The following is a 44,620-nucleotide window of genomic DNA, read 5'->3' as shown; positions in this document are numbered from 1 at the left end:
AGAATATACTCGTCAAAACAATGGAATCAGAAGTGATATAGTTGGTTCTTCTAATAACTCTATATTAGGAACAAGAAATCCTAATTCAACATTACAAGTAGATATAAGTAAGTTTAATGAGGCACTTAAAGGAACTGGATTTATGATTTCCAGTAGTGGTAGAGTTCAAATGTCAGGACTTATTATGGATGATCCATCTTCGAAATTGATTCTTGGAAGAGATGAAAATAATAATCCAATGATAACCATTCGTGACTGGGCAAAACCAGGTCAAACTTTTCAAATGGTTGTAGTTCCGACAAATGTTGCTATGGAAGCAATGAAATATTATAGTGTGAAACCATCAGATGGTGAGGCTATATGGGAATTTGTAGATAACTTAATTCAAACAAGAAGAAATCCAGAAGCAGATAAAAGATACTTGTTTGGAGAAACTGTGGTTATTTTCAGATCTTCACCAATGGGGCCTCAAGTAATTTTCGTTGACTAACACTAAAAAAAGCAATTGTAAAAGTAATATATCAATTCTAGAGTAGACTAAGTGATTTTAATAAATATTAGATAATAAATATTTTTTAAATTTATAAGTTGTTGCATTTTCATAGCACCTATTTTCGGGACTTATATAACGGATAGTGATATGACGCATATAATAATGGCTATTATCCCTGTTGTAATCTTAGTGATTTTAAATTTACAAGCAAAAAAGCCTATATACATAGTAACATTAACAGTATTTCAAGTAATATATAGCATCTCTATTTTTATGTATCTTATATTTAAATTAGGAGTAATAATTTTAGATGTTATGTTTAAGACACAATTAAGTAAAAATTATACATTCTTCGATCCTAGTGCTGAAAGAAAGAAAAAATTACAACAAAGAGAAGAGCAACTGGCTACAGCTGATTTTAATGCTCGAAGATTAGGTTTTGATGATGCAGAGGAAGCAGAAAATCTGGGTGTTTGGACAGGAACAAGAAAACCAGATTAGTTATAGTGATTTAATTATTATACTCCTTTCCATAATTGATTGGTTGTATTAATGCTATTTGGCCTGTTGTTGTTGATGAAAGTAAGCAATAATGGTAAAATATTCTAAGTAGAAAAAATTAATACATAAGTTATAAAAATATTTAAGAGGATATTTTGCATCTTGCTACAAAAGAGAGTGATGAATAACCTGACTTTTGGTCGGTGTTTTTTTCGGTTAAAAGTAAGTTCTTTGTATGAACTCTCTGTTGAGAAACTGCTAATGAAACAACTACTTTTAGGGTGGGAATTTAAAAAAAATTTAAATTATATTGATTTTATATTTTTTATGATATTATTTTCTTATAATATTTTAAATAAAATAAATATACTAACATTATAAAAAAACAAAAAAAGGAGAAAAATAATTGTATGAAAGAAATATTAGCAAAGACAATATCAATTTTATTATTAAGCATTTTGATTTCATCATCTATTTTTGCTATGAAATTCACAGAATCACAAAAACAAGAGATTATGGAGGGGTTATATAATCTTGAAATTGAAGATTCGGAACTATATTGGAACATTAAAACTAGCTATTTAGGGGAAGATGATGATTTTATATATTTTCATAGAGGTACTTTAAGCTTATATAATAAAAAAACCAAAGAAGTAATTTCTTCAGATTATTCTATGCAAGGGGTATCATATTTAGAGATAGGTGGTAACTTTTATGGAATTTTAGCTAGAAGCTTAAGTGAGCGTAATTATGGTAAGCATGACATTGTTATAGTAAATAAAGATTTTAAAAAAACGAGTGCTTTTAGTTTAGATTATAATCATACTCGTATAGAAAAGGTATCTGATGAAATCTATATTTACTCAGGTACAAAAGAAAATGAAAAAGTTACAGATATAAAAGTTATTTTTTTTGATAAAGGTTTAAATAGGTTTATAACTAAGGTTATTGTACAAAATGCTGTTGACTTTAGAGTTATAGGAAATAATATTTACTATATAGAAGGAAATAAGTCTGATATACTTATAGATAGTGCAAATCCTACTTATTTCTACGGAAAACTAAAAAAAGCAACAATAGATTTACAAAGGAGTAGAGTTATAAGAATTGAAAATGTTGTTAATGAAGATGTTTTTAACATACAAGTTGATTTGGGTAATCTTTATTATCAGAAAGTATCTAATTTAAAATTATATTCTATAGAAGATAATGAAATTCCATTATTGTCTAGTGAAAAGGCTATTTTTGTTGTGAATGGAAAAGTTTTTACAACTGTAACAGAAAATGATAAATCCATTGTAAAATTTAAAGATTTACAAAGCAATAAAGAAGTTAAAAGCATTAATTCTATGGAACCTTTAATTGGGGCGGTAGATTTTTTTGATGAAAGATATTTAATTGGGTATGGTCTTGATGGTTCTAGGGGGCGAAATTCACTTTCAACTGCAGATGAGATTATTGAGAGAATGATATTTGATGAAGAGGTATCTGAAACCTATAATGAAAATGATATTAAAATCCTTATAAATAATAAACATTTAAAAACAGACTCTTTCTTAGGAATTCCATTTATTGAAGATGGGAGAACTTTAGTCCCTTTAAGAGTAATAGTAGAAGCTTTAGGTTTAGACGTTGATTGGGAAGGGGATACGCAAAAAATAATCATAAATAATGAAGTTGGTAGTTTAATTTATTTTCAAATAAATAGTAATATTTTGGAATTTACCACATTTAGTAAAAGTGGAGAGGCTAATATTAGTAAAAGAATAATGGATGCTACTCCAATACTTAAAGATGGTAGAACTTATATACCGTTAAGATTTTTGAGTGAAATATTAGGTTATGAAATAAGGTATGATTATAAAGGATACCATCATATAGAAATATTCTAATATGGGAATCCAAAAAAAGAACTTAAAAATATGCTTTTTTCAATAGCTTAATATTTATTTTACAATAAAAATATAGAACTTCAATGCTTTTAGAGTGTTGAGGTTCTTTTTCTAATTTATAGATGTCCTATAGTTTTTTTATTCTACACTGTAGCGTTCTGTGTATGAGATAGACATAAGGGATTAAAATTGCTAAAAATCCATAAACGCTAATAAAGGTATCATACTTGTGATAATGATTAGTAAATCCAAGAATAACTGAGATAAACCATAAAAGTATGATTGGCCACATAAAAGACACATTAGCTAATAAGTATTGTGTTTTCGAAATGTATAAAAGATAAGCAATAAAAAACACAGTGATTAAAAAAGACAGGACAATGGTTTCATAAAAGGTAATATTAATGGGTATATCACTAGTAACTACCAAATGATATATTTTTATAGACAATATGAACATCAATAAGCCAATAAATGTAACAATATCAAAAGCCTTATTCATTTCTTTTTTCTCCTTTTTATAGATGAACTTAATCATCAAAGTCAGGTAATAACTTCTCAATAGCTCTTTTAGAAACATGTTTTAAAGACAGTGAAATAATAAAATGAATATAACTTATGATTATTAAAGAAAGATAGATAAGTAGTTTTAATTGTAAAGGAGGATTAGAGAACCATTGATTAAATAGGTAGAATCCATAAAGAACGAATAAAAGGTGACATATATATTTGATTGTAGTTTTTTTTATAACAAAATATATGAATTGGTGAATCAAACTATTCAAGATAAGAGTACTTGGTATGAAGATAAGAACAACAGCTATGTCCATAAAAAAGGGGAACGCATTCCCGCTATAATTAGGGTAAAAAACATAAGTGCCAATTACGGATATGATTAATGATATTAAGGTCCATAAAGTAAACATTAGCTTATCCTTTCATTGTTACTTATCTTTTAATAATAAATGATATTTAATAATGCCAATTAATTTTACTACAATATAGCATTTAAAATTGGAAAAGTCAAACAATTTCTAAAAAAGTGTCCTTGTTACATTAAAAAAAGGTTGGCAGAATAAATTCTGACAACCTTATAATCTACATATTTAATACTTCTTCCCATATACTTGCTTCAACAGGAATTCCATTCTTTAAATTAGCTTTTCTAGTCTTAAGCGTACCTTCCCCTGGATATCTAACGGATGTACCGTCTTCGGCAGGTTCTGCATTTTGCAAATCTTGTATAGTGTTTTCTATACTTTGATACATTAAATGTTGTTCAGGTAATTTTGAGATATCAAAAGCCATAAAAAGTTGAGAGACACTATATTCTGCTTCTAATTCACCAATTGCCAAAGTAGATCGACCGCCAGATAAAGTCATTGCAATAAGGTCTAACATTAGTGAAAGGCCTGAACCTTTCCAATAGCCTATAGGAAGTGGTCTTTTTGTTTCCTGAATTTCCTTTGGATCTTTTGATAACTTTCCTTTAGTATCAAAGCCACCATCTACAGGTAGCATGTTACCGTTTAATTCATAATTGCTTAATTGTCCGTATGAGAATTGAGACATTGCTATGTCTAGGACAACATGTTCTCCATTAGGTCTTGGAACAGCTAAGATTAAGGGGTTATTCCCTATTTTAGCATTAGAAGACCCCCAAGGTGGCATATTTGGCAGTGTATTTGTCCAACAGATGCCAATACAACCAGATTCAGCTGCCAACCAACCATAACTTCCTCCACGCATCCAATGATTATTATTTTTTAGAGTAACACATCCCATACCATTTTCTTTTGCTAACTCAATGGCACGTTCCATAGAAGCATAGGCATTTAGATTCCCTGGTCCTAAGTTACCATCCCATCGTTCTATAAAGCCAATGGTATCTAATTTGATTGGTTCGGCATTTACATCAACAATGCCTTTATCAATGAGAGATACAAACCTAGGAAAACGATTCAAGCCATGAGAATAGACGCCATCAAGACTGGTTTCAGCAAATAATTTGGCACAAAGTTCAGCTCTATCTTTAGAAAAACCTTTTTTGAGTAATATTCTTAAGAATTCTTGGTACATTATATCAAATGATATGCGCATTTATGTAGCCTCCTATAGTAGTATTTGTTTATTTATTCATATATAGTATAGCATAAAAACTTCCTATTCCTAACTTATCTTATATAAAAAATGTTATAATATAGTTATAAAAAAGAACAAAATTTAAGGAATGATATAATGACATCAGATAAAAAGAAACAAGTACTTTTTATATCGAGTTTATTAATAATAATAACAGCATTACATTACTTTACTTCTAATAATGAGTTTAAGCTTCATGAATTATATAGAAGGCTATACTATATTCCTATTATAGTGGGGGCATTTTATTTTAAATTATTAGGTGGTATGATATTACCAATTGTGATTTCCCTTTTGTATATGCCATATGTATTTATCTTCTCAGGTCACACAGGTGCTGATTTAATAGCAGATGTTTTTGAGCTCATTATGTTTTATACAATAGGTGGTATTACAGGGCTCTTGGTTCAAAAGATATACGACACAACATTGGAAAATTCACGCCTAGAAGAAGAAATTCAAAGAGCAGATAAATTATCGGCAATAGGTCAATTGGCATCGGGAGTAGCCCATGAAATAAGAAACCCATTGGCAATAATCAATACCATTTCACAAACTTTAATGGAGGATAACCATTTAAAACAAGATCAAAAAGAAGGGTTAGAAATCATAAAAGAGGAAGTGGCCAGATCTAATAAGGTGATAAATGAACTGCTTAATTTCTCACGTAGTTCAAAGTTAGAAAAAGAAAAGATAGATATTAATAAATTGATCAATAATGTGGTCATATTAACGGAAAAGTATGGGGCGCAAAAAGGTGTAGAAATTCAATTCAAACAAGGCAATAATAGCCCAGCTTTTATTATGGGCGATGAAGAAAAAATTAAGCAAGCTTTTATAAATATAATATTTAATGGCGTAGATGCGATACAAAACAAAGGGGTTATCGGTATTGAACTTACAAGTAAAGAAAAGTTTGTTTATATTGAGTTTGAAGATACAGGCAAAGGTATAGAAGAAGAAAATATAGAGAAAATATTCAATCCCTTTTACACAACGAAAGAAACGGGAGTAGGATTGGGACTAGCCATTACCTATAGGATTGTAGAGGATCATAAAGGCACAATAAATTTTATTAGTGCTATAAATAGGGGAACAAAAGTTACAGTAACTTTTCCTAGAGCAAAGGAGTAAAAAGAATGAACAGAAGAATACTCATTGTTGATGATGAAAAAAATATGCGGTGGGCTTTAAAAAAAGCTTTCGAAAGTGAAACATATGAATTGTACGAAGCTGAAAATGGAGAAGAAGCCATTCAACAGTTTAATAAATACACACCTGATCTAGTGCTATTAGACATTAGAATGCCAAAATTAAATGGGTTAGAAGTCTTAAAAAAACTACAAGAAGATAATAAAAATGTGGCCATTATAATGATTACCGCTTATGGAGATGTTGAATCTGCATTAGAGGCTATGAAATTAGGTGCTTTAGATTATATAACAAAGCCTTTTGAAATTGAAGAACTTAAAGGGCGAATTAGAAAAGTATTTGAAAGTGAAATGAATAAAAGTCAAGATAGGATAACATATGAAGATCATAAAATAGTAGGCAATAGTAGTAAGATAATTAATGTGTTGCATATGGTACAGCGTGTTGCAAATACAACAGCAACGGTTTTAATTCAAGGAGAAAGTGGTACAGGAAAGGAATTGATAGCAAGATCTTTACATCAGATAAGTGATAGAAAGGAAAAACCATACATTACTGTTAATTGTGGCGCCTTACCAGAAGCATTGTTAGAAAGTGAATTATTTGGACATGAAAAAGGTGCATTTACAGGTGCCATTAATAAAAACATTGGGCGTTTTGAAAGAGCAGAGGGTGGCACATTATTCTTAGATGAAATTGGTGAACTAAGTTTACCAATGCAGGTAAAGCTTTTAAGAGCGTTGCAGGAAAAAGAAATAGAGCGGGTTGGTGGAAAATCAACAATAAAAATTGATGTGAGAGTCGTAACAGCAACCAATAGAAATCTAATAGAAATGATAAAGAAGGGGACTTTTAGAGAAGATTTATATTATAGGTTAAATGTGGTATCTGTTGAATTGCCCCCTTTAAGAGAAAGAAAGGAAGATATACCTGAACTAATCAACTTTTTTATTCAAAAATACGCTGTAAAGTTTAATAGAGATGTTTATAAAATGTCTGATATAGCTATTGAATTATTAAAGAGATACGCTTGGCCTGGCAATATAAGGGAATTAGAGAATATCATTGAAAGGGCAGTGATTTTAAGCTTAGGAGAAACAATAACGCCAGAAGTATTGCCAAGAGAAATTATAGGTTTTCAACAAGAGAACAAGAGATTTGAATTACCAGAGGAAGGTATTGACTTAGAAGAAGTGGAAAAGAATTTAATTTTGCAGGCAGTAGAAAAAGCAAAAGGCAATCAAACGGAAGCTGCGAAATTACTAGGTATCACAAGACAAACTTTGATTTACAGAATGAATAAATACGAATTAAAATAAAAACACGCCGGAGTGTTTTTATTTTTTTTTATAAAAGTTGGCACGTTTTTTGCACTATATATAAATAAAGGGAGGTGTTTTTTATGAAATGGTTAAAAAAATTAATTGATAAGATTGCACAAACGAATAATGAAAACTTACCATCAGGAGAAAAGTTAGATTGTTGTAACATAAAAAACGATAAAAAAAATATAAAAAAATAGGATACAGATTAATTAATTTACATCTTAAGGAGGAAAAGAATGAATTGTTGTAACAAAAACAATAAAGATAATACGAGTAATAACGAAGAACAAAATAAGATGGGTATAAAGCATATGCTTATAATGGTACTTTGCTGTGCCATACCTATTACCTTGCTTTTGGTATTGCCCCTTTTAAATATTCCTGATGGAAGATTTAGTGCAATTTTAAGTATGGGTATTTTTTTATTATGTCCATTGCTACACATTGGTTTAATGGGTGTTATGATGAAAAAATCAAAAAAGCATAATGAAGACTGTTAGGGGGATCATTGGTGTTTGAAAGTTCATATAAGAGATGGAGATTATTTATTAGTGTGGCGTTGATTTCTATGACAATGCTAATGTTTGAAATTATACTCAGTAGATTATTTTCAACAATATTATCCTATCATTATGTTTTTTTAGTAGTATCAATGGCAGTATTAGGTTTAGGGTTAGGAAGTGTAATAGAATACAACGATCAGACCATTGATAATGATGATAGAAAAATTAGTAATAATATTTTAGGGTTGGTTATATCTAAGTTTATGGTATTTGGTTTAATATACTTTATGCCCTATATATCCCATATTGTTTACATTGTTTTAAGCATTATCCCCTTTATCTTTTTAGGTAAACTGATGGCTTTTATATTTACTCGGTATAGCCAACATATTAGAAAAATTTATTTTGCGGATATGGTTGGAGGGGGGCTAGCAGCCATATTAAGCATTCTATTTTTAAACCAGTTTAAGTTTGTTAGAACTTCTTTGATTATTTTTATAATCAATACAATCATCTTATTGATTTGGTCTGTAGATAAGAAGATTAACTACATTTCTTTAGGCACGATTATGTTATTAAGTGTAAGTATGTTTTCTAATATTACAGCGTTTATAGAAAATAATTTTATTGGTTATATGACTAGCCCTACAACGTCATTACAAAGGGTTAGAAGTAGAGGTGGCAATCCAGAAATTATTTACACCAACTGGGATGGGTTTGCAAGAACTGATGTGATTAGGCTAAATGATACAGACGACTCTTGGCGCATTGTTACAATCAATGGTGGGGCAAATGCGGGAATGGTTAGATGGGATGGCCAACCTGAAGAAATAATTGGTATTACGGATGAGGTAGATTTTCTCCCTTATATTATTAGAGAAAATGAAGATGTCGCTATTATAGGCGCAGGAGGGGGAAAGGATGTTTTACAAGCAGTATTAGGAGGCGCATTTAATATTGATGCCATTGAAATTAATCCATCAGCAATTGAAGCAGTAAAGGATATGAGCGATTATAACGGTAATTTATATAATCTGCCACAAGTTAATTTTATTGAAGGCGATGGTAGAAGTGTCATTCAAAAGAGTGGCAAAAAATATGATGTAGTATTTTTATCATTAGTTATGACGAATACAACAGAGTCTATAGGGTTATCTATGGCTGAAAGTTATATATATACTGAAGAAGCAATTGCAACTTATATAGAACATTTAAAAGAAGATGGGCAATTGGTTTTTGTAACACATAGTGAAAATGAACTGATAAAAGTTTCAAATACAGTTTATAGAGTGCTACAAGAAAAAGGAATACCTGTTGAGGACATTGGTGATCACTTTATTGTTGCAACAGAAGTTGCTAACCATGGAAATGGTGTAACAGTATCCTATCCTATGGCAATGATTAAGAATAGTAAATACACTCAAGAGGAAATAGCAATAGCGGAACAATTTATCTCAAAGCATGGATATGGAATGATTCATTTGCCAGGTATCTATGAAGAAAGTATGTATGGGGATTTATCACAAGGTTTAGTTGATATTGATTCAATTATAAAAACGTATCCTTCAAATATAGCACCAGCAACAGACAATCAACCTTTTTTCTATAATTTTAGTAAAGGCATAACTCCAAATTTTATTTATATGATTTTAATCATAGTAATCGCTTTGCTTATGATTTTTAAAAATGTTGTAATTGCAAATAGGGCAACTAATCCATCGATACTATTTGGTATGTTAGGATTAGGATTTATGATCATTGAAATTGGATTTATTCAAAAATTAACTTTGTTTTTAGAACATCCCACAAGGGCTTTTGTAATAACCCTTTCTTCACTATTAGTAAGTGCAGGGATAGGAAGTTATTGTAGTGCATTCAAAATATTTATAGATAAAAAGAATAGACATTATTCAATTATTGGTGTGGTTTTTAGTTTGTTTTTTACCCTTATCTTTTTTAATAATATGCATTTATTTTTAGGACTGAACATTTATTATAAAACATTCATTTCAGTCACTATTATATTTTTTAGTGGTTACTTTATGGGGATGGTGTTACCTCACTCAATACGGGTTCTTAATGAATCAAAAAGGAATCAGATTATCCCGTTAATGTATGGCATTAATGGCATAACTTCCGTGTTAGGATCTGTTATTGCAGTAGTTATTTCGATGTATCTAGGCATTAATATGACAATGATTTCAGGAATCATCATATACGCTTTAATTCTACTAATGATGCCTAAACTATTGGCAGAGGGTAATTAATCTTTTATATGACATTTTAGGAGGACAATAATGAAAACTTTATTTACGATAGGTAATTTACACATACCTTTTTTTGGGATAATGATCGCAATTGGAATAACTGTGGGATACTTTTTAATTAGGTATGAAGCTAAGAGAAAGGGTATAGATGCAGAAAAAATTTCAGACTTATTTTTTGGGGGAATCGTTGGAGGTCTTATTGGCGGTAGGTTAGGCTATATATTATTTTATAATTTTAACTTTTATATTACAAACCCCATTGAAATACTTAAAGTGTATAATGGTGGCTTGGCCATCCATGGTAGTATTATAGGAGGAACCATAGCAGTACTGATATTCATTAAGAAAAATAATTTAAAAGTTTTTGAGGTTGCAGATATCGTGACCCCTGCTTTAATACTAGGTCAGGCAATTGGAAGAGTTGGATGTGATGTATATGGCAAGGTTATGACTGTTCCCAGGTTTTGGGGCATACCCATCAATGGAGAGATTTACCACCCTGCACAAGTATATGAGTTTGTATTAAACTATTTATTGTTTATGGTTCTATGGATCAAAAGAGATAAAATAAAATACCAAGGTCAGTTATTTGGTTATTATTTAATTGGTTTTGGATTTATAAGAAGTTTTGTAGAATTATTTAGAGAAAATCCAACGGTATTTGGGTTTCTAAGTGTTTCACATGTACTAAGCATATTTATTATTTTAGCTGGTATTATTTGGATAAAAATAATGAAATACAAAAGTGTTAGTACGCAGCATATTCATTCCGGGTCAAATACACTTTTTGTGGCTTTAAAAGTTGTATTTTTGATGTTAATCTCTATAGCACTCTATTATGTGGTTCAACTGAATTTTTAAGAAGTAGTATAGTAGGAGGTCTATTTAATGAGTAAAGGTGCCTTTAGTATTATTTTTTTAATAATCGTAGTAATTATCGCTACATTTTTTCCAGTTAATAAGAGCAATGATGATGTAACGAATAAAGAAACTTTAATAGTACAAGAAGAACTAGAGAATAAAAATGAACCTGTCAACAAAGAGGAACAAGTTAGTTATATTGAAAATAAAGATGAATTCGATTACTACGGTGATGTGATAGATGAAACAACACGGATGAATCAAGAAGGTGCGGTAATGGTTACAGCTAACTTCCTAAATTTAAAAGAACATATCGAAGATTTTTGGGTTTTTGAAGTTTCTTTGGATACACATACTGTTGATTTAGGTCAGTATAATTATAGTGAATTAATTACAATTAGGGTAGATGATGCGTATAAAACAAATGATGAATTTAATTTAAGTGTTGAAGGAGCGCTTCATCATATGTCTTTAATAATAAAATTACCTAAAGTAATGAATAATAAAGACATAATAACACCGGAGAATAAAGAAATAGTATTAGCCATTAATGAAGTTGATGGTGTTAAAACAAGAGAATTAAAATGGAATTTAAAAAACATATAATCTAAGGATACAATTATTGAATATTATTTAATTTTTTGTTATGCTTAATCCATATGAACTAGTAGAAAAGAGTTTAGACATATAAGGGTGAAAAAATGAAATTAGATATGCAATTGAATCAAAATATGGAACAAAATCAACATCTGTCTCAAAAAATGATTCAAGCCATATCCATCCTTGAAATGAATAATGAAGAACTAATTTTATACATTAAAGAACAAATGTTAGAGAACCCTATACTTGATTGGAAAGACAATAACATTAAAAGTTATGATTATGAAATAATAGATGATAAAAATAAAAATCTCCTAACTTCATATGAGGACCTTCTTCTCCAATGGAAGGAAAGAGCAAAGAAAATATCAAAAAAGAGCAATAAAAACCTAGTTTACAAAGTAGGTCTAGATATTATTGAGAATATAAATGATCAAGGCTATTTAGAAAAGTCTGTTGAAGCAATCAGTAAGGCATTCAAAATTAATACCAAAGATGTTGAACGGATATTAAAAAACATACAAAGCCTAGAACCTATTGGTATTGGGAGCAGGCACCTTGGTGAATATTTAAGTATTCAACTAAAAAATCTTGGTTATAAGGACGATGTTCTAACTAATCTAGTGGAGGAGCATATCCAATTACTAGGCAAGAAACAATGGAAAACAATATGTGAAATACTAAATATTTCTAGAGAGCAACTAAAAGGGTATTTAGAATTACTCAGCAGCCTTTCCCCACGTATTCCTTTTAAAAAAGAAAATAAAGACACAGTTCATATACAACCAGAGCTAAAAGTGATAGAAAAAGATGGGGTATTAACATTAGAGTGGATAGATGAAACAATACCTAATCTGTATATACCTGAGTATTATCTTCAAATAATGAATGATGAGAATCAGGATGAACAGGCTAAAGAATATATAATAAACAATATAGATAAAGCCAGATGGCTTATGAGAAATATTGAAGAAAGAAGAAAAAATATCTATAATGTAGCAAATTATATTATGCGTTATCAAGAGGATTTTATAAAATATGGCGATACATTAAAACCTCTATCTCAATCACAAGTTTCTAAAGCTTTGGGGTTATCTAATTCAACAATAAGTAGAGTAGTTAATAATAAATATATAGAGACACCAAAAGGCCTATTTGAAATTAAAGATTTTTTTTCACAAGGCTTACCATTTCAAGATGTTGAGATTTCCAACAAAGAAATAATGAAAATGATTGAAGACATCATTAAAAATGAAAACAAAAGAAAGCCACTTAGTGATGAAAAGATAAAAGATTTATTAGTAAAAAAAGGTGTTCAAATATCAAGAAGGACAGTTACAAAGTATAGATTAGAGATGAATATATTAAGTTCTGTTGATAGAAAAGAACTTTGAGTTAAAATATATAAAGTTTAAGGGGAAAAGCTAATCAAATTGATTGGTTTTTTCTTTTTATATGGAACAAAGCAGTGAAAAAAAACGTCAATATTATGTTAGGAGAATAAATGTGAAAAAAGGAGATAAGATGTTTATAATAATTCTTTTGTTAAGTATTATAGTTTTTTATTTGTTTTTTGAATTAAATTCAACAGAAGGAGATTTAGCAATTATAATTGTAAATGGGGTAATCAATAAAGAAATTGATTTAAAAATAGATGGGATTTATGAATTTCCTTTTCGTAATCATTTGGGATTGGTAGAGGTAAGTAATGGATCAATTAGAATGTTAGAAATGAATAAGGAAATATGTCCTAATGCAATATGTTCTAATACAGGATGGATTGATAAATCTTACCAAATTATAGTGTGTCTTCCCAATAGAATAACAGTACATATTGAATCAGGCATCAAAACTGATATTGATGATTTCGTTTTTTAATGAGAGCATAATGTTATCTTGTTACCATATATTACATTTTTATCTCAAAAGAATATATTTTAAAAAAACTTTGTAGTACAATATACAATATTTGTAATTTTTATGTTTTTCTTAATCAATTCTTAAGATTTATAAGTTATAATATGAGTCAAGAGGTAAAAAGAATAAAAAATGAAAAGAGGGGCAGTATGAAAAAAATTAAACAGATATCAACGATATGTCTACTGATTTTTATATTTACAATATTGCAGTTGCCAATGATTGCTGCAAATGAAGAAGGTAATATTGCAATTGATGTAACCTATGGTTTTGAAAAAAATATAAAAATTGGTAAGCATATGCCTGTAACGGTTAATATCAAAAACAATGGGCCGGATTTTGAAGGCGTTGTAGAAGTAGAGGTACCAAGAAATAATAATGAAGTTACAGTTTATAAAAAAAATATTAGTTTTCCACAGAATACAGAAAAAGAAGTATCACTTTCTATACCTGTACAAAACAATATAGGTTCAATTAAAGTCAATGTAAAGAATACCAATGGCAAATTAATAAAAGACAATAGCTTTAATATTGATGGCAGAAGAGTCTTAACAAATTCCTTATTAATTGGTGTCTTAAGTGATGATTATAGTAGTCTTATGTATTTACAAGAAAATAGTATACTTTCACATATATATAGTCCGAGGACATTTGTGGACTTAAGTAGAGTCCACTTGCCTGAAGATGTATTAGGACTAGGGGCTTTAGATGTTATCATTATAAATAATTATAATACTTCGAATATAAGTAATGAGCAATATGATGCAATAAAACAATGGGTTAAAAACGGTGGACATTTAATTATAGGTACAGGGCCTACATACAATAAAACATTGTCCATTTTTGAAGACGATTTTTTATCGGGTGACATTAGAAGTGCTAATACAATAGAAACAAATTTTAATCACGAAGCTCTTATGCCTATAAATCTTCACATACAAGACATTATAATGAATGAAGGTGAAGATGTTTTTGCAGATGGCTTAGTTAGAAAAATTCAAAGAGGCAATGGTGTCATTCTTTTAACACTATTTGATCTGGGGTTAGAACCCCTTGTAAGTTACCATAATAATGTAGATTTTGCTGCATTATTGTTTAACAATACGATATCTAATGAGTATTTATATAATGCTCAAGTCGACAATAGAAGACTTGATGGGTGGCGATTAAGTAGTTATCTATCTATGTTTCCTGATGTGAATTTACCTAAAATGAGTACCATTGTTATAATCATTATGATTTATTTACTTATCGTTGGGCCACTCATTTACTTTATTGCTAAGAAATTGGATAAAAGAGAATTTTTGTGGATAGGCGTTCCTGCAATTGCAATTATTTTTACAGGAATTATATTTTCTTTTGGGGGATCAACCAGGTTTACTCAACCCATTATAAATAGAGGAAATATAATAATGCTAAATAATTCAGATGATGTTATAAATATAGAAAGTTATGTTGGGATCATATCCCCTAGAGCACGAAATTTATTAATTGAAGTGCCTAATGACAAATCACCAGCTTTATTAGCCAATCATCACAATTATTATAGTAATAATACAAATAAGATAGTACACTCAGTAATAACAGTTGATAGAGATATTACAAATATAGAGATTAAAAATACCCAGGCTTTTAACCCTAACTTTTTATCAATGGTAGATACTTTTGAATTAGAAGGCGGTATTCACTCTAATCTTTCCTTTGATTTGAATGGTATTAGTGGGACATTAACCAATAATTTAGGGCATACATTAGAAGACGTTTTTATTTATGGAAATAGAATGTTTAGTCTAATAGGAAATATAGAAGAAGGGGAAAAAACCATCACAAGTAAGTTGAATAGTGTTTTTAATTATTATGATGTTATGAATATGGTTTATCCAAATAGATGGAATCGAAGCAATGTAAATGTAAGTGAACAAATAAAAGTGAGACAAAGAAGTAATTTTATGGAGCAGTTTTTAGAAACTATAGAACGAAGTGGTGATAATAAGATCTATTTAATGGGGTTCTATAATGTTACAGAAGAGAGTAATATTCGAATCAATAACAAAAAGCAATACGAGAATAATTTGAATATGGTTATAATCCCTATCGAATTAGCTATAAATGAAGGTGGAGAGATTAATTTCCCATTGGGATATTTTATGCCTACACCAATTTATAATGGCATTGATAAACATGATTATGATCATATGAACAACATTTTCTTTGGAGATGAAATTGAATTATCCTATCATTTTTACGAGAATTTAGAATTAGAAAAAATAAAATTTGAAAACAATATTCTAACCAGTCGTTTTGGTTCCTTCGGGGGAGACGTATATATTTATAATTATTTTAGTGAAGGATATGAGCTCTTTGATTATATTAACGAAACAATTGAGGGTGATAGGTTAGATGAAGTCATTAATGAGTTGAATCAACTTCAAATAAAGTTAGTTCAACCTCAAAATCAAGGTCAAGGTCCTACACATTATGCGACATCCGTACCATTAATAGGCGTGCAGGGGAGGTTGAACTAATGTTAACCATTAAAAATTTATATAAAAGCTATGGTAAGTTTTTAGCTTTAGATAATCTGAATTTAGAAATAAAAAGAGGGGAAATATTTGGTTTCGTAGGTCCTAATGGTGCAGGAAAAACAACTACAATGAGAATTGTATCAGGTTTATTAAAAGCTGATTCAGGAGAAGTGTATGTTGATGGTGTGAATGCGATGAGAGATACCAAAGCCCTTAAAGAAAAAATAGGTTATATGCCAGACTTTTTTGGTGTTTATGATAATTTAAAAGCCATTGAATACCTAGAGTTCTATGCATCTATCTACAAGATAGTAGGTTCTGATGCAAGACAAATTTGTCTTGATTTATTAGAGTTGGTTAATCTTTCAGATAAAGCCAATACCTATGTAGATAGTCTTTCAAGGGGTATGAAGCAAAGACTGTGCTTGGCAAGGTGTTTGGTTCACAATCCTGAATTATTAATATTAGATGAGCCTGCTTCAGGTATGGACCCTAGAGCAAGATACGAAATGAAGGAAATTCTTAAAAACTTAAAAGAATTAGGGAAAACCATTATTGTTAGTTCTCATATTTTGCCAGAATTAGCAGAGGTTTGTAGCAAGGTTGGTATTATTGATAAAGGAAGACTTATGGTTTCTGGAACAGTGGATGAGATTATGTACAATATGAATCATATGACTCCTTTAAAAATCAAAGTTTTAAGAGATACAGAAAAGGCAGTGAAGTTTTTAAAAGAGCAACCTAATATTGATCATATAAAAGTTTCAGATTCTTTAATTACTGCCAACTTTAATGGTGGAGAAGATGATACAGTTGAAATGCTTCAGAAGCTAATAAAAAATGAAATTCCTGTTTTATCTTTTGGGCAAGAAGCAGGTAATTTAGAAACTCTATTTATTCAAATAACAGATAATGAAGTAGAAAAGGGGGCGAAATAAATGATTAACCCAGTATTTAGAAAAGAGCTTAAGCTTACAACCAGAAGTTGGAAGTTTGCAATGATGATACTTGTTTATACAGGTGTTATAGCAGCCATTGGGTTGTTTATCTTTTACCAGATTTTAGAAAACTTAGCTTATTCATCTAATCTTCAAGAATTTACAATGTTATATGTAGTTTTAGCAAGTTTACAATTTGGTTTGATATTATTTGTTGCCCCTGCATTAACAGCAGGAGCTATTTCAGGAGAAAGAGAGCGTCAAACTTTAGAGATTTTAATGTCAACACCTTTAAGATCTAGCTCTATTTTAATTGGTAAACTACTTTCTTCTATAAGTACTATTACTCTTTTAGTAGTGGCTAGTACACCTGTTCTTGCTTTAATGTTTATTTTTGGAGGTATAAGTATACCACAGCTATTTGGTTTGTTAGGGTATTACTTAGTGACGGTTATTTTTGTTGGTAGTGTAGGGATTTTTGTTTCAACAGCTTTTAAAAGAACTACTGTTTCTAATGTAATCACTTATGCCATAGGACTTATGTTGGTGTTGGGTACCATTGTTTATGCAGGTATATATATATATATTCAATCAAGAGGGGTTAACTTTACTGTGCCTTCAAGTACGCCAATTCCCTTATACATTCTTTATGCAAATCCGTTAATGGGTTTTGTGGGATTGATTATGGATCAATTAGGATTTGTTGGTAGAGGGAGTCCGTTAGATATATTTTTTAATACGACAATTAATCCTAGAGATGTTTGGATTGCTAATGTGATTATTGAGTTGGTTATATCAGGTGTTTTATTATGGGTTGCTTCTAGAAGGTTAAACCCTAAGATGAGTAAGTTTGTTGGTGGGGTTAGGGCTAAGAAGCGTAAGAAAAAGAATGTAGAGATAGAGTAAGTGATTCGATGAAATATTCCTAAGCCTTAAGAACTCCCTTCGGTCAGACACTTAAGGCTTTTGACGGAATTTTTATCTTCACTTACTAAGATTTACTGTAGAAATATTTAAAAGTCACTTTATTATCACAGATAGACCTCATACTGGGCTCGTTCTTTTAAAACATTGCTTCATTCACTTATAGTAGAAAAATAATAGATATTACAATAGATTTTGGTTAGGAGGTTATTATTATGGAGATTAAGATTATTAAGTTTATAAAGAAAGCACAGCGATTAATTGGTTTGAATATCTTTGTGAATACCCTTGTGAAAGGGTCTTTGATTGCTTTGTGTTTTGGTATTGCTTTAATGGTAGCCTCATTTTTTATTCCTATCTATAGGGCTTTTATGATTTCTATTTATTGTGTGATGAGTGGCTTGGTTATTTCTATTGGGTTTTCTTTTTTTAGAATGCCTTCTTTAAAGAAAGCGGCGCTTGTTGCGGATTCTACAGGGCTTGATGAACGGTTATTGACTTCAATGGAGTTGTTAGAAAAAAAAGATCAGTTAAGTGTTATGCAGAAGCAGGATACTTTAAAGTCTATTCAGGGTTATGAGTTAAGAAAGAAGTTGCCTGTAAGGGTAGGGTATAAACGATTGATTGCTTTGTTTTTGTTAGTGATTATTTTTGTTACCAGCGGTTTTATTCCTAATGAGAAAAATGCCATTGCTAGGGAAAATTATGAGTTAAAACAGTTAAAAGAAGAGGTTAAAGAGAAGATTGAAGCTGTTCTTGAAGAATTAATAGAGCATAAGGAATTGTATAGTAAAGAAGAGTTTGAGGCGCTAGAAGAAGCTTTGGAAGAAGCTTTGGAAGAAATTGATAAAGCTGTTAATGATCAAGATATAGATAAAGCATTAGAGCGACTGGAAAAAAAATTAGAGAAGGAATCAGAAGATAAAAAGGATGAGGCTAAGGACTTTTTATTGGATATGAGAAAGCAGCTTTTTCCTGATAGTGAAAGAGTCAAAGAGGATATGGCTCAAGCAGAAAAAGAAAATTTACAAGAGGCAATGAAAGAAAATGAACTACTTAATGATATTGCTGAGATTTTAAATACATTTGATTTAACCGAATTGCAAGAGTTATTGTCTTTGTTGGCAGAGAATTTATCCCAGTTAGATATGGGGTTAAGAGAGGATATGGCAGAAGATTTAAGGAGTTTGCTTAGTGAACTTGACAGTGAACTATTAAAAGCGTTACTAGAAATGCTTGCAGAGGCCATCGAAGCAGGAGAGTTGTCTGAAGAGTTACAAGAGGAGTTAAGCAAAGAGCTAAGTGAATTAGGTGCTCCATCAATTTCTCTAGGCATTCCTGGTCTGCCTTCTTCTGATAATCAGCAAGGGAATAATTCGGGGAATGGCGATGGAGATGGTGACGGTGGCGGAGACGGTAATGGAGATGGCAATGGACAAGGGAGTGGCCAAGGTTCTGGATCAGGGGGCCAAGGAAATGGTGGAGGTACTGGATGGAATCATGGCAGTGATCAAGGGTTTCAAAGACAAGATCCGTTGAATGAAGTAAGTGATAATGTTTTTGTTACGGGAACTGTTGGTGATGATGATAATTTAACGGGTGTTCAAGATTCTGAAGGGAATAGTCAGGTTCAGATAGATAATAGTGGGTTGACTTTAAGAGGTGAATCCGTTAGTTATGATCGTGTTATAGGTGAATATACTGAGAGGGCTATGGATGTTATGTATGATTATAGTATTCCTGATGTTATGAAGGATGTTATTCGGGGGTATTTTGAATCGTTGAATTAAATTGTTGTGGCTCTTTTGAAAGAGTTGTATGAAGAGTTGTATGAAGAGTCGTATGAGAGTGTACTTGTATGGCAGTTCTGCTTAAATATTTTTTGAAATTCTAAGTGCGTTTCAATAATTATTCCTAAGCCTTAAGAACTCCCTTCGGTCAAACACTTAAGGCTTTTAACGGAATATTTATTTCCACTTACTAAGTATTTCAGGAAAATATTTAAAAGAGAACAGCCATACAAGTACACTCTCATACTCTGTCGTGGAAGTAGAAAAACTTTGTATGGGATTTCACCTACTTCGTGGTGAAGTTGCTTTGGTGGTAATAATATTATGATAGATAGTAAATATTTTTTTAGGAGTGAGTGATTTGGAGATTAATGAGAAAGATATACAGGATTTGATTGATAATGTGCTTATGTGTGAACAAGAGATTGGGAAAGGTATTATTGGGCAGAAGGATATTGTTAGACAGGTTTTGATTGGGATTTTATCAGGTGGCAATATTTTGTTAGAGGGGGTTCCTGGGCTTGGGAAGACTCAGCTTGTTAAGACCATTTCTAAGGTTCTTGATCTTAGTTTTTCGCGTATTCAGTTTACACCTGATTTAATGCCTGCGGATGTGACGGGAACCAATTTAATTGTTAAAGAGAATGATAAGAATGTTTTTGAGTTTGATAAAGGACCTATTTTTGCCAATTTAGTTTTAGCAGATGAGATTAATAGGGCAACGCCAAAGACTCAGTCAGCGCTTCTTGAGGCCATGCAAGAGAAAACGGTTACTGTGAGTAAGAGTACTTACGAATTGCCAAGTCCATTTATGGTGTTAGCCACTCAGAATCCTATAGAGAATGAAGGGACATATCCTCTTCCAGAGGCACAACTAGATCGCTTTATGTTTAAGCTTAATGTTGAGTATCCATCATTAGAGGAACTTAAAGAGATTATGGAGATTACTGTAACCAATAAACAAGTGGCATTAAGTTCAATTATTGATGGTGAAAAGATTTTATCCATGAGAAAGATTATTAAGGAAGTGCCAATTGCTGATGCAGTGACAGAGTATGCTTTAAAAGTTCTTTTGGCAACCCATCCAGATAGAGAGGATTCTCCAGAAAAAACAAAGAAATATATTGCAGTAGGGGCCAGTCCAAGGGGAGCCCAGTCTATCATAACAGGTGCTAAAGTTAGAGCGTTAATGGAAGGTAGATTAAATGTTTCTTTTGAGGACATTAAATTCGTTGCTTATCCAGCTTTAAGACATAGACTTATTCTTAATTTTGAAGGGGTATCGGATAATTTAACCCCAGATGATTTGATAACAGAAATCCTTGAAGTGGTAAAGGCTGTGTAATGTATGAATGAAAATATATTTGATGAACCATTTTTTAAGAAATTAAATCGGTTGAATTTTTTAATAAAAATGAGTCTTTCTCAAGGTGCTAATGGGGGAAGAAAGTCTTTAGCAAAGGGCACCTCTGTAGAATTTTCTGATTATCGGGAGTACATACAAGGGGATGACTTTAGACGTATTGATTGGAATGCTTATGGTCGATTTGAAAAGCTTTTTATTAAATTGTTTATGGAAGAAAGAGAAGCTGTTTTTAATATTTTTTTAGATTGTAGCCGTTCTATGGATTTTGGTGAGGCTAAAAAATCAAAAGTTGCCCTACAGTTAACAGCTGCTATATCCTATATAGTCCTTAACAACATGGATAGGTTGCAAATCCATGCTTTAAAAGACAATGACATCAAAACCATTAAAACCGGTTCTGGAAAAGGGTCTTTTCAAAACCTATTAAAAGACTTGAATCATATTCAATTTGAAAATAAAACAGAAATTAGTACAGCTGTAAGAAAAAAAGACATTAGAAATAGAGGCGTTTCTATTATTATTTCTGATTTCTTTTGTAAGGAATCTATTGAAGATGCCATTAAATACTTGGCTTTTAAAAAACAAGAAGTTATTGTTATTCATCTCTTAGCTAGAGAAGAAATGGCACCATCTTTTGATAAAATGGTGAATCTAATAGATTCAGAAACGGAACAGTCAATTAAAATATCTATGACACCTAATGTTTTGAAATTATATGAAAAAACATTCAATAACTTTTGTAAGGATATTGAATTAAAAACCAAAAAGTATAATGGTAATTATGTACAGATTATATCCGATGAACCTCTTGAAAAAATAGTGCTACAATCTTTTTCTTCAAAAGGTTTAATAAATAAAGTATAAACCTGTAAAGACCATAGAATATAAAGGAATGTAGAGGTAGGTCTTATGAATTTTCTTCAATTTTGGCCCTTAACTTTTTTAGCCCTTATACCCATTGTAATCATAATGTATTTGCTTAAACAAAAAGCAGAGGATTATGTTTATTCCAGTACTTTTTTATGGGAAGAAGTATATAAGAATATGGAAGTCAATACACCATGGGAAAAGCTTAAAAAGAGCCTTCTTTTATTGATACAGCTTTTAATTATTTTATTAATCATTTTTATATTAATGAACCCTTATTTTCACTCAAGGCATACAGATGCTGAAAATATTCTTATGGTTATTGACACCAGTGGGAGTATGAATACATCATATAATGATAGCACTAGGTTTCTAGAAGCCATAGAGAGTGCTAAGAATCTAGTGAATGCTTTAAAGGAGAATACTTCAGTTTCTATTATTTCAGTGTCTAATATGGCAAAAATTGAAATTAGCAATACAAAAGATAAAGATAGGATTGTTAGAGTATTAGATAATATAGAAGTAACTCATTTGCCTTCTAGAATAGAAGATAGTTTTTCTGTTATTAACTCACTCACTAGCCAGTGGGAAGGGTATGACATTTTATTTTTTACAGATCAAGACCTAAGGCTAAATGATGGTAGAGTCATATCCTTTAATAATGAAGTCATTAATTTATCTGTAGATTATGTGAGCCATCGTTATCGAGAAAATAATCTTTACATAATGGCACAAGTAACCAATTGGTCTAAGGAGACCCTTTCAACAGATGTTAATCTATATGGAGATGGTAAGCTATTAGACATTCAAAAAATCCAATTAGAGCCAGAAGAGCATAAACTAGTACATTTTAATAATGTGAATTTTACAGGTAATATTATAAAAGCAGAACTGAATGATTCGGATGATTTGGTTTATGATAATATAGCCTACGACATTATAACAAGTGAATACGAAACCAATGTTTTATTGGCCACCAATAGAAATATATTTATTGAAAAAGCATTGTTTACTTTACCTAATATAAATATTTATAAGACCAATGATATTAACACCATTGGAAGAAATGAGTATGACTTATATATTATTGATGGGTTAGAGTTAGGTAGTGTACCAAAAGGAGGAAATGTGCTTTTAATAAACCCACAAGGGAATCCTTTTGTAAGTATCAATGGTATAAGAAATGGCGGTTTGGTTACAGCAAGTGATTCTAGTGTAACAAAATTTATAGATAGAATGACCTTTAGCGTAAGAGAAATAAAAGCTATTGATAATAAGAATTGGATGAATACTTTTTTAACATTAAACAATGCAAATGCTGGCAGTTACGGAGAAGTAAATGGGCAAAAAGTTGTCATTCTACCCTTTGATTTACATGACACGGATTTGGTTTTAAAACCAGAGTTTCCAATATTAATTCATAATATTCTAGACTATCTAGTAGAAGATGGCATACTAACATACTATAAATTTACTGCTGGAGATGAAGTCGGATTAAATCCGAATACCCATGGTAGTCAAATAGAGATTGAAACCCCAAGTGGTAATAAGGAAATAGTACCTTTAAGTTTTCCAATGAAGCCATATACCAATGCTCAAAAGGTAGGGGTATACACAGCCGCACAATGGGTAGAAGATGAAAAGGTGGAAGAGTATTTTGTTGTAAATTTTCCAAGTTATAAAGAGTCTAGAGTAGAATCAATAGTAATACAAGATAATTTTTCAAGAAATAATGAAATTACCCTTGGTATACTAGATTTAAGAAAATATCTAATAATTGCCTTACTTATTTTTGTTTTAATAGAGTGGGTTGTTTATATTGTTGAGAGTAGGAAGTAGGGGAAATGATGCAAGTAAGTATTGGTAGGCCATATTTGTTAGTATTAATACCTTTAATAATCATAGGAGTCATTTTATCTTCTAGGTGGCTGTTTCAAAAGAAGGATAAAAAGAGAAATGTGCTTATAATAAGAAGTGTTTTAATATTTTTAATTGTCCTGGCTTTATGTGGTATTAATTTTCGGTGGGATACAAAAGGGACTACAAATCTTTTTATTGTTGACTTATCAAGTAGTGCCAGTAATTATAGAGGTGAAGCAGATAGATTTATTAGCGAAGCAATCAACACAATACCAATTGGAGAAACAGCAGGTGTTTTAGTATTTGGCGAAAATGTTTTAGTAGATCGGTTTATTAACGAAAGTAGAGCCTATAATCAAATCACAACAACACCTATTCAAAGAAGTACAAATATACAAAATGCCTTAACTTCTGCATTGGCACTCTTCCCTGAAGATAGAGCAAAAAGAATTATTCTTATATCTGATGGGGAAGAAAATGAAGGAGATACAAGAAGAATTATTCCATCCCTAATGGAACAGAATGTGGAGATAAATGTCCTAAAAATAGATCATCAAGAACAACAAGAGGTTTATATTGATGATTTAAGAGTGCCTGATAGGATTCATTATGGAGAAACTTTTAATATCGTTGTTGAAGTAAAAAGCAACGTAGAAACCCAAGGACAAATAACATTATATTCTGGAAGGACCAAAAAAGGCGTAAGTACAGTAGACATACAAAAGGGAGACAATAGATTTGTCTTTCAAGACACACAGTTAGAAACAGGTATTCAAACTTATAAAGCAGTTATAGAACCACTAATAGATACTGAGTTAAGAAATAATGAGTATACAACATATACCAATGTTCAAACCCAACCAAAGCTATTATTAGTGGAAGGGGAGCCTGGGGAAGGTGAAGTGTTAGAGGAGATTCTAAAGGCCTCTAATATAGAGTATGTAAAAAGAAGTCCTTTTGCAGTACCTAGAACATTAAATGAATTAACAGAATATAAGAGTATCATACTTGCTAATGTTAACGCCAATGATCTAAGTGACTCTTTTTTATCCAATATAAAACCTTACGTAAACGATTATGCAGGAGGGTTAATTGTTACAGGTGGAGAAAATGCATTCGCTTTAGGAGACTATAAAGATACGCCTTTAGAAGAAGTATTGCCTGTGTATATGGATTTAAAAGGTAAAAAAGAAATTCCAGAAATGGCAATTGTTATGATAATAGACCAATCTGGAAGTATGAGTGATGGTAATGGGTTTATTAATAATCTTGACATGGCCAAAGAAGCGGCAATAGAAGCTTTAAACACAATAAGGGATACAGACTCTATTGGTATATTGGCCTTTGACCATACCTATCAATGGATTGTTGACATACAACAAGCAAATAATAAAGATGCAATAAATAGAAAAATTAATAGTATAGATATTCAAGGTGGAACCAGTATTTTTCCTGCATTAAAAGAAGGGTATGAACAGATTAATAAAACAAATGCCCAAATCAAACACATTATTTTATTAACAGATGGTCAAGATGGCTTTGTCGCATATGATGATTTGTTAGAGGAAATGAACAATAACAATATTACATTATCTACTGTGTCCATTGGTTTTGGTGCAGATACATTTTTATTAAACCGACTTTCTAATATGGGCAATGGAAGATATTATCATACAGATTTGAATACGGATATTCCTAGAATATTTGCTCAAGAAGTGTATTTGTCTTCAAGACAATATTTGCATAATAGAGCCTTTTTCCCAAGAATACGATATAACCATCCAATATTAAATAGAGTAGTTACGAATAGAGGGCTACCATCTTTACTTGGATATATTGCATCATCCCCTAAGGAGAATGCAACGGTTATATTGGACTCAGATGAAGAAGACCCTATCCTTGCGGTATGGCAATATGGATTAGGAAGAACAGTGGCATGGAATTCTGATATCTCAGGTGCATGGAGTGCCCAGTATACCCCTTGGGAAAACAATATAACCTTATGGCAAAATATTATCAATTGGACATTAGAAAATTATGAAAGTTCATCTAGCAATGCAACAGTGTCTATAGAAGGTAATAAGGCAAAGATTTCTTATGTTTCAGAGCATATAGATCCTAATATAAGAGTATCAGCCGTTAGCACATCTGAAGAGGGGCAACAAAAAGAAATTCAATTATCCAATATTAAACCTGGAGAATATGAAGGTATGATTAATTTAGATGATATTGGGTATTATTCAATGAATATAAGAGAAACTTTAAATGATAATGTAATTGGTTATGTGAATACAGCTGCTGTGATGCAATACCCTTTAGAATATAAGTTTTTTGAAAACAAACAAGTGTTAGAGATGTTAGTAAATGAAACCAATGGAAGGTTTATTGAGAATCCACAGGAGATATTTGAAGGGAATGTTCAGGCAGTAAAAGCCATGATAGATATAACCAACTTTTTATTGGTATTAGCATTACTACTATTTGTTTATGATATTGGAAATAGAAGACTTAATATAGACATTAGAAAATACTTTGGAAGTAAGAAAAAGTTAAACCAAGAGTCAATTAAAGATGAGACAATAAATGATGGCAACAGTGAAACTATTAAAGTAGAAGAAAAAGAGAAAAACATCACTAAGAAAAAAAGCTTGAAAACTAAGGAAAAAGTGAAGAAAGTAAAGAAAGAAGAAAACAAAAACCAAGCAGTTAGTACCACATCAGCTTTATTACAAAAGAAAAAAGATAGGCTATAAAAAATTCAGGCTAATCAATTTGATTAGCCTTTTAAAATAATAATAATCATATATTTTTAAAATTACAGAGTTTCATTTTGTCAGGGAAAGAACCTGACAAATCATTTTTAGAAGATCTCTGAAACCAAAACATGCCTTTTTCGGATAAAGTATTTATATCTTCTTTTTTCATTTCTGAATTTTTCTTTATGACCTTTTTAAAATCCTTTTTAGAAACAACAAACCATTCTTCTAAGTATTTCCCCATATGTGTAAAGGTATCTTTTACTTCGAAAAAGTCTTTAAAAGCAGGATCATCTTCTGAAGTAACAACCACTGCAACACCTTTTGTCATTTCTTCCCTACAAAAAGCACAAGGTTTTAAACCTACAAATTCACCAGCATCTTTACCACACCAAGAACATTGAGTCATGATATCATACACTCCTTTATCATTTAATCATTTTCATTTAAGGGTTCTACAAATATCCAAAGGATTAATACATCTGACATAAATATTTTTTCCACTTCTAATTGATATGATTTATCATCTAATCTAAAAATTCTTTTATCAATTATTTGTGAAATAATATCCAAATCAATTGTATCAATTTCTCTTCCAATAAAAGTCGTATATTTATCTTTGATATGCTTTGTTAGTGTTAATTTATCAATCTCATCTTCGTCGGTGTTTAAATGAACTTGTATTTCTTTTAATGGTAATTTTTGTTTTTCTCTTTCTTCACTTAAGCTTTCTTCAAGTCTTTGTAAACGTGTGTTTTTGTCTTCAATATCATTTTCTAAAATGATGATCTTATGGTAAAAAGAATCAATTCTAGAACTAATAATGGCTGTTAATCCAGAAACTCCTATAATTACCCCTAATGCTAGACCTGCAATAAAAAAAGTAAAGTACTTAAATTTCTTTGAAATTAGCTGAACCAAAAGCTTCCGCACCTTTCAAAAAGTTTAATCACACTAAAGCCAAGATTAGCACCGAGTAAAGCAGCTATAATAAAGACAACTTGCTTTGCAATAGATCTCATCTCACCTTTAAAAAGGCTGCTGCCTATTATTTCAAAAGAGGTAAAAGTGCCTCCTATTGCAGCGGCAACTGCCCATATTTTAATACCTTGTGCCACATCTAACATTGTTTTAAAAGGAGGTTGATTATTAATAATTGCTCCGAACCCAGCAAATAGACTTGCACCAATGATCATTCCAAATGCAATAAGAAAATTATATAGAATATTTGCAATTAAGCTATTCAAAGTGAATCACCTTAAAAAGTTGGTAATTCCATAATCTAAGTAATTCAAGGTTAAAATTAATTATGAAATTCCTGGAAGTTTATATATTATATGTTAACTTACAATATTTAAGCACAATTAATTTATTAGGGAATATATATAGATTATACAAGGTTGATGTGAGTCTACATATACTGGAGGTTTGTTATGAATAGAAGTGAACAAGCTAGTAGAATTACCAAGTACAATCTTTTAGGGAATGGCGTATTAATAATCATAAAATTAATGGCTGGCATATTAGGAAAAAGTGGGGCTATGCTAGCAGATGGATTGCATTCTATTACTGACTTCTTAACAGATGTTATTGTGTTAATAAGTTTTAAAATAACCAAAAGACCACCTGATAAAGCATACCACTATGGATATGGAAAATTTGAAACCCTTGCAACTTTATTTATCACCCTAACCTTATTTTATGCGGGGTTTATCATATTAAGGTCAGGGGTTATAAATATATTCAGTTATCTTAAAGGAGAGCATATAGATTTACCTAAATCCATTGCCATTTACGGTGCTTTACTCTCTATTATTATTAAAGAAGTTATGTATAGAATGACCATAAAAGTAGGAAAGAGAATACAAAGTCAAGCATTAGTAGCAAATGCTTGGCATCATAGAAGTGATGCCTTCTCTTCTGTAGCAGCCCTCATTGGTATTAGTGCGGCAGTCTTATTAGGACCTTCTTTTGCAGTGTTAGACCCAATTGTGGCAATTATAGTAAGTTTAATTGTATTTAAGATTGCACTAAAATTATTATATCCTAGTATTAACGAATTAATGGAAGGGCGAATCGATGAAGAAAAAATCAAATTAATCATTAAAGTAATCAATGAGAATAAGAACATAAAGGGATATCATAAATTAAGAACAAGAAAAGTTGGCCGATTAATTGTTATTGATTTTCATATATCTTTAAATAAAGATTTAAAGCTTCATATCGCTCACGACATTGCCCATGATATAGAAAATGAATTGAAAGAAGTCCTTGGGGAAGAGTTGGTTGTAACCATTCATATTGAACCTCATAAAAATTAAACGTAAATAATTTTTACATTACCCCATTTTGGCCAATGTATGATTCGAATACTATATTAGACAAACATCAAAAGATTTACATAAAAGACTAGGAGGATTTAATATGAAAAATACAATGAGAAAAGTAATTGTACTTGGGATGGCAGCATCATTAAGTGTAAGTAGCATTTATGGTACTGAGGTAGAAGAAACAGGAGCAGTAGTGATCAATCATGAAGTGAGCAATGAAGAAGAAGCTAATGTTGAAGAATTAGAAGAAACGGATAAAGATAATATTGAATTAGTTGAAGAAGATGTGGTGGAAGAAGTAGGAGATGAATCAGTTGAGAATGAAGAAAGTTCAAAAGAAGATTCAGAAGAAGATTCAGACATAGGTTTAGAAGATAATGAAGAAGACACAGAAGAAAATTTAGAAAAAGTTGAAGAAGACAATAATACTATAAATTTTAGCATTGATAAAATGCGTTACTTATTGACTAGATTTGTTGAAGAAGTTCAATTGGTATTTACTTTTAATAATGAAGAAGCAAAAGCTGACTTATTATTAACTTTTGCTGAAAAAAGATTAGAACATAGCATTGAATTAAGCCAAAAAGATTTAACTGAATTAATGAATATTTCATACGAAGATTACGTTAAGCTAATTGAAAGAGCAGAAGAAATAATCACAAAACTAATATTAGAAAATGATGAGTTGGATTTAGATGCATTGCTAGATAAATTTAAAGAAGTAACAGATATTGATGAGGACAAGCTAGAAGAAGTTGTGAACGAAGAATTAGTTGAAAAGGTAAAAGAGATAAAAGATAGAGCTTACTTAGTAGCAAATGTGGTAAAAGAATTTGATCAAGAAGAAGTGATTAATTTAAGACAAAAAGATTTAGGTTATGGACAGATAGCTCAGATAATGTTAATGGCTAATAATACTGACAAAACAGTTGAAGAAATTGCATCTTTAATGGTAGATGAGAATAAAGGTTTTGGTCAAATTGCAAAAGAACTTGGTATTCATCCTTCTGAATTAAGAGGAAATAGCAATAAACCATCTAACAAAAAAGGAAATAGTGATATTGTAGAAGAGAACAGAATGGTAGATGATTTAAGTGACAAAAAGGAAGGAAATGGACAAGATAATCAAGATGATGAAGCTATTAGAGCTGAAGAATCAAAGAAAATTGAATCTGAAAACAAAGAAAGTGGACATGCTTCAGTTAGTAGAGAAGTTGAAGAAGTAAATAACACCACAAATAAAATCAATAGCAATGCAAACAGCAATGCAAACAGCGATGCAAACAGTAATGCAAACAATAATGCAAACAATAATGCAAACAATAAATCAAATAATAATGGAAGTGTTAATGCAAGGAACAATGGTGCAAGTAACAATGGTTCACAAGGTAACGGTCCTGCTCAAAATAGAAACAATAGATAAATAGTATTTTAAGTTAAAAGCCTTATCTTCGGATAAGGTTTTTTGTATAAAGAAATATAATATCACTAATAATAAATTGAGGTGATATGAATGAAAAAAATTAGGCTCGCTGTCATAGGAACAGGTATGGCATGGAATCGTTTGCATTTACCTGCTATTCAAGAGTTGAAAGAAGAGTATGAAGTAGTAGCACTAGCAGATCCTAATGAAACAGTTTTACAAAATTCAGCAAATAAAATTCAAATGACATCCGACAATCTTTATACAGATTATAAAAAAATGTTAATGCGAGAGGATATAGACGCAGTTATTGTGGCAGTGCCAATTGACAATAATTATTTGGTATCAAAAGATGTATTAGAAGCAGGTAAAAATTTAATATGTGAAAAGCCATTAGCCCCTAATATTAAACAAGGCATTGAATTTATCAATTTACAAAAAGAGAAAAATCTAAAAGTTCTAATTGCAGAGAATTACAGATACAATGAAGAACACAATCTAATCAAGATGTTTATAGAAGAAAAAAGAATAGGCGATGTGCTCTATTTCATTAAAAACAATGCTTTTATATTTGAAGAGGATATGATTCAAAATACTTTTGGGGCAAAAGAATGGAGGCAACATCCAACTTTTGAAGGTGGCATCTTTTTAGATGGTGGTGTTCACGACATAGCAGGATTAAGGTATATATTTGGTGACTATGATGCAGTATCAGCATTTGGTAAACCACTAGATAAAGATTACTCCCCTTATAGTGTCTTAAGTTGTAATTTTATGTTTAAATCAGGTGTTACAGGTCAATACACATATTGTTGTACGACAAAAGACGACCAAAAGCCGCCTATTGGATTTAGAATAATTGGTACAAAAGGTACCATCTATCTAGAAGATAAATATTCTGGCGTTATTAGTATATATTACGATGATGGGCGACATGAAAGCCATACATTTGCACCACAAAGAGGATACTATAATGAATTTAAAAATTTCTATAATGCCTTTTATAATAATGAAGAAATTAATGTGACACCAATGGTAGAATTTGGTGATGAAAAAGTAATATTTGCTATATTAAACGCTGCAAAAGAACAACGGGTGATAAAAGTTGATTCCACAACACAATTTATAACAGAATACACATCAACCAACAGAGTGTAATAAGAGCATAGTTGTTAAGGAATATAATCAGTGACAGGTAGGATTATATTCCTTATTCCATTGTAACGTCACTTGAAACATAATAATACATAGTTTATAATAAGTTACAAATAATGGATTCAAAGGAGGATGTTTAGATGAAACTGGCAATATTAGATGGGAATACACTAGGTGACGATATAGATTTAAGCGTTTTAGACGTATTTGGGAATGTAGATGTGTATGGATTCACGTCAAAAGATGAAGTAGTAGATAGAATTAAAGACCTAGACGTTATTATAACCAATAAAGTAGAGTTAAATGAAAGCAATTTAAAATATGCTGAAAATGTTAAATTAATCTGTTTAACATCAACAGGAACAAATGTAATTGATTTAAAATATACAAATAGTAGAGGCATAAAAGTTGCTAATATTAAAGGGTATTCTACAGAAAGTGTAACCCAACATACATTTGCTTTATTGTTTTATCTTTATGAGAAATTAAACTATTATGATAGATATGTAAAAGATAGAAAATATGTTAACGATAAAATGTTTACACATTTTGACAGAAAGTACAATGAAATATATGGTAAAACATATGGAATAATTGGGCTTGGTGCAATAGGAAAAAGGGTGGCAGAAGTTGCTGAATTATTTGGTTGTAAAGTAATTTACTATTCTACATCAGGTAAAAATTCAAACAATAAATACCAACAATGTTCATTAGATGAACTCCTAGAAAAATCAGATATTATCTCCATACATTCTCCATTAAATGCAGATACTGAGAACCTTATCACATACAAAGAATTTAGTAAAATGAAGAAGTCAGCAGTATTATTAAATCTTGGAAGAGGTAAGATCGTAAATGAAGGGGATTTAGCAAAGGCTCTTCAGGAAGATTTAATTGCAGGAGCTGGATTAGATGTACTTGAGTATGAACCAATAAATGGTGATAATCCCTTATTAGACATACAAGATAGTACGAAGCTAATTATCACACCTCATATCGCTTGGGCAAGTACTGAAGCTAGAAATAGAATGGTTGGAGAGGTAAAGCTTAACATAGAAGCATTTTTAAAAGGGGAAGAAAGAAACATAGTAAAATAATAGAATATAAATAGCAACTACAACTGTAAAGTCTTTATCTTATTTGAGATAGAGACTTTTTTATAGAGTTCACTGTAAGTATCTTTGTTCATGTCTTCCAGGTAATTTTTATTAAATTTTTTGTTTATATTTTTTATCTGTACAAGATAATCAATAGCTTTATTATAAGCAATAGCTGCTTCTTCAATTGAAGGATACCTTCCAACAATGTAATCACCATTAATATGTATTTTTGTTGTATATACAGTTTTTCCTTTGACAAGATCTTTTGAAACCCCATAGTAAGGATTAATCACTTCTATATTATGATATCTTAAATTACTCCTATCCCCATCCTTAAACAGATAATCTCTATTTTCAACAGCATAATTTTTAATACCATATCGAGATAGTATGTTCACTTGCATACCATAATCGTTTACAAAAAGATAACCCTGTCTTCTGAAAATTTTGTGGTTAGAATAGTAAAAAAGATCATCAACATCAAAAATTAATTCGGTATTTTCATCTAAAAAGTAGGAAAAATAGTATTTATAAAGGTAAATTGGATTTTTTATATAATATTTATTGTCTCTAAAGTTAAGTAGGACTACCCACTTATGGAAGGAGATAGTGAAGCTAGGTAAATAGTCATTTAATGTATATTTATGATGTAAAAGAATATCTTTTGCTTCTAAATATGCAGTATGGGCCTCTAATTCAGTTGAGAAGCTTCCTATACTAATGTGTTTGTTGTTGTAAGTAATTGATGAACGATAAGATGGTTTGCCACTTTTTAGAGCAGATTTATATACACCAAGTAATAAAGACACGCTATATCACCTCCAGATAAAAGTATAACATCAATATTTAAGGGATACAAATAATTATATAGAAAATATAACTTGTATATCTTTAAATACATTTTAAATGAATAAAAAGCATATAATTGGATAAAATAATAAACAAAATGAAGAAAATGTGTAAAATTATTAACAAAGAATACTAGTTAATGTTTACAAGATTCGTTTTTATTTATCCATAAAACAAACAAAATACACGAAAAAATAATTTGAAAATTACAACTAAACTCGTTAAAACTAACAAAAAACTAAATGATGCGTTGACACCGTGGTGCAATAAGGACTATAATCATTGAGGAAACGAATTGAAGAAATCTGTCAATACAGATTATTATGGTTTTCAAAAACTGCTTTATTAAACATCAAAGTTTTATTAAGTACATAAGTACTTGGTAGGGAGTTTAATTTTTCCCTATAAAGCAAAATAAAAAGGAGAGTATGTATGCTGAAAATACAAACGCTTCTTCAGAATGTATACAGTGCATTTAAGTCTATTTCAAAAAAGGCTTATAAAAATTGTTTTGTGATTACAACAGGTTCATTAGTGATTACAGTTATCTCATTAGGATCCACTTCCTTTGATGGAGGCGGAAAAAACAGAGTAACGGCTTTTGAAGCAAATTATTCACAAGAATACATTTATGAAGAAGAAGAAGAGATGGAAGCAAAAGTACTAACAGAGTTGCAAGGTGATGAAATCATCTCGCAGGTCAATGATGGTAGTACTTTACTAAGTGCGGAAGTCAGACCAAGAGATGTAGTTCTTTTATCACAAGAGAACACAGAAATGAAACAAGAAGTTGAAGTAGTAGTAGAAGAGGAAATAGAACCAGTCATATCAGATAAATTGATTCAACTATCAAGTAAGGATTATGAAGCATTATTAAAGATAGTTGAGGCAGAAGCCACAGGAGAAGATATAAAAGGAAAAATACTTGTAGCTAATGTTGTATTAAATCGTGTGGAATGTAGTAATTTCCCAAGTTCTATATATGATGTTATTCATGATAGAAATGGTGGAGTTCAATTCTCTCCAATAGCAGATGGAAGGTATTATTCTGTACCTGTTACAGATGATACAAGAATAGCTGTTGAAAGAGCATTAAACGGAGAAGATTTCTCAGATGGGGCATTATTCTTTGTTGCTCGTGCCTTAGCATCACCTAGGGCTGTTAGTTGGTTTGATAACAATCTTACAAAAGTTTTACAACATGGAGTTCACGAATTCTATAGATAAAACACCAAAAGCACAGATGAATATCTGTGCTTTTAAACATGAAAAGTCTAATCTGAAAACTTGCTTGCAAGGATTTGGAGATTAGACTTTCATTGAAACCTTGTGCTTGTAGTGTAACGCAAAGCATGTTACAAGGTTAAAATGAAGCATTTCATTTATTGTGTTGTATTTAAGAGTATGGTATAATTTAAAGTAATTTTAATAATTATTTTTATATAATAAAGGAATGGGATTAATGAATAATATATTATACAAAAGCACAAGAGGATTGGAAAAAGATATAGAAGCATCTAAAGCTATCTTAAAAGGTTTAGCAGAAGATGGAGGTTTATTTGTTCCAGAAACAATTCCTTCGTTTGATATACCATTAGATGATATGATTAATATGACATATCAAGAATTGGCATATGAAATAATGAAGTTATACTTTACGGACTTTACAGAAGAGGAATTAAAAGATTGTATTAACAAAGCTTATGATAGTAAATTTGATACATCTGAAATAGCACCATTAGTGAAGAAAGATAATGTTTATTATTTAGAATTATTCCACGGATCAACAATAGCTTTTAAAGATATGGCATTGTCCATTTTACCTCATTTAATGACGACAGCAGCTAAAAAGAATAATATAGAAAATGAAATCGTAATATTAACAGCTACATCAGGGGATACAGGTAAGGCAGCCCTTGCTGGGTTTGCTGATGTTAAAGATACTAAAATCATCGTATTTTACCCAAAAGAAGGGGTTAGCGATATACAAGAGCGTCAAATGATTACACAAAAAGGAGACAATACTTTTGTTATTGGGATTCAAGGTAACTTTGATGATGCTCAAAATGGTGTAAAAGATATTTTAAATGATATTAACTTAAGAAAAATCATGAGAGATACAGGATATCAATTCTCATCGGCTAATTCAATTAATATAGGTAGATTAGTACCTCAAATTGTTTATTATGTTTATGCATATGCTCAATTGGTAAAGAATGGTGATATCAAAATAAAAGATAAGATTAATGCTGTAGTACCTACAGGGAACTTTGGAAATATATTGGCAGCATACTACGCAAAACAAATGGGATTGCCTATTAATAGATTAATATGTGCTTCTAATGATAATAAAGTATTATTTGATTTCTTTAAATCAGGGACATATGACAAAAATAGACCATTTGTATTAACCAGCTCACCATCTATGGATATATTAATATCAAGTAATTTAGAAAGATTAATTTACTTATTAACAGACGAAAGTTCTGAAAAAACAAAAGAATTAATGGAATCATTATCAAAAGCTGGAGCATATTCTATTGATCCTAAGATGAAAGAGAAAGTTACAGATTTTTATGGACAATACTCTACAGAAGAGGAAACAGCTCATACCATTAAAAAAGTATTTGATACAACAGATTATTTAATCGATCCTCATACAGCCGTAGGTGTAAGTGTATATCATAAATATGTGAAAGAAACATCAGACGAAACAAAAACGGTTGTAGCATCAACAGCTAGTCCATACAAATTTACTAGAAGTGTAATGCTTTCATTAGATGAAGCATATAATGAAAAGACTGATTTTGAACTAATTGATATCATGCATGAAAAATCAAATGTCGCTATTCCACAAGCTATAGAAGATATACGACATGCGGAAGTATTGCATAAAAGAGTGTGTGATTATACAGAAATGAAAGATGTTGTGAAGGATATCTTGAAGTTGGTATAAGTAGAAATAAGAAAGGTTGATTAAATGTTAACAGAGATACCATATAATGAGTTATCAAAGGAAGCATTAGAACAACTTAGTAAAGGTGCTTTCTTGAATGTAAAAGGTGAGGACAAAGAAAATACAATGACAATTGCATGGGGAACAACAGGATTTATATGGGGTAAACCTATATTTGTTGTTGCTGTACGATACTCAAGATACACATATGACTTAATAAATAAATCCAATGAATTTACAGTTAGCATTCCTCTTAATGGTCAGTTGAAAAAAGAATTAGGGGTATGTGGTAAAGAATCAGGAAGAGACAAAGATAAGTTCAAAGAATGTAATTTAACACCTGTAAAAGGCAAGAATGTGGCTTCTTCTATGATAGAAGAGTGTGATTTGCATTATGAATGTAAAGTCGTTTACAAACAGGCAATGGAACCATCAGCGGTGGACTCAGCAATAGATGAAAAATTCTATAGCAACAATAATTATCATGTTATGTTCTATGGGGAAATTGTTGGATGTTACACCAAAAAGTAGTTTGTAAACTTACTGACTAGGATTTATAAGAGGCATTAGGTGAGTTAGATAAAAAAATTAGTAGAGAAAATTCTCTACTAATTTTTTTGTATTAACAAGGATTAACATGGACGATGACATCAATAATATGATCATATTTTAAAAGTTCTTCTTTTACTTTAGAGCCTATAGAATGCCCTTCAGATACAGATAATGACCCTTTAACGGATACTTTTACAAGAAGTATAAATTCTAGTCCAACTGGTTTTGATAGTATAGAATCGATATGTTCAATACCTTTAATTTTCATTATGATATCCGTTATATCTTGTTCGATTTTAGGATCTAAAGTTGTATCCATTAATACAGAATAAGATTGACTAAAAATTTGAAAGCCTGTATAGGCAATCCAAAGAGATATAGCCATACCAACAACACCATCTACCCAATAGATATTAAAAAGACCCATTAAAATACTAAACAGTGTACCAGAAGTTAAAAAAACATCATTTCTATGGTCTTCTGAATTTGCCATAGCAAGAAGACTATCAAATTTTCTACCTATCTTTCTTGAATACACAAAAAGAAAAATTTTGGATATAATAGTTAAGAAACAAACTATTATCAACCATATAGAAAATCTAAAGGCTTCTCTATTTATAAAAGCGTCCAAAGAGCTTCTGAAGATTGTAAAAGCAAGTATAAATAGGGATAAGCTTATAATAAGAGTGAAAATGTACTCTGCTTTCCCGTGGCCAAAAGGATGGTCTTCGTCTCTTGGCTGAGAGGCTAATTTATTTCCTATATAAGTCATTAAAGACGTAAAGACATCACCAGCACTGTTAAAACCATCAGCGATCATCGCTTGGCTACCAGTCATAAAACCTACAATTAATTTACCTAGTAATAGCAATGCATTGCCAAGCATACCTAAGAGAGCAACAGAACTTACTGCTTTTGTTTTGTTCATATTTACCACCTTCAATAATATATTTATGTGGGCTAATTATTAATACAATATCCGACATATTTCTTACTGTGATTTAAACAATTTTATTATACTATATTATTATCAATAATAAAAATAATAATTAAGAATTCACATCAATTTTTATAAATATATTAACCTTGAAACATGCCTTCCGCTACGCTACAGGCACAAGGTTTCAATGAAAATATAATTTCCAAATCCTTGCAAGCAAGTTTGCAAATTACATTTCAAAAGTTAATATTTGACAATACATAGTAAAATATTATATTTTATTATATAGAGATTAAAGTTAGTGAGAATAATTTATTTTTTATATAAATGGAGGTTTTATTGTGTCTAAACAAGATTATTATGATATATTAGGCATAAACAAAGATGCAACAGATAAAGATGTTCAAAAGGCATTTCGACAACTTGCTCATAAATATCACCCAGATTCAAATAAAACTAAAGAAGCTGAAGAAAAATTTAAAAAGATAAATGAGGCATATAATGTACTTAAAGACCCTGAAAAAAGAAAGGCATATGACCAATTCGGTGGTGCTTGGGAACAAGGCCAAGGCTTTTACTCTCAGGATACAAGTGGTTGGGGTGGCAATGAAGATATATTAAAGCAAGTTTTTGAGTCAATATTTAGAGCCAATGGTGGTTCGGGTGGTGGTTTCAATGGTTTTGGTGGCTTTGGCTCTTTTAACCAAGGAGGATACCAAGGATATCCTAACCATCATAGTAAAGGACAAGACCTAGAGACAGAGCTCACAATTGAAATAAAGGACAGCTTTTTTGGAGGAACTAAAAATATAAGAATTTCTGACGGATCAGGAAGTTATAAAACCTTAGATGTTAATATTCCAAAAGGGATAACTGAAGGTCAAAAAATAAGGTTAAAAGGTCAAGGGCAAATAGGGTACAATGGTGGTCCTAAAGGAGATCTTTTAATCAAAGTCCATATAAAAGATGATAAAGAATACAAATTAGAGGGCATGGATGTCTATAAAGAATTATTAATAACGCCATGGGAAGCAGCTTTTGGGAAAAAAGTAAATGTAACTGCTTTTGATAAAAATATCGAGATTAATATACCTGAAGGAACAGATTCGGGTGTTAAGTTTAGGCTAAAAGGAAAAGGTCTCTCTAACAGTAAAAAAACAGGTGATTTTTATTTTATTACAAAAATAGTTATTCCAAAAGAGTTAAGCAAGGAAGAGGAAAAATTATTAAAGAAATGGGAAAAGGCTTCAAAATTTGACCCAAGAGCCTAGGCAGAAGGAGAAAATTATGAGATACGTACCAATAGATAATGTTACAGAGGGTATGGTAATTGGTAAAAGTTTGTTTGATTTACAACAACAATTGCTGTTAAGAGAAGGCAGTGAGATAAAAAGAGCCTATATTCATAAAATACAATCATTAGGGATACAAGGGTTATATATTCAAGATGAAGTTTCAAAAGAAATTGAGATAAAAGATGTTATATCTGATACATTAAGACATAAAGCAGTTAATGCCATTAAAAATGTTTGTATTTTTTCGGAGCAAGATCTCAAGAAAAATAGTAAGACAAGTTTTAAGGATATGAAAAACATAGTTAAGAATATTGTTGAAGATATCATTTCCAATAAAGACACTATAATCAATTTAATAGACTTAAAAAATTATGATGATTATACCTATTATCATTCTGTTAACGTTGCAGTTATTTCTATAGTAATGGGAATAAGTTATGGATTGAATAAAGATAGGTTAATTGAATTAGGTTTAGGTGCTGTTTTACATGATATAGGAAAAATGTTTATAGATAAACAAATATTAAATAAAAAAGGCGTTCTAACGGAATACGAGTTCGAAGAACTGAAAAAACACCCAGAAATAGGGTACAAATATCTTAAAGAAACTTTTGATATACCAATAGCTTCATATGTTGGTGTTTTACAGCACCATGAAAGATATGATGGAAAAGGTTATCCAAATCAGAAATCAGGCAAGGAGATATCCCTATATGGCAGAATAATAGCTATTGCCGATGTATATGATGCCTTAATATCTAATAGGCCTTATAGAGGGGCATTGGTGCCCTCAGAAGCAATGGAATATATTATGGGTAATGGAAATGCGTTATTTGATACAAATTTAATAAGGTTGTTTGTAACCAAAGTTGCCCCTTACCCCATTGGTTTGACGGTTAAGTTAAGTAATGGATTAACAGGCATTGTAGTAGAAAATTATGAAGATGCATGTATGAGACCAAAGATTAAAATTATAAAAGATGAGAAAAATAATGCTATAGAACCTTATTCAATATCTTTACGAAGTGAAACTCAATATAGAAATGTTACAATTCAAGAAATAGTGTAATACATTAAAAAAATGTGTGCCAATTGTTATAATGGCACACATTTTTATTTTTATAAAGGAAAGTTACTTTGTTTTTATTGATTACGTTTTGTAAGATGAGTGATTGGCAAATAATTAGGTAATCCATTTTTGAAAGTAATATCAACTTCACCTTGGATTAAAGGCTTCATATAATCAATAAGTTGCTGATTCACATGATTGCCTTCTTCATTGATCCATTCTCTTGGAATGGCTTTTTCTTTATTGGCAACTTCACTTACATCAACAGTTACAAATTCAACTTCATATGGTGCATTATTGATTCTTTTCATTGCTATCATTTTACCTGAAACACCATTTGTTGCAACTTCTACAGCTTTTTGACCAACAAGAGCGGCTTCAGTGATATCCGTTAAAGAAGAAATATGAGAAGCACTTCTTTGTAATATATTTAATTCAACTGAACGAATTTTACAATCCATATGACTTTTAATAAGACTTTCTAAGCTCTTTCCAGTACCACTTAATTGAGCGTGACCAAATGAATCATTTGGAGCAGTCGTAGCAGAGATATAATTACCTTCTTCATCTCTAATGCCTTCAGATACAGCTACTACAACATTTTTCTTTGTTTTTTGAACATTTTTTATATCTTGAATAAATTTTTCTGTGCAAAATGGTATTTCTGGAAGATAAATTAAGTCAGGTGCATCACTGTATTCGTTACGAGCTAATGCAGCAGCAGCAGTTAACCAACCCGCATTTCTACCCATTATCTCAACAATTACAACAGATGGTATATTATAGCAGAATGTATCATGAGTCATTTCTAAGACAGAAGTCGCTACAAATTTAGCTGCTGAGCCAAATCCTGGCGTATGATCAGTATGCACTAAATCGTTATCAATAGTTTTAGGAATTCCGATTATTTGCATTTCATAGCTATTGTCAATAGCATATTTGTTAAGTTTTGCAACAGTATCCATTGAATCGTTTCCACCAATATAGAAGAAATATTTAATGCTATACTTTTTAAAGAAATCAAAAATTATTTTATACTCATTTTCATTGGCTTCAACGGTTGGTAATTTATATCTACAAGAACCTAAGAACATTGATGGTGTGGTTCTTAATGTTCTAATATTTTCAGAATCACTAAAAATATCATTTAGATTTAATACCTCTTCGTTTAATACTCCTTTAATTCCGTTTACTGCGCCATAAACAGTATTTATCTTTGGGTTGTTTAAGGCAGCTTCAATAACACCACTTAAACTAGAATTAATAGCGGATGTTGGCCCACCAGATTGGGCAACAAGACAATTACTTGCAAAAGACATAATTTGAAACCTCCCATTTATTTAAAGAAAGTCATAATTAACATTGAAAATTAATGTAAATATTTACAATGCTAAAAATTGATTCGTACATAATAATGATTTATTATTGGTATTTTTATAATGATCTATTATCTTTGAATCAAGAAAAGTAAACTACGTAATTGTATGTTATTTATGAGTTTCTTTTTTTAAAGTTACATATATATATACTATATAATCTATTGTATAATAACCTAAAATTAAAAAAAAATCAATAAAAGGATATTTGCATATTATCATGGTTTCTTGGTATAATAGTATTAAGTTAAAAAGTCGAAAACAAAACTTTCCAGACCAAAGAGGTTGCAAAAAGGACTTTTTAAGTATATAATGATTAAACAAAAGGATTTCTAAGATGTTCGACACCCTGTATTTTTGAACCTGTAGACATAATAAGGGAGTTCAAATCGCAAAGTGTATGTCAAGCCTTCAATACGTAGAGGAAGACAGAAACTTTGGTGAGAGCACCCACCTAGCGCAGCTAGGGATCAAAAATTCAGGAACGGCATGTTGGATCTTAAAAAGTAAATATTTCCTGAAGTGTTCGAATAACCTGTATTTTTGAACCTACAGAATTAATAAGGGAGTTCGAATCACAAAGTCTATGCCAGGCCTCCGTTTGTAGAGGAAGGCAGAAGCTTTGGTGAGAACACCCACCTAGCGTAGCTAGGGATCAAAAAGCAGGGAAACGGCATTTCGGGAACTGTTATAAACAAACAACAAGATATTATAGTGATATCTTGTTTTTTTATATAAAATTATGGAAAGTAACGTAAGTTACAGATAAAAAAATGAAAAAGTGCTACTATATAAATATGATAACCATTATCAATTATAAGGAGTGGCAATGCTATGAAAAAAGAAATAGAGTTTATAACAATAGATGGCCGTGGCGAACATGAATCCTTTAGAGACTGTATAACAAAAGCAGTGAAAGAATTAAAACCAAATGAAGGCATTCATATCATAAAAGACTTTGAACCATTTCCAATGTACAAAATGATGGAAGATAAAGGCTTTGATAAGGTAGTAGAAAAAGTGAGTGATGAAGAATATCATGTGTATTTTACGCCTAAAAAACAATTGGAAAAGATTCAAATGGGAGAACATCTGGATTTAGACGATAAAAAAATTGAGAAAATCATTGATATAAAAGTAAAATACCTTAAAGGAATTATTTCTTTACAAGAAGCAAAAGACCAGATGAAGAAAGTGGGAAAGGTAACAGCACAAGAATTTGCTATATGTGAGCAATATTTACAACAATATGCTATTACAGATGATGAATTGGCTGAAAGAATGGACGAAATCTTAGATATATCTGAAGGCGTATTGGTGAGTGACGGTTTAGACCTTCCAGAGGGGCATCCTATACACACATACTTACTTGAAATTAAAGCCATTAGAAACGTATTAGCAGAGATGAAAGAAATGCAAACTAAAAAATTCATTAAAAATCAATGGGCTGAATTATATGAAAAACTAAGTGAAATCAATATACATTTTGCAAGAAAGCAAAATCAACTTTTTGCGGCATTAGAAAGCAAAGGATTTGACAAACCCTCAAAAGTGATGTGGACTTTAGATAATAACATTAGAGACATTATTAAAAAAGCAAAAGGATTTTTGGATTCAGATCAAGATCAAGGGTTTTTTGATATTCAGAATGAAGTCATAGAGATGGTTGAAGATATGATGATTAAAGAGGAAGAAATTTTATTTCCAACTTCTATGGACCTATTAGAGGAGGAAGACTTTGTTAAAATGAGAAAAGGCGATGATGAGATAGGGTATTGCTTAATAGAAACACCAGTATCTTATGGCGATGAAAAAGATGTCAAAACTGAAATAAGTTCAAATAATGAATTGATAAAAGATTTAGCAAGTTTGCTTCAAAAACACGGTGTATTAGGTAAAACAAAAGATTCAAACGAAGTATTAGACGTAAGCCAAGGGAAGATGACGCTTGAACAGATTAACTTGATTTTCAAACATTTGAATGTAGACTTATCTTATGTCGATGAAAATGAAGTTGTAAAATTCTATAGTGATACAAAGCATAGGGTATTTCCTAGAAGTCCAGGAGTTATTGGTAGAAAAGTTCAAAATTGTCATCCAAGAGAAAGTGTGGGCACAGTTGAAGAAATCATCAAAGCCTTCAAATCAGGTGAACAAGATGAAGCGGAGTTTTGGCTAGAGTTAGGTGGCAAATTCATCTATATCATCTATACTGCCGTAAGAGATGAAGAAGGTAACTTTAGAGGCGTTTTAGAAATGATGCAAGATGTAACAAGAATTAGAAGCTTAGAAGGCAGTCAAAGATTACTCTCTTGGAATAAAGATAATAAAGAAGGTCAAGATAAAAATACAAATGATAAAGTAGAATCCAATAATTCTTATGGCATCACAAAAGATACGATTATAGGAGAATTGGTAAAAGAATATCCTTTTGTAAAAGACTTTTTATTGTCGTTAAGTCCTAAGTTCAAAAAACTAAAAAATCCAATACTATTTAAAACAATGTCATCTATTGCAACATTAGAAATGATTAGTCAAAGAGGCGAGCTGGATATTGAAGATGTAATCAACAAAATTACAAAAGCAATAGAAGCAAAGAGTGTATAAAATATTTTACCTCATAAATTTACCCACTAATTTCTAACAATTTGGTTGGAAGTTAGTGGGTTATTTATGATATAAAGAATTTATAATAACAAGCCTTATATAATTTAAGCTCCTATTTGTAAATAAAATGAATCGGCTTAAGATTATTCTTCATCATCGGTATCGCAGAATAGATTCTTTCTATAATCACTTGGTGTAATACCAGTTTCTTTCTTGAAAATTTTTGTAAAGTAATTAAAATCATATATACCAACAAAAGAAGCAATCTCTTGAATGGACAATAAACTGG

General features: G+C 30.7%; 39 protein-coding genes and 2 other RNA genes (1 of these 41 running past the window's edge). 32 read left to right on the top strand and 9 right to left on the bottom strand.

Annotation, left to right across the window (positions count from 1 at the left end):
• The 3 genes from EDC18_RS06215 to EDC18_RS06205 all read left to right on the top strand — a co-directional run.
• Positions 1–490 (top strand): hypothetical protein (locus tag EDC18_RS06215; protein ID WP_165878496.1); only part of this gene is annotated, 490 nt, incomplete at its 5' end.
• Positions 491–640: 150 nt separating this feature from the next.
• Positions 641–994 carry a hypothetical protein gene (locus EDC18_RS06210; protein ID WP_132251384.1) on the top strand — a complete coding sequence of 118 codons (354 nt, stop codon included), beginning with the start codon at positions 641–643 and terminating at the stop codon, positions 992–994.
• Positions 995–1,404: 410 nt separating this feature from the next.
• Positions 1,405–2,886 carry a copper amine oxidase N-terminal domain-containing protein gene (locus tag EDC18_RS06205; protein ID WP_132251382.1) on the top strand — a complete coding sequence of 494 codons (1,482 nt, stop codon included), beginning with the start codon at positions 1,405–1,407 and terminating at the stop codon, positions 2,884–2,886.
• A gap of 127 nt (positions 2,887–3,013) precedes the next feature.
• On the opposite strand, the gene EDC18_RS06200 is transcribed toward EDC18_RS06205, so the two are convergent.
• Positions 3,014–3,388: a hypothetical protein gene (locus tag EDC18_RS06200; RefSeq protein WP_132251380.1), complete on the bottom strand. Its 375-nt coding sequence runs from the start codon at positions 3,386–3,388 to the stop codon at positions 3,014–3,016.
• 596 nt (positions 3,389–3,984) lie between these two features.
• A complete protein-coding gene (gene yiaK / locus EDC18_RS06195; RefSeq protein WP_132251378.1) occupies positions 3,985–4,986 on the bottom strand; it encodes a 3-dehydro-L-gulonate 2-dehydrogenase in 1,002 nt (333 codons plus the stop codon).
• A 138-nt stretch (positions 4,987–5,124) separates the two neighbouring features.
• Here yiaK and EDC18_RS06190 point away from each other — a divergent pair, with 138 nt between their 5' ends.
• The 17 genes from EDC18_RS06190 (at position 5,125) to EDC18_RS06115 (ending at position 26,676) form a co-directional block, all read left to right on the top strand.
• Entirely contained in the window at positions 5,125–6,162 is a 1,038-nt protein-coding gene (locus EDC18_RS06190; protein WP_132251376.1) for an ATP-binding protein, read from the top strand.
• 5 nt (positions 6,163–6,167) lie between these two features.
• On the top strand, positions 6,168–7,499 hold the full coding sequence (locus EDC18_RS06185; protein WP_132251374.1) for a sigma-54-dependent transcriptional regulator: 1,332 nt from the start codon (positions 6,168–6,170) through the stop codon (positions 7,497–7,499).
• Between the two features lie 83 nt (positions 7,500–7,582).
• Positions 7,583–7,702, top strand: a complete 120-nt coding sequence (locus tag EDC18_RS14850) for an LDCC motif putative metal-binding protein (protein WP_279230908.1) — start codon at positions 7,583–7,585, stop codon at positions 7,700–7,702.
• A 39-nt stretch (positions 7,703–7,741) separates the two neighbouring features.
• Positions 7,742–8,005 carry a hypothetical protein gene (locus EDC18_RS06180; protein WP_132251372.1) on the top strand — a complete coding sequence of 88 codons (264 nt, stop codon included), beginning with the start codon at positions 7,742–7,744 and terminating at the stop codon, positions 8,003–8,005.
• An 11-nt stretch (positions 8,006–8,016) separates the two neighbouring features.
• Entirely contained in the window at positions 8,017–10,275 is a 2,259-nt protein-coding gene (locus tag EDC18_RS06175) for a spermine/spermidine synthase domain-containing protein (protein ID WP_132251370.1), read from the top strand.
• 30 nt (positions 10,276–10,305) lie between these two features.
• The gene (gene lgt / locus EDC18_RS06170) at positions 10,306–11,136 is read left to right on the top strand and encodes a prolipoprotein diacylglyceryl transferase (RefSeq protein WP_132251368.1); all 831 of its coding nucleotides are present in this window, start codon (positions 10,306–10,308) and stop codon (positions 11,134–11,136) included.
• 27 nt (positions 11,137–11,163) lie between these two features.
• The gene (locus EDC18_RS06165) at positions 11,164–11,742 is read left to right on the top strand and encodes a hypothetical protein (protein WP_132251366.1); all 579 of its coding nucleotides are present in this window, start codon (positions 11,164–11,166) and stop codon (positions 11,740–11,742) included.
• 95 nt (positions 11,743–11,837) lie between these two features.
• Positions 11,838–13,130 (top strand): RNA polymerase factor sigma-54, encoded by a 1,293-nt coding sequence (gene rpoN, locus EDC18_RS06160; protein ID WP_132251364.1) that lies wholly within the window; start codon positions 11,838–11,840, stop codon positions 13,128–13,130.
• Between the two features lie 112 nt (positions 13,131–13,242).
• Positions 13,243–13,614, top strand: coding sequence for a NusG domain II-containing protein (locus tag EDC18_RS06155; RefSeq protein WP_165878495.1), 372 nt, complete (start codon positions 13,243–13,245; stop codon positions 13,612–13,614).
• A gap of 188 nt (positions 13,615–13,802) precedes the next feature.
• Positions 13,803–16,178, top strand: a complete 2,376-nt coding sequence (locus EDC18_RS06150) for a DUF8726 domain-containing protein (RefSeq protein ID WP_132251360.1) — start codon at positions 13,803–13,805, stop codon at positions 16,176–16,178.
• Positions 16,178–17,116: an ABC transporter ATP-binding protein gene (locus tag EDC18_RS06145; protein ID WP_132251358.1), complete on the top strand. Its 939-nt coding sequence runs from the start codon at positions 16,178–16,180 to the stop codon at positions 17,114–17,116. The genes EDC18_RS06150 and EDC18_RS06145 overlap by 1 nt, the downstream gene beginning before the upstream one ends.
• Positions 17,117–18,022: an ABC transporter permease gene (locus tag EDC18_RS06140; RefSeq protein ID WP_132251356.1), complete on the top strand. Its 906-nt coding sequence runs from the start codon at positions 17,117–17,119 to the stop codon at positions 18,020–18,022.
• A 233-nt stretch (positions 18,023–18,255) separates the two neighbouring features.
• Complete coding sequence (locus EDC18_RS06135) at positions 18,256–19,830, top strand: DUF8809 domain-containing protein (RefSeq protein WP_132251354.1); 1,575 nt, start codon at positions 18,256–18,258, stop codon at positions 19,828–19,830.
• A gap of 361 nt (positions 19,831–20,191) precedes the next feature.
• Positions 20,192–21,175 carry an AAA family ATPase gene (locus tag EDC18_RS06130; protein WP_132251352.1) on the top strand — a complete coding sequence of 328 codons (984 nt, stop codon included), beginning with the start codon at positions 20,192–20,194 and terminating at the stop codon, positions 21,173–21,175.
• A gap of 3 nt (positions 21,176–21,178) precedes the next feature.
• On the top strand, positions 21,179–22,060 hold the full coding sequence (locus EDC18_RS06125; protein WP_132251350.1) for a DUF58 domain-containing protein: 882 nt from the start codon (positions 21,179–21,181) through the stop codon (positions 22,058–22,060).
• 45 nt (positions 22,061–22,105) lie between these two features.
• Entirely contained in the window at positions 22,106–23,902 is a 1,797-nt protein-coding gene (locus tag EDC18_RS06120; protein ID WP_132251348.1) for a vWA domain-containing protein, read from the top strand.
• A gap of 5 nt (positions 23,903–23,907) precedes the next feature.
• Entirely contained in the window at positions 23,908–26,676 is a 2,769-nt protein-coding gene (locus EDC18_RS06115) for a VWA domain-containing protein (RefSeq protein WP_132251346.1), read from the top strand.
• Positions 26,677–26,722: 46 nt separating this feature from the next.
• On the opposite strand, the gene EDC18_RS06110 is transcribed toward EDC18_RS06115, so the two are convergent.
• The 3 genes from EDC18_RS06110 to EDC18_RS06100 are packed head-to-tail and all read right to left on the bottom strand — an operon-like array spanning position 26,723 to position 27,926.
• A complete protein-coding gene (locus tag EDC18_RS06110) occupies positions 26,723–27,088 on the bottom strand; it encodes a hypothetical protein (protein ID WP_132251344.1) in 366 nt (121 codons plus the stop codon).
• Positions 27,089–27,111: 23 nt separating this feature from the next.
• Positions 27,112–27,600, bottom strand: coding sequence for a sporulation membrane protein YtrI (locus tag EDC18_RS06105; RefSeq protein WP_132251342.1), 489 nt, complete (start codon positions 27,598–27,600; stop codon positions 27,112–27,114).
• Positions 27,588–27,926 (bottom strand): YtrH family sporulation protein, encoded by a 339-nt coding sequence (locus EDC18_RS06100; RefSeq protein ID WP_132251340.1) that lies wholly within the window; start codon positions 27,924–27,926, stop codon positions 27,588–27,590. The genes EDC18_RS06105 and EDC18_RS06100 overlap by 13 nt, the downstream gene beginning before the upstream one ends.
• A 186-nt stretch (positions 27,927–28,112) precedes the next feature.
• Between EDC18_RS06100 and EDC18_RS06095 the strand changes: the two genes are divergently transcribed.
• From EDC18_RS06095 to EDC18_RS06080, 4 genes are all read left to right on the top strand, one after another.
• Positions 28,113–29,000: a cation diffusion facilitator family transporter gene (locus EDC18_RS06095; RefSeq protein ID WP_132251338.1), complete on the top strand. Its 888-nt coding sequence runs from the start codon at positions 28,113–28,115 to the stop codon at positions 28,998–29,000.
• A 103-nt stretch (positions 29,001–29,103) separates the two neighbouring features.
• Positions 29,104–30,432, top strand: a complete 1,329-nt coding sequence (locus EDC18_RS06090; protein ID WP_132251337.1) for a DUF5667 domain-containing protein — start codon at positions 29,104–29,106, stop codon at positions 30,430–30,432.
• A gap of 90 nt (positions 30,433–30,522) precedes the next feature.
• Positions 30,523–31,590: a Gfo/Idh/MocA family protein gene (locus EDC18_RS06085; RefSeq protein WP_132251335.1), complete on the top strand. Its 1,068-nt coding sequence runs from the start codon at positions 30,523–30,525 to the stop codon at positions 31,588–31,590.
• 137 nt (positions 31,591–31,727) lie between these two features.
• Positions 31,728–32,684: a D-2-hydroxyacid dehydrogenase gene (locus tag EDC18_RS06080; RefSeq protein WP_132251333.1), complete on the top strand. Its 957-nt coding sequence runs from the start codon at positions 31,728–31,730 to the stop codon at positions 32,682–32,684.
• Between the two features lie 17 nt (positions 32,685–32,701).
• Here EDC18_RS06080 and EDC18_RS06075 read toward each other — a convergent pair whose 3' ends face one another.
• On the bottom strand, positions 32,702–33,496 hold the full coding sequence (locus EDC18_RS06075) for a hypothetical protein (RefSeq protein WP_132251331.1): 795 nt from the start codon (positions 33,494–33,496) through the stop codon (positions 32,702–32,704).
• Between the two features lie 472 nt (positions 33,497–33,968).
• Between EDC18_RS06075 and EDC18_RS06070 the strand changes: the two genes are divergently transcribed.
• From EDC18_RS06070 to EDC18_RS06060, 3 genes are all read left to right on the top strand, one after another.
• On the top strand, positions 33,969–34,763 hold the full coding sequence (locus EDC18_RS06070; protein WP_132251329.1) for a cell wall hydrolase: 795 nt from the start codon (positions 33,969–33,971) through the stop codon (positions 34,761–34,763).
• 235 nt (positions 34,764–34,998) lie between these two features.
• Complete coding sequence (thrC, locus tag EDC18_RS06065) at positions 34,999–36,492, top strand: threonine synthase (protein WP_132251327.1); 1,494 nt, start codon at positions 34,999–35,001, stop codon at positions 36,490–36,492.
• A 24-nt stretch (positions 36,493–36,516) separates the two neighbouring features.
• On the top strand, positions 36,517–37,023 hold the full coding sequence (locus EDC18_RS06060; RefSeq protein WP_132251325.1) for a flavin reductase family protein: 507 nt from the start codon (positions 36,517–36,519) through the stop codon (positions 37,021–37,023).
• A gap of 91 nt (positions 37,024–37,114) precedes the next feature.
• Here EDC18_RS06060 and EDC18_RS06055 read toward each other — a convergent pair whose 3' ends face one another.
• Positions 37,115–37,972 (bottom strand): cation diffusion facilitator family transporter, encoded by an 858-nt coding sequence (locus EDC18_RS06055; protein WP_132251323.1) that lies wholly within the window; start codon positions 37,970–37,972, stop codon positions 37,115–37,117.
• 353 nt (positions 37,973–38,325) lie between these two features.
• Between EDC18_RS06055 and EDC18_RS06050 the strand changes: the two genes are divergently transcribed.
• Both EDC18_RS06050 and EDC18_RS06045 read left to right on the top strand, forming a co-directional pair.
• Complete coding sequence (locus tag EDC18_RS06050) at positions 38,326–39,255, top strand: DnaJ C-terminal domain-containing protein (RefSeq protein ID WP_132251321.1); 930 nt, start codon at positions 38,326–38,328, stop codon at positions 39,253–39,255.
• Positions 39,256–39,271: 16 nt separating this feature from the next.
• On the top strand, positions 39,272–40,348 hold the full coding sequence (locus EDC18_RS06045; RefSeq protein WP_132251319.1) for an HD-GYP domain-containing protein: 1,077 nt from the start codon (positions 39,272–39,274) through the stop codon (positions 40,346–40,348).
• 74 nt (positions 40,349–40,422) lie between these two features.
• Here the strand turns inward: EDC18_RS06045 and EDC18_RS06040 are convergent, their stop codons facing one another.
• Positions 40,423–41,667, bottom strand: coding sequence for a 6-phosphofructokinase (locus EDC18_RS06040; protein WP_132251317.1), 1,245 nt, complete (start codon positions 41,665–41,667; stop codon positions 40,423–40,425).
• Positions 41,668–42,050: 383 nt separating this feature from the next.
• On the opposite strand from EDC18_RS06040, the gene ssrS (EDC18_RS06035) reads away from it, so the two are divergent.
• From ssrS (EDC18_RS06035) to EDC18_RS06025, 3 genes are all read left to right on the top strand, one after another.
• Positions 42,051–42,227: non-coding RNA, 6S RNA (gene ssrS, locus EDC18_RS06035), on the top strand.
• Positions 42,228–42,235: 8 nt separating this feature from the next.
• Positions 42,236–42,413: non-coding RNA, 6S RNA (ssrS, locus tag EDC18_RS06030), on the top strand.
• Between the two features lie 145 nt (positions 42,414–42,558).
• On the top strand, positions 42,559–44,331 hold the full coding sequence (locus EDC18_RS06025) for a PAS domain-containing protein (RefSeq protein ID WP_132251316.1): 1,773 nt from the start codon (positions 42,559–42,561) through the stop codon (positions 44,329–44,331).
• 143 nt (positions 44,332–44,474) lie between these two features.
• On the opposite strand, the gene EDC18_RS06020 is transcribed toward EDC18_RS06025, so the two are convergent.
• Positions 44,475–44,620, bottom strand: the 3' portion of a protein-coding gene (locus tag EDC18_RS06020; protein WP_132251314.1) for a helix-turn-helix domain-containing protein. It continues 1,084 nt past the right edge of the window; the window shows 146 of its 1,230 coding nt (coding positions 1,085–1,230); the start codon falls outside the window, past its right edge — the gene reads right to left on this strand; its stop codon occupies positions 44,475–44,477.

Origin of the sequence: Natranaerovirga pectinivora (assembly GCF_004342165.1) — a bacterium.
Classification (GTDB): Bacteria; Bacillota; Clostridia; order Lachnospirales; family DSM-24629; genus Natranaerovirga; species Natranaerovirga pectinivora.
Note: the sequence above shows the minus strand (reverse complement) of the source record. Positions and strands in the feature narration are given on the sequence as shown.

Bases quoted from the DNA above. Each gene is read 5' to 3' on its own strand.
- EDC18_RS06060 (WP_132251325.1), top strand. From the start codon at position 36,517: ATGTTAACAGAGATACCATATAATGAGTTATCAAAGGAAGCATTAGAA.
- EDC18_RS06185 (WP_132251374.1), top strand. From the start codon at position 6,168: ATGAACAGAAGAATACTCATTGTTGATGATGAAAAAAATATGCGGTGG.
- EDC18_RS06210 (WP_132251384.1), top strand. From the start codon at position 641: ATGACGCATATAATAATGGCTATTATCCCTGTTGTAATCTTAGTGATT.
- EDC18_RS06085 (WP_132251335.1), top strand. From the start codon at position 30,523: ATGAAAAAAATTAGGCTCGCTGTCATAGGAACAGGTATGGCATGGAAT.
- EDC18_RS06165 (WP_132251366.1), top strand. From the start codon at position 11,164: ATGAGTAAAGGTGCCTTTAGTATTATTTTTTTAATAATCGTAGTAATT.
- EDC18_RS06040 (WP_132251317.1), bottom strand. From the start codon at position 41,667: ATGTCTTTTGCAAGTAATTGTCTTGTTGCCCAATCTGGTGGGCCAACA.
- EDC18_RS06025 (WP_132251316.1), top strand. From the start codon at position 42,559: ATGAAAAAAGAAATAGAGTTTATAACAATAGATGGCCGTGGCGAACAT.
- EDC18_RS06120 (WP_132251348.1), top strand. From the start codon at position 22,106: ATGAATTTTCTTCAATTTTGGCCCTTAACTTTTTTAGCCCTTATACCC.
- rpoN (WP_132251364.1), top strand. From the start codon at position 11,838: ATGAAATTAGATATGCAATTGAATCAAAATATGGAACAAAATCAACAT.
- EDC18_RS06070 (WP_132251329.1), top strand. From the start codon at position 33,969: ATGCTGAAAATACAAACGCTTCTTCAGAATGTATACAGTGCATTTAAG.
- EDC18_RS06180 (WP_132251372.1), top strand. From the start codon at position 7,742: ATGAATTGTTGTAACAAAAACAATAAAGATAATACGAGTAATAACGAA.
- lgt (WP_132251368.1), top strand. From the start codon at position 10,306: ATGAAAACTTTATTTACGATAGGTAATTTACACATACCTTTTTTTGGG.
- EDC18_RS06135 (WP_132251354.1), top strand. From the start codon at position 18,256: ATGGAGATTAAGATTATTAAGTTTATAAAGAAAGCACAGCGATTAATT.
- EDC18_RS06140 (WP_132251356.1), top strand. From the start codon at position 17,117: ATGATTAACCCAGTATTTAGAAAAGAGCTTAAGCTTACAACCAGAAGT.
- EDC18_RS06125 (WP_132251350.1), top strand. From the start codon at position 21,179: ATGAATGAAAATATATTTGATGAACCATTTTTTAAGAAATTAAATCGG.
- EDC18_RS06115 (WP_132251346.1), top strand. From the start codon at position 23,908: ATGATGCAAGTAAGTATTGGTAGGCCATATTTGTTAGTATTAATACCT.
- EDC18_RS06090 (WP_132251337.1), top strand. From the start codon at position 29,104: ATGAAAAATACAATGAGAAAAGTAATTGTACTTGGGATGGCAGCATCA.
- EDC18_RS06205 (WP_132251382.1), top strand. From the start codon at position 1,405: ATGAAAGAAATATTAGCAAAGACAATATCAATTTTATTATTAAGCATT.
- EDC18_RS06145 (WP_132251358.1), top strand. From the start codon at position 16,178: ATGTTAACCATTAAAAATTTATATAAAAGCTATGGTAAGTTTTTAGCT.
- EDC18_RS06095 (WP_132251338.1), top strand. From the start codon at position 28,113: ATGAATAGAAGTGAACAAGCTAGTAGAATTACCAAGTACAATCTTTTA.
- thrC (WP_132251327.1), top strand. From the start codon at position 34,999: ATGAATAATATATTATACAAAAGCACAAGAGGATTGGAAAAAGATATA.
- EDC18_RS06045 (WP_132251319.1), top strand. From the start codon at position 39,272: ATGAGATACGTACCAATAGATAATGTTACAGAGGGTATGGTAATTGGT.
- EDC18_RS06200 (WP_132251380.1), bottom strand. From the start codon at position 3,388: ATGAATAAGGCTTTTGATATTGTTACATTTATTGGCTTATTGATGTTC.
- EDC18_RS06110 (WP_132251344.1), bottom strand. From the start codon at position 27,088: ATGACTCAATGTTCTTGGTGTGGTAAAGATGCTGGTGAATTTGTAGGT.
- EDC18_RS06190 (WP_132251376.1), top strand. From the start codon at position 5,125: ATGACATCAGATAAAAAGAAACAAGTACTTTTTATATCGAGTTTATTA.
- EDC18_RS14850 (WP_279230908.1), top strand. From the start codon at position 7,583: ATGAAATGGTTAAAAAAATTAATTGATAAGATTGCACAAACGAATAAT.
- EDC18_RS06150 (WP_132251360.1), top strand. From the start codon at position 13,803: ATGAAAAAAATTAAACAGATATCAACGATATGTCTACTGATTTTTATA.
- EDC18_RS06080 (WP_132251333.1), top strand. From the start codon at position 31,728: ATGAAACTGGCAATATTAGATGGGAATACACTAGGTGACGATATAGAT.
- yiaK (WP_132251378.1), bottom strand. From the start codon at position 4,986: ATGCGCATATCATTTGATATAATGTACCAAGAATTCTTAAGAATATTA.
- EDC18_RS06055 (WP_132251323.1), bottom strand. From the start codon at position 37,972: ATGAACAAAACAAAAGCAGTAAGTTCTGTTGCTCTCTTAGGTATGCTT.